Below are 57,139 nucleotides of genomic sequence, written 5' to 3'. Positions count from 1 at the left end.
GGCTCGGGCAGGCCGACCAGACCGGCGAGCTTCGCGAGGTGCGCGACGTACGCCGTGCGGATCTCCGCGTAGGACTCCTCGCGGTAGTACGACTCGTCGGGGAGCCCGAGCCCGGACTGCGACAGGTGCACCAGGTAGCGGCTGGAGTCCTTCGCGTCGGTGCTGACGTAGGTGGCGAACAGCGACACCCGCTCCTCGCGCTGCCGGCGGCCCAGCACGGCGGCGAGCGCGGCGCGGTCACCGGCGGCGGCCACCTCGTCGAGCAGCGGCTGCAGCGGTGCGGTGCCGGCGGCCTCGATGGCGTCGGTGTCCATGAAGCAGCGGTAGAGATCCGCCACCTGACCGGTGGGGGTCTCCTCGACGATCTCGCGGACGTGGGCCTCGGAGCGGTCGCGCAGCACGCGGAACGCGCCGTCCTGCGAGCGGTCCTCGGGGATCTCGTAGGTGGAGAGCCAGCGGCCGTTCACGTGCCCGAAGAGGTCGTCCTGGGGGCGGGTGCCGGCGTCGACCCACTCGAGGTCCAGGCCGGTGGTGCTCGGCTGCGTGGTCGTCATGTGCCCATCCTGCCCGTCACCCGGCCACCCGTGCGACTCCTTCTGTCCGGCCGGGCGGACGAGGAGCAGGCCGACCGATCCGGCGCCCACCCCGGGATCGGGCAGCACGGCGGCCGCGACGACAACCACGACGACAGCCACGACGACAGCCACGACGACAGCGAGGACGCCCGGGTCGGCGTCGAGCCGGCTCGCGGGACGACCCTAGGTCAACCTCTCCAGCCGGGCCTGCATGTCGTCCAACCTGGCCTGCAGCAACGACATCTCGGCCGAGAGCAGCGCGACGAGGCCGGCGGGGCTCTCGGGCTCGCCCGGGGGCGCGGTGCACGTGACGGTGACGCCGGCGCCGGCGAGCCCACCGAACGTCGTCAGGTCGACGCGCGGGCGGGTGCCCACGCACGCGACGCAGCTCGGGACCAGGCGCCGCCAGCCGACGCTGCCCGATCCGGTGTCGGCGAAGCCCGTGGCCGGCCGCCCACAGCGGCAGCGCCCGATCTGCACGGCCTTGACCCGCTGGCGGGAGTAGCGCAGCCCTCGTTCGTAGCGCCGGTAGCGCCCGGACGCGGCCACCTGCAGCAGCACGGCGTCGCGGTGCTCGGGATCGCAGGCCAGGTCCTCGGCCGCGCCCTGGTCGTGGAAGCAGTAGAAGCCGCAGTCGCACCAGCGCGACGGGCAGCTGTGCTTGCCGCCCTGCACGCACACGGCGTCGTCGACCACGCGGTACACGTGCCCGCGGCCCACCGTGACCCCGCTGAAACCGATCCGCGAGCCGTCCGCGGACAGCATGGGATGGGCGAGTTTGAACCCGCCCAGCGGTTGGTCGGAGTGCTCGCGGTGGCGGGTGCGCCACCTCATGGTCAGACCCGGGCGGGCTGCTCGACCTGCTCCAGGTCGACCTTCACCTCGACGGTGCGGGCCTCGACGGGCGGCTGCTCCAGCACGTCCGCCTCCAGGTCCACCGCGAAGCCTTCGGAGAGTTTCCGGCCCAGCTGCATGACGCCTCCAAGGGGTCCGACGAAGCGACTACCAGGGTGACCTCCGGATCGGCGCCTGTCCAGACCTCAGGCCACCCCGGCACGTAACGTCGTGTAACGGGCCTTGAGCGCACGGTCCTTGTTGATCGTGCTCTGGGCCTCGTCGCACGGCACGTCGTTGGCGGTGGCGATGCCGTTCATGGTGCCGACCATGCGCACGAGGTGGGCGATGCGGGCCTCGGCGGCGTCCATCGGACCGGCGCCGGCCACGAGGTCGAGCGTGCGGTCCACCCACAGCGCCTCGACGTGCAGCCCGGCCTGCTGCAGCACGGCGCGCAGCCGGTCGCGCAGCTGACGGGCGTCGAGGTCGATCCACTCGGCGATCTCGGCGGCGGCGATGGGGAAGAGGCGGTCGCGGTCGCGGAGGTGGAACAGCTCGAGGGCGTACGCGTGGCCGTAGGCGCAGTAGGAGCAGCCGTTGCGCAGCGAGATGGTGACGCAGGCGAGGTGGGTGCGGACGGGGCCGAGCACCTTCAGCGTGCTCATGTAGCGGGGCATGTTGCGCGCGAACCACACCACGGCCCGCACCGCGCCCATCCGCCCGACGATGAAGGGGATCATCCGCGGCGGGAAGCCCCACATCACACGGCAGGCGGCCTGGAGCATGCGGACCACGAGCCGGTCGAGCCCGGTGGCATACATGTCGAGCTCCTCACTCACAGTGCGGGCCAGACTACCGCACGTCCCGACCCGGTGGTGCCCGATCGGGTGCAGGCATCGAACGATCGGGCCGCGTCGCCGGGGAGCGGCCGGACCACCTCCTAGGGTCCGCTCGTGACACAGCGTCTCGCACCGCTCGACGCGGCGTTCTGGTTCGCCGAGCGCCCGACCGCGGCCCTCCACGTCGGTGCCGTTCTGATGCTCGGGCCGCCCGCTGACCGACCGTTCGACGCGGCCGGCTGCCGCGCCTGCGGCAGCGGGTGGCGACGCCCCTGGCCGACCACCGGGCGGTGCGCCGCGCCCACGGCGGCACCGTGCACGACGTGGTGATGGCCGTGCTCGCCGGCGCACTCCGGAGCTGGCTGCAACGCCGCGGCCAGCGCTTGTCGGCGGCCACGACCGTGCGGGCGATGGTCCCGGTGAGCGTTCGCGGCCGCTCCCGGGCGGGAGCGGGCAACGAGATCTCCGCCCACCTGGTGGACCTGCCGGTCGGCCTGGCCGACCCGCTGGCCCGGCTCGCCGACGTCAGCCCGCCGTTGCTGCACGAGCTCGGAGCGCGCGTGGCGGGTCGGCACGCCGGCCGTCTGTACGACGTGCTCGTCACCACCCTTCCCGGTCCGCCCCGCGTCCTCTACGCGCACGGGGCACCGCTGCTCGACCTGTTCCCGATGGTGCCGCTGGGCAGCGGCCAGGCGGTGGCGTTCGGCGTGGTGACCTGCGCCGGCAACGCCGACTACGGCATCACCACCGACAACGACGCCGTGCCGGACGTCGACGCGCTCGCCGACGCGCTGCGGGAGTCGCTGGCCGAACTGGTGGCGCGGGCCGGGGCCGCCGCCCGCCGCGAGCTGATGGCAGAGCTGGGGCTGGGGCCGGGTCACGGCACGTCAAGATCCACGGGGTCGCCGGCGACAGCCTCCACCGACCCGCCCGTCTGACCGGCCAGCCACCTGCGGAACCCGTCGGGGTCCGTGACGTGCACGGTGAACACGGCATCGCGGCCGTAGGCGATGTCGGCGATGGGGAAGCCGGCGGTGTGCAGGGCGTTCTGCAGCCGTCCGGCGTCGGTGTGTGCGGTGGCGAAGGTGAACGTCTCGTGGCGGACGCGGCGCAGGGTGCCCACCGCGTCGACGGCCTCCGACACCGCCCGCCCGTAGGCGCGCACCAGCCCGCCGGCCCCGAGCTTGGTGCCCCCGAACCAGCGGGTGACGACGGCGACGGTGTCGGTGAGGCCGCGACGGAGCAGTACCTCGAGCATCGGGACACCGGCGGTGCCCGCGGGCTCCCCGTCGTCGCTGGAGCGCTGGATCCCGGCGAGTCGGAAGGCGGAGCAGTTGTGGGAGGCGGCCCAGTGCTCCGTGCGTACGGTGGCGATGAAGGCGGTGGCGGCGTCCACGTCCTCGACCCGGGCGAGGTGACAGAGGAAGCGGGAGCGCTGGATCTCGATCTCGTGCGTTCCGGGACGGGCGATCACGAGCACAGGTCCGCCAGCAGTTCGTCGAGCACCCGTTCCTCCTCCACCGCCCACCCGTGCCGGTGCATCACCCCGTCCAGATCAGGATCCCAGCTGGCCGCAACCGGGGTGCCAGCCAGCGGATGTCCGCCGGCGGCGACCCTGCGGTAGGACGCTGCGTCGAACCGCCACGGGGCGAAGGGCAGACGTCGGAACAGGACGTTGCCGATGCGCAGCCCGCCCCAGTCGAAATCGCCGTGGTAGCGCAGCGTGGCGCCGGCGCGGTCCGCGGCGATCAGGAGAGCCATCACGGCCGCACCCGGCTGTCCGGACGTGCAGATCAACGGGGACGAACGCGGCCCGAGCTGATCGGCCACCGCCGCCACGACGACCGGGTTCTCGCACACCGACACCACACAGCCCGACATCGCGAGCCGCGGCATGTCGCGGGTGAGCTGGCGCAGCGTGAGCACGGCCGGCTCGCCTGCGTCGCTGAGCGCACCGATCATGCGGCCGGTGGGGGAGGTGGGGTCACCGGGAAGCCCGAGGGTGAGGACCGTGGACGACAGCGCATCGCGTACCAGCCCCACGGCCGCCCACACCTCCCGCCGCCAGGACGCTCCCTGGCCGTCGGGAACGCCGCCGAGTGCGCGGGCCGCGCCGAACAGCAGACTCGAGAGCGGCTGGTTGGCGTCGAGGGCGTGGGCGGAGTCCAGGACGCGTTCGGCGAATCGGCCGAGGGGCTCGGCGTCCACGGGCAGAGCGTCCACGGCCCTGGCCAGCCGCTCCAGCAGCGCTGCGGCGCCGTCCGGGTCGCGGGTGATCCGCCGAACCGCCCCGGTGGCGAGCAGCCCGTCGGCCCATCCGTGCAGCTCGGGACGCTCGGCGACCGCGGCGTGGAGCGGTGCGAACGCCGCGGTCCAGGCGGCGTCGAGCTCGGTTGCCAGCGCGGCCCGATCCGTGACGGGCCCGGTGAGCGCGACCACCGCCGCGGCGAGGCCGGCCGGGTGCACGCCGGACCGGCGGACGAGATCATCGATGTCCTCGAGGCGCACGCTCACACCGCTCCCAGCCCGTGGGCGACGGCCGAGCAGCCGTTCCAGGGCGTCGCGCTGGGCGGGGGTGGCTCGGCTCAGCGTGACGACGCCGGTGGCCGGCTCGTTGCGTTCCAGCCGCCGCCGCACCCGCTCCACCAGCCAGGACAGCTCCGGGCCGCCGAGCAGCCGTCGCAGCCGCTCGTCAGAACTCATCGCCGTCAGAACTCATCGAACAGGCCACCGGTGGGCGCGGCCACCGGTACCGGCTCGGGCACGGCCGCCGGCCTCGGGACCCGGCGGCGCTGCTCACCGTCCCATCGCCAGTTCGTGACGAGCACCGCGGCGATGCCGTCGGTGCGTGCGAGCTGCGCGATGGCCAGCCCCGGCACCTCCGGGTAGCAGCCCCACTCGCGCTCGCTGGTCATCACCACGTCCAGGTCGAACGCCGCGAGCAGGCCCAGATACTTGGCGCGGGCGTTGTCGTCGACGCCGGCGAACGCCTCGTCGAGGGTGACGAGCCGAGGTGCATGCGGGTTGCCTGCCGACGCGTAGTGCGCCGACGCCGCCGCGAACAGTGGGACGCTCGCGGCCAGCACCCGCTCACCGCCCGACGCCGGACCCGTGGCCGGGCGCCACTGACCGTTCTGGTGGCGCTCGATGACGAAGCGGTGCCAGCCGCGGTAGTCCAGCGCGGTGGTGAGGTGCTCGAGCCAGGTACCGGTCTCGTCGCGGGACCGGACCTCGGCGATGCGGGCCTGCAGGAATCCGCCGACGGCCGAGCGGTCCTCCTCCGACCACGCGTCCGACGTCTGGCGTAGCAGCCGCTGGCGGGCCTGGGCCAGCCCGGCAGGGCCGTCCGCGCGAGGCTGCCACTCCAGGCGCAGTTTCATGCCGGTGCTGGTGGGGCGCTCGGACAGCTCGGCGTTCATCACCTTGACCTGGCGCTCTGCCTCGGCGATGAGCTCCTGCAGCGTGCTGGCCACCTCGTTGACCAGGTGGTTCTCCAGGATCTCGCGCTCGCGCTCATCGAGGAGGCGCTGCCGGTCGGTGACCTCCGTGCCGAGCGCGGCCGCCAGCTCCGGTACGGTGGCGGGGCGGCCGCGGAATACCACCTCGACGACCAGGCCGTCGTCGAGCAGCTGCCCCGAGGCGGTGTTGCCCTGCCGGGCCAAGGTGTCGGCGAGCGTCTTGAGCTCGTCGTTGATGCGGCGCTGCACGCGGTCCCAGGCCCCGTCGTCGGCCGTGGTGGACTCCAGCTCCTGGTCGATCTGGCGGGCGAGGCGGACGGTGGGGTCCGGTGCCCAGCTCTCGTCCGGAGCGGGGACGGCGAGCTCTGGAAGGGCCACCGCGAGCAGCCCGGTGGCGGCGAAGCGGCGCAGCGACTCCGCCGCCGCGGCCCGTTCCTCGGTGGCGGTGGCGAGGCGGGCCGTGGCGGCCTGGCGCAGCCCCTCGGCGCGGCCCCGGTCGGCCATGGCCTGTTCGCGGCGGTCGGTGGCGTCCCGGTGGCGGCGCCCGTTGTCGGCGAGCGCGTCGGCGGCTGCGGCGAGCCGGCGCTCCAGCTCCTCCACCGCGGCGCCGACCGTGTCCCGCAGCGTGCGGTGTGCCTCGTCGGCGGCCCGGGCCTCGCGCGCGGCCGCGGCGGCGATCTCGACCGCTGCGGCATGCTCGGACTCGGTCTCGGCCAGCGCCAGGACGGCGTCGGCCTCGATCCGGCCCACCTCGGCCAGTGACCGGACCGCGGGCCACAGCGCGGCAAGTCCCAGGCGGTAGTCGGCCAGCCCGGCGCGGACGGCGTCCAGGCCGGCGCGATCGGTGGGCAGCCCGACGTCGGCGGCCCCGGCGAGCAGCTCGTCGGCGGTGGCCCGGGCGTGGTCGGCGGCCGCGTGGAGCAGCTCGTCGGCCTCCGTGCGTTGCGCGGCCAGCCGGGCGTGCTCCCGGCCCAGCGCCCCGACCTCGGCGTGGGCGTCGCGCAGCGCTGCGTCACCGGGCAGCTCCGCCAGCTCGCGGGCCAGCACCGTGGCCCGTTCGGCGAGGGCCCGGGCGGCGTCCGCGAGCCGGGCGATCTCGGCCGCGACCTCGTCGGCCTCGGCGCGCAGCTGCACCAACCGGGCCCGGCGGGCCGCCTCGCGGGCCCCGCGGCCGATGTACTGCGCCACCGGTTTGGCCCACTCGCCGGTGAGCACCCCGACGCGGTAGCCGCCGTCGGTGTCGACCCACGTAGTGCCGCCCCCGCCCACGCCGATGGCGTCCAGCACGGCGGCGACCGCGGGCCCTCCGACGGCGGCGGCCCGGGCGTCGGCGGGGTCGACGGCCGGACGCAGGATGGTGGACAGCGCGGTGGCGGGCCGCGCTCCCGCAGGTTCGGGGGAGACCAGGACGTCGCCGCCGGTCCCGTGCAGCGTGCCGTCCGGGGCGACCCACGCGTCGAGCACCCCGGAGGCCTCCAGCGCCGCCTCGAGGCCGGCACGCTCCTCGGCGCCGAGATCGTCGGATGCGAAGTCGACCAATTGCCACAGCGGGGCGCCGTCCCGGTCGGTGCGCGCCCCGTCCGCCCTGGTGTGGGGTGGTGGTGGCGCGCCGTGCTCGCCGGCGTCGAGCCGGGCGATCTCCACGGCCAGCTCCGCGGCGCGCTCCCGCGCCGTGGCGGCCTGCTGATCGACGCCGGCCCGGGCGGTGGCGAGCGCGGCCGTGCCGACCCTTCCCGCGACGTCCGCGGTCGCGCGCGCCGGGTCGGGCCCGTCCAGGGTGGTGATCCACAGCGCCAGCGCGGCGAGCACGGCGTCGGGCTCGGGCACCGTGAGCTCCACGGCGGCGTCGAGGTGCCGCCGGACGGCGCCGACCAGCTCGGCGCCCTCCCGCTCGACGGCCCGCTCGGCGTCGAACCGGCGCCCGGCCAGCTCGGCGGCCGCACCGGCCAGCCGTTCGACGGTGGAGCGGGCGGCCGTCAGGCCCGTTTCGGCCGTCGTGCGGGCGGACAGCAGCTCGCCGACGTGGCGCAGCGACCGCTCCTGTCGGGCGATGATCTCCTCGGCGGTGCGGCGCAGTGCGGGCAGCCGGTCGGTAGGCCCGAGCGGGCCGTCGACGTCGGTGATGTGGGCGGCGTGCACGCCGGCCTCGCGCGCCGCGCGTGCGACCCCGGACCGGATCCCGTCTAGCTCCGCGGCCGTATCCGCCCGCCGGGACTCCGCGTCGTCGCGGCGGGTGCGGCGGAGCCCGACCGCCTCGGCACGCCGGGCGCTCTCGGCCTCGGTGCGTGCGGCGTCGGCGGCCCGGCGGCGGGCCTCGGCGGCCATCCGCTCCAGCTCCTGGGCGCTGCGCATCTCCGGGCTCGCGCGCAGGGCCTGGTCGCGGGCGCGGAGCCCGTCGGCTGCCTCGGCGAGCTCCGCCAGCTCGGTCCGGGCAGCCGCCGCGGCCTCGTCGGAGCTGCGGTGGGCCTCCTCCGCCGCGGCCAGGTCCTCGCGCGCGCCGCGGTAGCGCTGCTCGGCTCGGCGGGGCAGCTCCGCGCGGCGCCGGGCGGCCACGGCGGCGTAGCGCCGGTAGTGGGCGAGGAAACCCTCGGCGGAACCGCGCGCCTCGACCATGGCCGCCAGCTCGTCGCGGTCCTCCTCCAGGCTGCGGAACGCCTCGGCGACGTCGGCGACCACGGCCTGGTCGAGCGGTGGCAGCGCCTCGGTGAGCGCATCGGACAGGGCCTTCTCGCTGGGACGTTTCGACAGCTGCGGCTGGCGCAGCTGCACCAGCAGGTCGATCAGCGCTCCGTAGCGCTGCTCGCCGAGGCCGAACAGCGACTCGTCGATGGCGCGGCGGTAGTCACCGGCCTTGTCGTAGACGGTGCCGCGCCCGGCGACCGCGTCGATGAGCCGGTCGCGGGTGAGCGCCGTGCGGGTGGCATCCACCAGCTCCAGGTCAGCGCCCATCCGCTGGTCGGTGACGAAGAACCAGTGCCGGGCGATGCCGCGGCCCGCCACCGCCTTGAGCCCGCAGCCCAGCGTGCGGAACTCGGTGTCGCCGCTGTCGTCGACCCGCCCGAACTCCAGCCACGTGTAGCCCAGCCGCTCGGGGTGCGGGTGCTCGCCGCCGAGCAACAGGTTCCACTCCATCTTCTTCTTGTGGTCGGCGTCGGGCTCGACCCGGTGCGGCGACAGGTCGCCGTCGAGCAGGAACGGCAGCAGGAGCGCGAGCACCTTGGACTTGCCGGTGCCGTTGTTGCCGCGCAGCAGCAGCCGGCCGTCGTGGAACCAGAACTCTTCGGCGTCGTAGTAGAAGAGGTCGACGAGCCCGGCGCGCAGGGGCTGCCAGCGGCTGCGTTGCGGCGTGGGCAGGTTCATGACCGGGGCTCCTGGATCGTGGGTGGCCCCACCGCGTAGCGGGCCAGCGCCGGGCGCGGGTGCACGACGTCGCCTCTCTGCTCCACCAGTCGCAACGCCTCCAGCCGGGCGATCGCGGTGGCCGCCAGCTCCACCTCGGCGCCGCCTGCGGTGGCGTTCTTCCGCCAGAACGACGCGTGCTCGACGCCCTTCTTCCGCAGGTGTGCGTGCAGCGCGTCGAGCGGTAGCGGGCCGCGCGCCGTGAGGTACTCGGCCAGCAGCAGCGTGGCGTGGCCGTCGGTGCCGCTCTCGGGCATGCGGACGTCGGTGAGGTCATCGAGGGGATCGACCATCGCGATGCCCTCTGCGCGCACCTCCGCCACCAGGCCGGTGAGCTCGGTGATGCGGCTGGTGATGGCGTGACGCTGGCTGGTGAGGTACGCGAGCTCGGCCTCATCGAGATCGGAGTGGTAGAGCACCGGCTCGTCCAGCAGGCGGCGGGTGAGGCGGCGGCGGATCTGCTGGTTGCGCAGGTCGTCGGTGGTGGGCGGGAGCTCGGCGGTGAGTGCGGCGAGCCGCTCGTCCAGGCCCGTCGCGTCGACGGTGGACGGCCCGCGCGGTGTGGCCAGCAACGACGACAGCACGCGGCGCTCCACGTCATAGAGCGCGTCGCCGTCGTCACGGACGAATGCCTCCTCGTCACCGGCGACCCGGGCCAGGACGCCGAGGTCGAGCAGTAGCCGCACCACCGACACGAGGTCGGTGCGCTCCTCGCGGCGATCCAGGGTGAACGCGATCCCGGTAGCGGCCAGGTCGGGATCGGCGGCGGCCAGCACGATCTGCTCGGCCAACCGGCCGAGCGTGACCTGGGCGTCGGCGCGGTCCAGCGCCGCGAGCGCGAGGCACAGCAGGACGTAGCGGCGGCGTGTGAAAGGCGCCCGGCTGCGGGGATCGCGCGCCGGGTGCGTGGTGTCGGTGGTGTCGGCGACCGTCTTCACCAGCCGTGCCACCTCGCTGTCCACCACCAGCCGCCACTCTGTGTTGCGGTCGAACCAGGCCCGCAGCTCGCTCGCGTGCCGGCGGACCAGCACGACGTACTCGGCGTCGGGTCCGTGCGCGCGCAGTACCGGGCGGCGTAGCAGTGCCCGCGCGGCCCGGGCGTACTCGGCGCGCCGGTTCTGGTCGACGGCGTGGGACAACGCTCCGGTCACGCGCTCACCTCCCGCGCCGGTTCGGTCAGATCAACGATGTGCACCAGATGGTCGGGACCGCGGAAGGTGCCGCCCGGGGTGGCTATCGCGATCTCCCCGGCGCCGTCCAGCACCGTGAGCCGCACGGCCATCGACCCGTCGGACGTGGTGGTGGACACGTCCCGCTGCCCCGGCGTGAGCGCGGTGAGCGCATCGCCGAGCAGGCTCAGGAACAGCCGGAACGCGTCCGGATCCATCGTGCCGATGTCCGACAGACGCACGGGGTGCTCCGACACCAGCGCCGCGCGCGCAGCCGCGAGCTCGGTGGCCTGCCGCTCGGCGAGATCGGCGAGATGGCGGCGCTGCTCGGACCGGTCGGCGACCCGCGACGGCTTGCCCCGCCGCTCGTAGCTGCCCGTGCGCCGCAGTCGTGGGCTGATCTCCAGCGGGGAGGCCTCGGCCCACGACGTGCTCACGGGGACCGGGGTGTGCTCGCGAGTCGCGAGAGTGTCGGCGTCGATCGAGAGGTGGCGGGCGGGGGAGAGGCCGAACGCGCTGCGCCACAGCCGGTGCATCGACGCCTCGTCCGGGGCCTGGGCGAACCAGAGCCCGAGCGTGCGGAAATCGGCCGAGCGGTCGGACCGGCCGGTGCGCCGCTCGTTGAGTGCCGCCACCACGTGCAACAGCTGCGGAATGGCCGCTCGGGCCTGGGAGCGCAGCAGCTTGGCCTGGCTCGGGTGCTGCGGTGTGCTGATGAACCAGGACCGGAACCCGGCCCAGCGCTCGCGCCACAGCTGCGCGCGGCGGGCGAACTCGGCCTCGCGGGGATCGTCGTCTCCGCCCGCGCCGGGTGCGGCGTCCGATGCCTCCCGCCACGCCGCCTCGTCGAGCAGGAGATCGATGCCGAGTTCCTCGATTGCCGCGACGAGCGCGGCGATCTCCGAGCCGGTGGCGACGAGATCGGTGATGAACCGCTGCAGGTAGTCGATCAACCGGTCCTTGTAGGCGCGGAACGCGTCGGCGTCGGCGTCGTGCAGGTCGATGGAGCGCTGCAGCGAGCCCATGAACGCCTGCGCGTTGGCCGCCAGGTCGGTGAACCGGTCGACCAGGGCTCGCAACGACAGGTGGATCTTGGCTGGATCCGGGTGGTCGGTGACCGCCAGCTCGTGCAGGGCGCGCAGCTGGGTGGCGATATCGGCCAGCGCCACGGCCTGCAGGGCGCCGCGACGGCCCAGCGCCTCGTCGTAGACGGCCAGCGCCTCTTCGACGGCCTCGCCCTCGCGGGTGAGCTGGTAGAGGTAGCGGGCGCGGTGGAAGTCCTCCACCGTGGTGACGCGGCTGGTGTCGGGATCCGACCGCAGGTTGCCCCAGCCCTCCAGCGCGGTGAGCGCCGTGGCGACCGCATCCAGATCCGTGCCCGGCCCCAACACGTCGCAGACGTCCTCGGGGCGCAGGTGCACGGTGAAGCGGCGTTTGGCCGCGACGAACGCGAGCATGACGGCGCGGTAGAGCTCGGACTTCTGGGCCGTCAGGTAGCTGAAAGCGCCGTGCATGCCCTGCTCACCTCCGTGGCCAGATCGGTCTGGTCCGAGGGTAGGGGGAGGGACCGACAGGATCGCCGCGGCCCGGCCGTCGGGCCGCTCAGCCCCGGCGGCTGCGCTGGTCGGCCAGCATGCTGCGGTGCTTCACGAGCGCCTTGCGGGCGGCCTTCGCGACCGCCTTCGTCGGGTGGTGCGCGCCGATGGCGTCGAGGACCTCGGCCAGTCTGGGGTGGTCGAGTCGCCAGAGGGATTCGACCAGCTCCAGAGTCTGCTCGTGTGTGCCCTTGCCGAACACTGCCGCGACCTCCGGCGGCCCCATGGCGTCCAGCGCCGCCGCCATCATGTCGACCGAGCCGCGGAACAGCCGGACCGGATCGACCGACGCCGGGTCGATCGCCTCCCTGCCGATCAGCCAGTTGAGCACCGGGCCGTCGTGGGGCCCGCCCAGGTGCGGTCGGACGGCCTCGACGGCGAGGAGCGGGACGAGTCCGCCGCCGAGATCGAGGAGCTCGTCGACCCCGGCGCCTGCGGGGCCGCGGTCGAGCAGCTGGAACAGCTGGACGTACGTGACGTCGTCGAGGGCGTCCAGGACGGAGGCGAAGGCCTCACCGAGGAACCCGGACGGGCGGCGGCCGGCGTCGAGGCCGGCGGGCACGAGCTTCTCGAACGCCGACAGGTCGTCCAGGCCGGCGAACCCGGCCACCGCCACCAGCTTGCCCCTGTGCCGGCGCACGACCCCGGCCGCGAGCGCCGTGTCGATCGCCCAGCTCAGCCCCGGCAGGTCGGTGGCCGACTGCAGGGTGCGCACCCCGCCCAGCGTCGGGTCGTCACCGGTCTCCAGCAGCTCGACGAGGTGGCGGGCGTCGGCGAGGCGCAGGTTCCCGGTCGCCGTGAGCGTCCGGCCGGGGGCGGCGCAGTACCCGGCCAGCGAAGGCGTCTGCGGTACCGCTCGGATAGAACATGATCATGGCGCGGACCGTCGGTAGAGCCGCGCGGGCTTTCCGACGCCGCCGCTCGACAGCTCGCCGCTGTCGATCAGTTCGTCGATCACCCGCCGCCGGAAGGTGTCCTTCTGTAGCGGGCGGCCTTCCACGGCCTCGTGCACCCGTTGCAGCTCCAGGAGGGTGAAGGTGTCGCCGGCCAGTCCACGGGGATCCGGCGCGGCGTAGAGCGCCCGCGCCCACCGCACCGCGTGGGCGACGATCTCGGCATGGTCGAACGCGAGCTCGCCGTGCGCCGCCACCGGGGCCAGGAGGGCGTCACCGAGCTTCCCGACCGGGACCAGGTCGACGTGCGCCACGCTCAGTACCCGGCCGCGGTCGTCGCGGGCCGGGTCGTCGAAGACGCGGAGCTGCTCCGGGTCCTGGCCGGTCACCCCGGCCTTGTCGCGCAGGGCGCGCAGGGCCGCGGACGCACAGGTCTCGTCGATGCGGACGAACGTGCCGGGCAGGGCGTGCGTGCCGTCGGGGCGGGCATGCAGGAGCACCTGCAGCTGTCCGTCCCGCACCGTCAGCAGGGCGACGTCGACGGCCACCGAGGGGTGGGGGTAGTCGGCGAGCGTGCGGCCGGAGCTGTCTCGCCAGGTCATACTCGACAAGTTAACGCACATGTGCTCTTATTGATTAGCGCAAACTCGCGCTAATGAGGGAGTGTGCATGGTGAACCTGGATCGGGCCGTCGGTGTCCTGCTCGGCGCCGCCGCGGGCGACGCGCTGGGTGTCCCGTACGAGTACGGCTCGCGGGCACTGCCGCCGGTCGGGGAGGCGCCGCAGATGGTCGGCGGCGGGCTCGGGGACTACGCGCCGGGGCAGTGGAGCGACGACACGGAGATGGCCTGCGTGATCGCGCAGGTCGCCGCCGACGGGCTGGACCTCCGCACACCGGAGGCGCTGGACCGGATCTCCGACGGGTTCCTCGGCTGGTTCGCCGACGGCCCCGCCGACATTGGCAACCAGACCCGCGCGGTGCTGTCGCGTCAGGAGCCGGGGCCCGGGTCGGCCCTTCGGCTCCGGGTGCAGGCCTACGAGCTGCACGAACGGACCGGGCGGAGCGCGGGCAACGGGTCGCTGATGCGCACCGGGCCGGTCGCCCTCGCCCATCTCGGCGACACGGCCGCGATCGCCGAGGCGGCCCGGGCCGTGAGCGGCCTGACCCACGTCGACGCCCAGGCCGGCGACGCCTGTGTGCTGTGGTGCCTCGCGATCGACCATGCCGTGCGGACGGGCGAGCTCGACGTCCGGGTCGGGCTGCCGCACGTCGACGCCGGGTGGGCTGCGCTGATCGACGAGGCCGAGCGTGGCGTGCCCGCCGACTTCTCCGCGCAGAACGGCTGGGTCGTGGCGGCCCTGCAGGCGGCGTGGTCGGCTGTCGTCCGCGCCGACGGCGCCGTGGACGGGCTGGAGGCCGCCGTCCGCGGTGGAGGCGACACGGACACGGTCGCGGCCATCGCCGGCGCGCTGCTGGGGGCGAGGTTCGGGGGCAGTGCGGTGCCGGTGGGGTGGCGGCAGCAGGTGCACGGGTGGCCGGGCCTGCGGGCGGACGACCTGGCCCGGTTGGCGGAGCTCACCGTCCTCGCAGACCCCCTGACCTCCGCGCAGACCCCGTAATCCCTGCGAGGAGGACCCGCGGTCTGCGAGGACGACGTCGCGGAACCTGCGGCGCTCCGGATCCGTCTACGTCCGCATGACCCTCGTCCTGCCCTACCGCGGCATCCTCACGCCCACCACCCGCTGCGCCGTCCGCATCACCGACGGCGGCCTCGCCTCCCTGCGCCCAGGCCACGACGCCGCCGCCGCGCTGCTGGCGATCGAGCGCCGGGAACCCCGGGAGGCTCCCGACCCGCCGCCGTGGCACGAGGACGGCGGGCCCGAGCACCTCGCCCTCGTCCCTGTCACCCGCCCGGCCGACATCCCCGCCGCCCTGGGCTGGTTCGGCCCCTTCGACGATGTAGCGGATCTGTGTGCAGAGCTGAGGTGGAGGGAGGACCGGCTCGGCGAGTACCTCGTCCGGTTGGGGCGCACCTCGATGGGCTTCGCTCAGGCCTGACGCCGCCGCAGCCACCGCCGCTGCTCGGGCTCGGCCTCCGGCTCCTCGGGCACCAGCGCGAGCTGGGAAGCCTGCCTGCTCAGTACTTCCAGGTGCGCGTTGACGTCGCTGTGGGCGGGGTCGACGGCCACCTGCTCCGCGATCTCCGCGGCCTGCGTGACGGCGGCGGCGAAACCGGCAGCGGCCGTGTCGAGGCGGGCGGCGATCCGTTTCGCGGGCTGTTCACGGATCCGGCGGCGGGCGGGCTCGATCGAGTCGCCGACCGTGGCCAGGCGCGCCACCGCGTCCAGCTCGGCGTCGAGGCGCTTGCCGATCTCGGCCAGCCAGTTGCGGGCCGGGCCGGCCGGGAGTGCGGCGGTGATGCGGTGGAAGCGGGCCACGGTGGCGGCGCACTCAGCGACGCGGCGCTTCCAGTACCGCGACAGCGCGGGCGGTGGGGGTTCGGGCGGCGTCCGGGGCACGGCTCCAGCGTGCCCCAATCCATTCATGCGGGGCCACACTGGGCCGCATGGGCCGCATGGGCCGCGTCGGACTCGTGCTCGCCGGATCGGCCGCCCGCGGTCCCTACCAGGCCGGGGCGCTGGCCGAGCTGCTTCCGGCCCTGGCCGCGCGCGACGAGCGGCCGGTGGTGCTGCTGGGCACCAGCCGCGGCGCTCACGGCGCAGTCCGCCGATCTGCCCGCCGACGCCGCGGGGGAGCGGGTCGTCGCGACGTGGGTGGACTTCGGCGCGGTCTTCGCCAACCCGCTCTGCGCCCCCGGGCCCGCGCTGGCGCTGCTCGCGCGGCTGGGGCTGCCGGGCCTGGTCGGCGCGCCGGACGCGCTGCTCGACGTCACGCCGCTGCGCACGCGGGCCGGGGAGCTGTTCGAACCCGAGCGGCTCACCGCCAACGTCGACGCGGGGAACGTCGACTCGGTCGCGGTCGCCGCCACCGTCTGCCCGCCCGCACGCTCGGCGGCCCGGACCCGCCTGTTCGTGCAGGGCGCGCCGCCGCAGCGGCCGCTGCACTCCTACGTCGACGTCATCCGGACGCCGCTGGGCCTCGATCACCTGCTCGCCTCGGCCGCGATCCCGATGCTCTTCCCGCCCGTCCACGTCGCCGATCCGCCGGAGGCCGCCGGCTGCTACGTCGACGGCGGGGTGCGCATGAACGCCCCGCTCGGCGCGGCGCTCGCGATGGACGTCGAGCGTCTCGTCGTCGTCTCCGGGCACTCCGTCGAGCCCCCGCCGGTGCCGCCGGGCCCGCCCGACATCGCCGCCGCCGCGGCCGTCTCGGTGCGCGCGGTGCTGGCCGACGCGCTCGGCGACGACCTGCAGTCGTTGCACCGCAAGAACATCCGCGGCTATCACGAGACGGTGCCCTACCTGCTCGTGGCGCCGCGCGACGGTGAGCTGGCCGAGCTCGCCGCCGAGTCGTTCCGCCCGTCCGGGCCGTACTGGACGATCGGGAAGCTGCTCGACCCGCTCGGCTCCGGTGCGGGCCGCGACGAGCTGCTGAGCCTCATCCTCTTCCAGCACGAGTACGCCCGGCGGCAGGTGGAGTGCGGGCGCCGCGACGCCCGCACCGCCCTGGCCGCCGGGTGGATGAGGTGATCCTCAGCCTGTCGGGGTCCGGGAGAGCCGTTCCAGCTCCGCGGCCACCCGCTGCTCGTGCTCGGCCACGTCCTGCCGCGCCCGTTTCGGGCTCCAGCGGCCCGACATCACGAACACGAACGGGATGAACAGCAGCTCGCCCGCCACGCACACCCACCACCAGGTGCGCCACTGGCTCGCGCTCTCCTCCGCGGCCGAGGCCACCTCCTTGCCGTGCTGCTGCAGGAACGCCAGGTCCTTCGCCGGCACCGCGGCCACGGCCTGCAGCCGGGCGGTGGCGGTCGCCGCGTCGACGTCCAGCTTCTGCGCGATCTGCCCGACGGCCGTGGCCGCGAGCGACGGGGTGGTCGGCAGCGCGGCGAGCGTCGCGGGGTCGACCGCGGCGATCGTCTGCAGCTCCGGCGCGTACTGCGTCGACAGGGCCTTGACCTCCGCGCCGTACTGCACCAGCGGCGTCATCGAGCTCACCACCAGCGGCAGGATGAAGATCGAGACGGCGACGACGACGCGCACGATCCACCCCCACACCGCGAGGCCGGTGGCCATGAGGGCGGGGTTGCGGCGCTCGACGGTCTCGGTGAAGCTCGCCATCCAGGGTGCGTAGGCGACGCCCAGCGACACCGCGGTCAGGCTCGTGATCACCACCAGGGCCGGGTAGGACGTGTCCGGCCCGCGGGTGAGGAACACGATCGTCATGATCACGCTCGCCACCGCTCCCACCAGCATGAACGGCTTGCGGACGCCGAGCCGGTCGGACACGATGCCGACCACGATCAGCGCGATCGCGTCGAACGCCCAGAACCAGTTGCCGATGCCGTTGGCCTCCGCCAGACCCATGCCGAAGATCGTCGTGAAGTAGATCGTGAAGAAGCCGACGGCCGTGTAGTAGATGATCAGGAAGACGGCGACCGCGAACGCCGAGCCGATGACGTCGAGGTGCAGCACCTGCCGCCACGGGTGCCGGGGGTCGGTGTCCACGCCCGCGGCCCGCGCCTCGATCAGCGCCCGGTCCTGCATGCTGACCATGAGCTGGTCCCGCAGGTTGGGCGAGAGCTCGCGCAGCCCGACGAGCGCGATCACGAACACGACGAGCCCGACGACCCCGCAGATCACGAACTGCGACTGCCAGTCGGGCAGTGCGTCGACGGTGCTGCTGGACACGGCGGCGACGATGAGGCTGCCCACCACGGGGCCGAGCGTCCAGAACCCCATCGCGGACGCGCGGCCGATCTGGGGCGAGTAGTCCCGCACCAGCGCCGGGGTCGCCACGAGGATGATCCCCTCGACGAACCCGACCACGGCCGACAACAGCCCGAACGTGAACGCCGTCGGGGCGTTGGGCAGGCCGAACGCCACGAGCAGGCCGGTGACGCCGAGCCCGTAGGTCACCAGGTTGGCCCGGCCCCAGCGATCGGCGAGCCCGGCGAGCAGCGACGCGAACGCGCCCACCGCGTTGGCCACGACGGTGATGTAGACGTAGTACGGGAAGCTCATGCCGTAGAACGCGATGATCGACGGCGCGACGGCGCTGGCCACGTAGGCCTCGTAGTACAGGACGATGGTGGCCACCACGACGATGGCGAGCTGCACCATTCGCGGCCGGGTGTCCGGATAGTGCTGGAGTCGACGGTTCCAGAGGGTGGCAGCGACCATGATGCCTGCTTCCTGAGACGATGTGTGCCCGGTCACAATCAGGAGTACGCCTGCGTACGTTAGGACGGGAGGGGACGTGCCACAAGGGGGATCGCTCGCGCGGACGCACGACGCCGAGCCCGGGCTGCCGCGGGGGCGGTCGAGCCTGCCGGCGTCGGAGGTCGCGGCGGCGCAGCGGCTGCGGCTGATCACCGCCACCGTCTCGGTGGTGGCGGGCTCGGGCTTCCGCGCGGCCACCGTCGCCGACATCGTGCGCGCGGCCAAGGTCTCGCGCGCCGCGTTCTACCAGCACTTCGCCGACAAGGACGCCTGCCTGCGGGCGGCGAGCGCGCACGGGTGGGGCCTGCTCGTCACCGCGATCCGCACCGCCACACGGGAGCTCCCGCCGGGCACCGAGCCGGAGGTCGAGCTGCGGGCGGGCCTGCGCGCCTACCTGCACTTCCTGGCGGCCGAGCCGGCCTTCACGCGGATCTTCTACGTGGAGATGCCGGGCGCGGGTCCGGAGGCCTGGCCGGACATCGAGGCGGCCCAGCGCCAGTTCGCCGAGGTCAACCGCGCGTGGCACGAACACGCCCTGCCGCGTCGGCCCGGCTGGCCGCGGGTGCCGTTCGAGGCCTACCTCGCGGTGGGCGGCGCCACCACCCAGCTCGTGCGGACGTGCGTGCGGGAGGACCGCACCGCGGAGCTGCCGGAGCTGGAGGACACCCTGGTGGCCCTGCACCTGGCGGTGCTGGCCGCCCGGCCGTGGGAGTAGCGAACGGGGATCGCCTGGCGCACGTCCGACCGCTACCGGCCGCGCAGTCCGATCGGGTTGCCGCCGGCGTCGGCGAGCACGCAGACCCGCGCCCCGGGTGCGACCTCACGCGGAGCGCTGCGCTCGGTCGCGCCGGCCGCGAGCAGGGCTTCGCGGGTGGCGTCGAGATCCTCGACGTCGGCGAAGGCCACCGGTCCTCCGGTGTCGCCGGCCGGGTTCAGGCTGACCTCGAAGCCGTCGACGTTGTACCCGACGTAGTAGGGCTGGTCGGTGTGGGGCGCGCCGAGCAGCGCGGTGTAGACGGCCTTCGCGGCGTCCAGGTCGGACACCGGGATCACCAGGCTGCGGATGGTGGGACTCATGGTCGGCTCCTCGGGGTGGGGTACTCACGTCGGCCATCGGCCGGACGACCTGACGGTACGAGCGTGCGTGCCGCCGGTGCTTCTCGATTCCTGACCGGTCGTGCGCGACGCAGACCATGAAGGTGAGCACCGAGACCGCTGGGACGTCGGGGAGGACTGCGAGTCGGCGGGGACTGTCATCTCCTGGAGCGCCCGCCTGGCGTAACCGTGCACGACGGACGGGCGGCGGCCACACTGTCGGTGGGGTGCGGTAGGCACTGCGTGTGACCGAACCCCTGCACGCCGGTGTGTACGAGTCGCTCCGCACACCACGGCTCGACGCGCAGCTGGGCCTCCTCGGCGATCTCGTCCCGCACTTCGCGGACGTCGAGGACGCCGACCAGGCTCACGTCCTCGCCCGCCACGTCGCCGCGGTGGTGCAGCGGGCCCTGCGCGAGCAGCCGGACGGCGCGGGCCGGCGTGCGCTGGTCAACGACGTGCTGACCGTGGTCTCCGCACATGACGAGCACCTCGCGGACGCGGTGCAGCACCTCGTCGTGCTCAGCCGGGAGATCGCACCCGGCGTGCACAAGCTGGAGCGGCCGGTCACGCCGTTGTCGTCCGCGGCGCTGCTCACCAACACCCGTGGCGAGCCGTCGCTCTCGGCGGAGCTGCGCTCCGAACTGGCCTCGGCCGACAGCGTCGACCTGCTCTGCGCGTTCATTCGCTGGCACGGCGTCCGGGTGCTGGCCGACCAGCTGGAGCTGCTGCGCGAGCGCGAGGTGCCGTTCCGCGTCATCACCACCACGTACATGGGCGCGACCGAGCAGCGGGCCGTCGACGAGCTGGTGCGCCGCTACCGCGCGACCATGAAGATCAACTATGCGAGCGCCTCGACGCGCCTGCACGCCAAGGCGTGGCTGTTCCGACGCCGCTCGGGCTTCGACACGGCGTTCGTGGGCAGCAGCAACCTGTCGAAGTCGGCGCTGGTGGACGGCCTGGAGTGGAACGTCCGGCTGTCGTCGGTGGCCACGCCCGACCTGATCCGGAAGTTCGGCTCCACGTTCGACAGCTACTGGGCCGAGCCGGGCTTCGTCCCCTACGACCCCGACGTGCCGGCCGACAGCGAGCGGCTGGCGGCGGCGCTGACGAGCAACCGCCTGCCCGGGGGCACCGACGTCAGCACCGGCGTCGAGGTCCGGCCCTTCCCGCACCAGGCACAGATCCTCGAGGCGCTGGAGGCCGAGCGCACGGTCCACGACCGGCACCGCAACCTCGTCGTGGTCGCCACGGGCACCGGAAAGACGGTGGTGGCGGCGCTCGACTACGCCCAGCTGCGCCGCACGCTGCCGCGCAGCCGGCTGCTGTTCGTCGCGCACCGTCGGGAGATCCTGGAGCAGTCGCTGCGCACCTACCGAGCGGTGCTCGCCGACGGCGCGTTCGGCGAGACCTACGTCGGCGGTGACCGGCCGGAGCGCTGGACGCACGTCTTCGCGAGCATCCAGTCCCTGGCCGCGTACGGCGTCGAGAAGATCCCGGCCGACCACTTCGACGTGGTGGTCGTCGACGAGTTCCACCACGCCGAGGCCGCCACCTACCGGCAGCTGCTCGACCATCTCCAGCCCCGCGAGCTGCTCGGTCTCACGGCCACCCCCGAGCGCGGCGACGGCGTGGACGTCCGCGAGCGCTTCGGCGGCCGCAGCGCGTTCGAGCTGCGCCTGTGGGACGCGCTGTCGGCCGATCTGCTCGTGCCGTTCCACTACTTCGGCATCAGCGACGACGTCGACCTGCGCGGCGTCGAGTGGAAGCGCGGCAGCTACGACGTCGCCACGCTCGACGGGATCTACACCGGCAACGACGCCCGCGCGGCGAAGGTCGTGCGGGAGACGAAGGACAAGGTCACCGACGTCCGGCAGATGCGCGCGCTGGGGTTCTGCGTGTCGGTCGCGCACGCCGAGTACATGGCGTCGGTGTTCGACCGGGCGTGCATCCCGAGCCTGGCCGTCTCCGCACAGACGTCCCGGGAGGACCGCGATGATGCACTGCGCCGGCTCGCGGCGCGGGAGGTGAACTGCCTGTTCGCCGTCGACCTGTTCAACGAGGGCCTCGACCTCCCGCAGGTCGACACCGTGCTCCTGCTGCGGCCCACCCAGAGCGCCACGGTGTTCCTCCAGCAGCTCGGCCGCGGGCTGCGCCGCGCGGAGGGCAAGGCGGTGCTCACGGCGCTGGACTTCATCGGCCAGCACCGTCGCGAGTTCCGCTTCGACGTCCGCTACCGCGCGCTGACGGGCAGCACGCGCAAGGGGCTGGTCGACGACATCGAGCAGGGCTTCCCGTTCCTCCCCTCGGGGTCGGCGTTGGTGCTCGACCGCGTCGCGCAGGCGACGGTGCTGGAGAACGTCCGCCAGCAGTTGCGGGTCACCCGCAAGGAGCTGATCAGCGACGTCCGCTCGCACGGTGACCTGCCGCTCGCCGGGTTCCTGAGTGAGTCCGGTCGTGAGCTGGTGGACGTCTACAAGTCCCTCGGCTCCTGGACCGGACTGCGCCGCGACGCCGGGCTGCCCACCGCGGCGGCCGGGCCGGACGAGGCCGCGCTGCTCAAGCGGATGGCGGCGTTCACCCACGTCGACGACCCCGAGCGGGCGTCGGTGTACGCCACGCTCGCGGATCCGGACGGTCCCGGCTACGCCGAACTGACCGACCGCGACCAGCGCCTCGCCCGGATGCTGTTCTTCCAGCTCTGGCCCGACCGCGGCGGCCTCACCTCCTACGAGGCCGGCCTGGTCGAGCTGCGCCGGCACCCAGCCGTGTGCGCGGAGCTGCGCGAGGTCACGGCGTACGCTCTCGACGCGGCCCGGCACGTGCCGAAACCGCTGGGCGAGGGCCTGCAGCACCTGCCGCTGCGCAGCCACGCCCACTACCGGCGGGAGGAGATCCTGGCCGCGCTCGACTGGGCGTCGATGACGCGGAAGGCCTACGGGCACGCCTCGGGCGTCGCGTGGGCGCCGGAGGTGGGGGTGGACGCGATGCTGGTGAACCTGCACAAGACCGAGCACAACTTCTCGCCCACCACGATGTACCGGGACTTCGCTCTGGGGCCGGATCTCTTCCACTGGGAGTCGCAGAACGCCACCGCGGTCGCCTCACCCACCGGGCAGCGCTACCTGCACCACGCCGAACGGGGCACGCACGTCGCGCTGTTCGTGCGCGACGCGCCGATCGACGAGATCGGGCCCGCGCCGTTCCTGTGCCTGGGGCTCTGCGACTACCAGCAGCACGAGGGGGAGCGGCCGATCGGCATCACCTGGAAGCTGCGGCGGGCCATGCTCGGGGAGACGCTGCGGGCGGCGAGTGTCGTGGCGTCCTAGCGGTCGCCGCGACGGCCACCGGGGTGATCGCGACGCAGATCATGAAGGCGAGCACCGCCACCGCACCGATCCCGGCGAGCACGCCGTTCGGGTCGCCGTCGAGGCCGAGGACCGACAGCAGCGGCACCTGGGCGTCGTCGGTGTCGCCGAAATCGGGGAACAGGGCGCCCGCCACCACCAGGCTGGTGGCGCAGCCGAGGAACGGGAGCACGACGGGCCGGGTGAGGCTGGCCCGGCGCACCGTGGTCAGGGCCAGGACGGTGGGCAGCAGCACCACGAGCACCCCGACGATGCTGATCACGAGGATCACCAGCCACCAACCGGGTGCGGCGAACCGGAACAGCGTGAACGTGAGCAGCGCGGAGAGCTGGATCGCCAGGTTGGTGCGGGGGGACATCGGGGTTCCTCTCGACGGGTGTGATCAGCATGTCGAGGGTCGAGGGCGGCGCCATCCGCGTGACTACGGAGATCCGCGAGAACCCGGTCCATGATCGGCGCGTGTCGTACCTGAACACCCTCTCCGGGGCGCTGTGGCGCGGTCGGAGGTGACCACATCGGGAGAATGGCGGCGTGGATCCTCAGCTACCCGACCTCACCGGCACCGTCGCGCTCGTCACCGGGGCGGGTGGGGGGATCGGGGGTGGGGTGGCGGCGCGGTTCGCAGCAGCGGGAGCGGCGGTGGTCGTGCACCACCGCACCAGCGCGGCTCGGGCGGCCGCCGTGGTGGCGGACATCGTCGACCGGGGCGGGCACGCGGTGGCGGCACAGGGCGACGTGGCCGATCCCGAGGAGTGCGCGGCGGTCGTCGGAGTGGCCGTCGAACGCTTCGGGCGGCTCGACGCCGTCGTGGCCGCGGCCGGTGTCCAGCCCGTCGCCGACCTGGCCGGGATGAGTCCCGACGAGTGGCAGCGCGTTGTGGACACCAACCTGACCGGCTCGTTCACGACCGTGCAGGCCGCCGTGCCGGTGATGAGCGACGGCGGATCCATCACGCTCACCGCGTCGGTCGAGGGCAGCCGCCCCGCCCGCGGGCACGCCCACTACTCCGCGTCCAAGGCCGGAATGATCATGTTCGCCCGCAGCGCCGCGCTGGAGTACGGCGGCCGGGGGATCCGGGTCAACACCGTGTCACCGGGACTGGTCGACCGCGACGGGCTGGAGGACGACTGGCCGTCCGGCGTGGCCTCCTGGCGCCGTCAGGCGCCCCTGGCCCGGCTCGGCACGGCGTCCGAGGTCGGCGACGCCTGCGTGTTCCTCGCCTCGCCCATGGCGCGCTGGATCACCGGCCATGACCTCGTCGTGGACGGCGGCATGTCGGCGGTGCCGGCGTGGTGACCGCCGCGGAGATCGTCGAACTGCTCGGGCTGGAGCCGTTGCCCGACGAGGGCGGCATGTTCCGCCGCACCCACGTCGACGCCCACTCGTCGGCCATCTACTACCTGTTGATCACCCCCGATTTCTCCGCGCTGCACGCGTTGAGCGCCACAGAGACCTACCACTGGTATGCGGGCGCACCGCTGCGTCTGCTGCTCCTGCACCCCGACGGCCCGGTCGAGGAGCCGGTGCTCGGGCCCGACCTCGCCGCGGGTGAGCGACCCCAGGTGGTGGTGCCCGCCGGGACCTGGCAGGGGTCGACCTCCGCCGGCGAATGGACATTGGTGGGCACCACGACCGCCCCGCCCTTCGACTGGACCGGGTTCCGGCTCGGCGACCGGGCCGATCTCGCGCGCCGTTGGCCGGACGCCGCAGGCAGGATCGCCGAACTCACGCGGTGAATCGGAACGCCAGGTGAACGAGAATGGCCACCTCGCCCCGCCCTCGGTACGGAGCGCCCCGCGTCGCCGATGCTGACCTCGATCAAGCCTCGGCGACGCCGCCTTCCTCCGTTAGCTCTCCGGTAACTCAGCCCGGCAGTTGGATCAGCGCGAACGTGGCGCCGAACGGGTCGGTGAGCACGCCCATCCGCCCGAACGGGGTGTCCTCCATCGGGGAGACGACCTTCCCTCCGCCCTGTTCGGCGGCCGCCACGGCCGCGTCGGCGTCGGGCACCGCGAAGTAGGTGAGCCAGTGCGACGGCGTCCCGGCGGGCGCGCCCATCATCCCGCCTGCGCCCCCGACCGGATCGCCGCCTGCGTGGACGGTGCTGTAGTCGTCGGGTGCGCCCTCGACGGGCTGGTAGGTATAGCCGAACACCGCCGAATAGAACTCCTTACCCGCCGTGACGTCGGCGAGCCGGATGTCGGTCCAGGTGACCGAGCCTGGCTCGTTCGCGAGGCCGAAGCCGTTCATCCCGATGGCCTGCCAGACGCCGAACGATCCGCCGGTGGGGTCGATCGCGACGGTCATGCGGCCGTTGCCGGGAATCTCCATGGGCGGGAACAGCAGCGTGCCGCCGTTGTCGGTGATCAGCTTCGCGGTGGCGTCGGCGTCCTCGCTGGCCAGGTAGACCGTCCAGACGGTGGGCGTGCCCTCCTGCATGACCGGCCCGATCGCGGCAGCGGCCCGGCCGTCGACCTGGGCGATGGTGTAGTGCCCGAACGCCTCACCGGAGTCGACGAACGTCCACCCCATCACGGAGCCGTAGAACGTGAGGGCGGCCGGGAGATCGGGGACGGCGAGGTCGACCCAGCAGGGCGTGCCGGCGGGCCAGGGCGTGTCGCGATGGGACATGGTTCCTCCCTAGTGGTGGGCGCAGAGCGTCCCACCGGGCGCCGACAGAATCGACGCCCGATCGGCCCACATCGTCGCGGTCACCGCGCCGCCGGCACGCTCCCGTCGACGGGCAGCAGCGTCAGGCAGCTCAGCGTGACGTCGTCCAGGGCCAGCTCGCCTGCGTCGTTCTCGCGCAGGACGCCGAGCCGGTCGAGCCGCGCCAGCAGCTCGGGCACCTCCGACGGCTCGGTCGCCACGACGGCGCTCACGTCGTCGCGGGCGATGAACTCTCCCGCGTCGCACAGCTCCGGCCACGGTCGCAGCGCGGCGAGCAGCCCGTCGTCGATGCCGATCCCGGCGAGCAGCGCCCGCGCCTCGGCGGCCGTGCGGGGGAGCGTCACCACCTCCGGGCCCAGCTCGCCGTCGATCTCGGCGAGCATCTTCCGGTAGCTCTCGACGAGGAACGCCGGGCCGCCGTCGGCCTCCAGCTTCGCGATGGTGGCGCTGATCCCGTCCCGGTGCTCGCGCACCACCGCGCGTTCGGCGGCGAGCCGCTCCTCCTCGGCGACGCGGTCGAGGTGGGCCTGCACGCCGTCGAGGTCCGGCGGGACCGGCTCGTCGCCGAGCAACGACCCGAGGGTGGTCGCGAGGCGGGCCATCTCGGTGGCGAACCGGGCCAGGGCCGCCGCGGTGGGTTCGGTGTCGGAGGGCAGCGAGCCGGCCGCCACGGCGTCGGCGGCCGCGCGGAGGGCGGGAGGGAGCGTGGCGGCGTCGTGGCGGAGCCGCTCGACGGCCTCGGCGACGTCCGCCCAGGTGGTGGGGGTGGCGGTGATCGTGGTGATGGGGAGCTCCTCGTCGAGTGCGGTCAGCAGCTGGGTGGCGTGGGCCCGCGCCGTCGACGACGCGGGGCCGTCGCCGATCAGCAGGGCGTGCAGCGCCAGCCGTCCGTGGGCCGTGGGCAGATGGTCGAGCAGCATGGCGCGCAGGTCCTCGGGGCCCGGGGCGTCGATCTCGGCCTGGGAGAAGCCGTCGGTGCGCAGCCGCTGGGCCACCCCGGCCAGGAACGCGTGGGCCAGGCCCTCGACCTGCTGGTCGGTGAACTCCCGGATCCGGGCGCGCAGGTCGTCGGAGCCGCTCCTCGCACGCCGCAGCGCCGGGATGACCTCCACGACGGACCGCAGGTCGTCGTCGGGCAACGACGCCAGCCAGTCACGCATCGTCACCGGGCCGTGTCGCATGGCGACGCAGTATGTCACCCCGTCGAAGGACGACCTGCGGCCCCGCTATCGTCGCCCGGGTGTCGGACCAGTCCGTCGGCCTCGTGGTCGGCACCGTGGACTCCACGCCCCTGCTGTTCTCGGTGGCCCTCGCCCCGGGGCAGTACCTCCAGCTCGACGACGTCGTGGTCACGGGCCGCACCGTGCCCGGGTTCGGGGCGGTGCTGACCTCCGGCGTCGTCACGCAGGTGGTCGCCCGCCACGAGGGCGCCACCTACGGCTCGGACGTCTTCCTGATCGCCGACGGCGTGCTGCCCGCGCAGGTGCAGGAGATCGCGGAGATCACCACCACCCGCGTCGAGCCCGAGTGCTACGTGCCCCCCACCCCCGGCTCGCCCGCCCGTCGCGCCACCGGCGAGGAGCGTGCGCAGGCGCTGTACTTCGACAAGATGGACCGCAAGGTCCCGGTCGGGCTGGGCCGGGACGGCGAGCCGATCTACCTCAACCTGGAGTTCCTCGACGGCACGCGCGGCGGCCACGTCTCCATCTCGGGCATCTCCGGCGTCGCCACCAAGACGAGCTTCGCGCTGTTCCTGCTCTACTCGATCTTCCGTAGCGGCGTGCTGGGCAAGAGGTCGGTGAACGCGAAGGCGCTGGTGTTCAGCGTCAAGGGCGAGGACCTGCTGTTCCTCGACCACCGCAACACCAAGCTCGACGCGGACCTCGTCGCCCACTACGCGCGGCTCGGACTGCCCGCCGAGCCGTTCTCGTCGGTGGGCTTCTTCGCCCCGCCCACCCCCGACGACCCGTCCGGACGTCCGTTCGTCGCGGGCCGCACCAGCGGCGTCTCGTCGTTCTGGTGGACGCTCGCGGAGTTCTGCTCCGAGGAGCTGCTGGCTTTCGTCTTCGCCGACGCCGAGGACGAGCGCAACCAGTACACGATGGTGATCCACCAGGTCGCCGCGCGGCTGCGGCGCGAGGCCACACCCGTGGGGGACGGCGCCGTGATGGTCGACGGCCGGCGCCTGGCCACCTACTCCGACCTCGTCGAGTTCGTCTCCGACCGCCTGTCGGACGAGGACAGCCGCCGCGACTGGGCCGGGCCCGTCACCGGCGTCGGCACGATCAACGCGTTCCTGCGCCGGCTGCGCTCGTCGCTCAAGCCGCTGCGGACGCTGGTGCGCGGCGATCTCGCCTCCACCGCGGGGCGGCGCGTCTCCACCGAGGGCCAGCAGGTCACGGTCGTCGACCTGCACAACCTCCCCGAGCGCGCGCAGCGGTTCGTCGTCGGCGTGGTTCTGGCCTCGGAGACCGCGCGCAAGGAGCAGGCCGGCGCCGCGGGCCTGCTGTTCACGATGATCGACGAGCTGAACAAGTACGCACCGCGGGAGGGCTCCAGCCCGATCAAGGAGGTGCTGCTCGACATCGCCGAGCGCGGGCGGTCGCTGGGCATCATCCTCATCGGCGCGCAGCAGACGGCGTCGGAGGTGGAGCGGCGGATCGTCTCCAACTCCTCGATCAAGGTGGTCGGGCGCCTCGATCCCGCCGAGGCCGGGCGGCCCGAGTACGGCTTCCTGCCCCCGTCGCAACGGCAGCGGGCGACGCTCGCGAAACCGGGCACGATGTTCGTCGCACAGCCGGAGATCCCGGTGCCGCTGGCCGTCGAGTTCCCGTTCCCGGCGTGGGCCACACGGGCATCGGAGAGCGCGGGCGACGCGCCGTCGCGCAACGGGTCGGTGTCCCAGGACCCCTTCGCCCGGCTCCCCGCCGCGCCCGAGGACGACGACGCCCCCTTCTGAGGTGGATGTCCGTTTCCGCAGGTCGGGGGCGGGGTGCCTGCTCGTGGCGGTGCCCGGACGGGCATCATCGGGGCCCCGACCACCAGGGAGTGACCATGAAGTCCGTGTACCGGATCCTCGCCTACCTGATCGCGCTCGAGGTGCTCGTCCAGGCCGCCGCGATCGCGTTCGCCACGTTCGGCCTGCTCGCCTACGTCGACGGCGGTGGCACGTTCGACAAGGCCACCGACGAGGGCGGCGTCTACGGCGGCGCGTTCGGTTTCGTCGTGCACAACGTCAACGGGGAGCAGGTCATCCCGGTCCTCGCGGTGGCCCTGCTGGTCGTGGCCTACTTCGCGCGGGTGCCCGGGGCCGTGAGGTGGTCGGCGATCGTCTTCCTGACCACGCTCGTCCAGGTCGTGCTGGGTGTCGTTGCGGGCGGGGTCCCGACCCTGGGGTGGGTGCACGGGGCGCTGGCCGTCGTGCTGTTCGCCGTCGCGGTGATTGCGGCGCGGCAGGCCGAGGTGGCGGCACCGGTGGACGCCTCCGGGTGACCGGACGGGGCGGCCTACGATGGCCGCTCTATGCGCTTCCTGCACACGTCCGACTGGCACGTCGGCAAGACGCTCAAGGGCCACTCCCGACTCGACGAGCAGGAGCAGGTGCTGCGCGAGATCGTCGGCGTCGCACGCTCCCACGAGGTGGACGCCGTGCTGGTGGCCGGGGACCTCTACGACACCGCCGCCCCGAGCGCCGACGCCCAGAAGCTCGTCAACCGGACGCTGATGGGGCTGGCGCGCGGCGGCACTCCGGTGATCGCGATCGCGGGAAACCACGACCACGCGGCCACCCTGGAGGCCTACCGCGGGATGGCGGAGGCCGCGGGGGTCACGCTGATCGGGCGGGTGCGCACCGCCACCGACGGCGGCATCGTCGAGTTCAGCGCGCGGTCCACCGGCGAGCCCGTGACGCTCGCCGTGCTGCCGTTCCTCTCGCAGCGCTACGCGGTGCGGGCGGCCGAGCTGATCGCCAACACCCCCGCCGAGCACACCGGCGCCTACGACCAGCAGCTGCGCGACATCCTCGCCTCGTTGACGGCCGGGTTCCGCGACGACGCCGTCAACCTCGTCATGGCGCACCTGACCGTGCTCAACGGGAAGATGGGCGGCGGCGAGCGCACCGCGCAGTCGATCTTCGAGTACGCCGTGCCCGCGTCGATCTTCCCGGTGGAGTCGCACTACGTGGCCCTGGGCCACCTGCACCGCCGGCAGCGGATGGAGGCGCCGTGCCCCGTCCACTACTGCGGCGCGCCGCTGGCCGTCGACTTCGGGGAGCAGGAGAACGAGTCCGTCGTCTGCCTGGTGGAGGCCACGCCGGGATCGCCCGCGACGGTCACCGACATCCCCCTCACGTCCGGACGCCGGCTGCGGACCGTCCGCGGCACCGTCGCGGAACTGTCGGTGCTCGCCGCTAGCGTCGGTCCAGATTCCTTGGGGGACGACTACCTGAGGGTGTACGTCAAGGAGCCCGCCAGGGCGGGGTTGCGAGAGGAGGTGACGGCGTTGCTGCCCAACGCGCTGGAGGTGCGCATCGATCCGGAGTTCGCGGCGCCCACCACCGTCTCGCGGCCTGCGGCGGCCGACGGTGTCGAGCGCAGCCCCGCCGAGCTGTTCGGCGAGTACCTGGGCACGCGAGGCGTCGAGGACCCCCGGGTCGAGGAGCTGTTCCGGCGGCTGCACGACAAGGTCCTCTGATGCGCCCCGTCGTGCTGGAGATGAACGGGTTCGCCTCCTTCCGCGAGCCCACCACCGTCGACTTCCGCGGGGCGGAGTACTTCGCGCTGGTCGGGCCCACGGGGTCGGGCAAGTCCACGGTGATCGACGCGATGACGTTCGCGCTCTACGGCTCGGTGCCGCGCTGGGACGACAGGCGGACGGTGTCGCTGGCGCTCGCGCCCACCGCCGGGCGGGGCGCGGTCAAGTTCGTGTTCGACGTCGGTGGCGCGCGCTACGTCGTGGCGCGGGAGCTGCGCCGATCCGCGTCGGGCGGGGTGTCGGTGCGCACCGCGCGGCTGGAGCGGCTGCGTGATCCGGCCGGCCTCGGCGGCGTCGACGAGGAGACGGAGCCGCTCGCCGACGGCGCCGGGCCCGTCACGAAGGCCGTCGAGGAACTGCTGGGCCTGCCCTTCGGCGATTTCACCACGTGCGTCGTGCTGCCCCAGGGCGAGTTCGCGGAGTTCCTGCACACCGAGCCGCGCAAGCGCCAGGAGAAGCTGGTGCGCATCCTCGGGCTGGGCGTCTACGACGTCATCGCGAAGGAGGCCAACAGCGAGGCGGCCTCCCAGCGCCAGCGCGCGGAGATCCTCACCGAGCAGCTGGGGTCCTACGCCGACGCCACCGAGGACGCCGAGAAGGCCGCCGCCGCCCGGGTCGACGAGCTCACCGCTCTGGCGTCCCGGGTGGACGCCGTGCTGCCCGAGCTGACGGCGGCGGGTGCGGCCCTCGACGCCGCTTGCGCGCTGGTCACGGGCCTGCACGAGGAGCGCTCCCGGTTGGCCGCGCTGGCCGTACCGGCGGGCGTCGCCGATCTCGACGCCCGGCAGCGCACGGCCTCCGACGCCGCGACGGCCGCGGCCGAGGCGGCCACCGCGGCGGAGGCCGCCGACACGGCGCTGCGCGAGCAGCTCGCCGCCGCTCCCGCCCGCGGCCCGCTGGAGCAGGCCCGTCGCGATCATGCGGAGCTCGCCGCGCTCACGGCGGAGCTGCCGGGCGCCCGCGAGCGTCACCTCAAGACCCGCCACGCCGAGGAGACGGCCGCCCGCGAGGCGCTCGCGGCCCGGTCGGCCCTCGACACCGCACGCGCGGCACGCGACACCGCGGCGGCGGCGGTGGAGGCGGCCCGTGAGGCCGGCCGGCGGCTCGCCGCCGAGCGCGACGCCCTGCGCACCCCCACCCTGCCCGCCGGCCTCGACGCCCTCGACCAGCGCCGGTCCGGAGCCGCCGGTGCGCTGGAGCGGGCCGAGGAGGCGCTGGCCGCGGCCGAGGCCGCCGACACCCGCGCCCGGGCCGCCCTGGCCGAGGCGCCGCCGAGGGGCCCGCTGGAGCAGGCCCGGCGCGACCGCCGCGATCTCGACGCCGCACTCGCCGAGGAGCGGGACGCCGCGGCCCGGCTCACCGCCGCGCAGGCCGCCGTCACGGCGGCGGAGGAACGGGTGGCCGCCGCGGGCGCCCACGTCGAGCACAGCCAGGCCCAGCGCGACGGGTACCTGCGCTCCGAGCTGGCCGCCGCCCTGCGCCCGGTGCTGGTGGCGGGGCACGACTGCCCGGTGTGTGCACAGCCGGTCGTCACGCTGCCCGCGCCGCTGCCCGAGGCCGACCGGGCGGGGCTCGACGCGGCCGAGGCCGCGGTCACCACCGCGGTTCGCGAGCACGACGCCGCCCGCGCGGCGGAGAGCGAGGCCCGTGCGGCCGCCGCCCGCGCGGCGGGGGAGACCGACCGCATCGGCGCCGCGCTCGAGCGGCTGCGCACCGCGCTCGCCGCCGCGCCCGCCGACGTCGACGCCGCGCTGGCCGAGCTGGACCGGCTCGCCCTCGCCGTCGAGGAGGCCGACGCGGCCGCCCGCGCCGCCCGTCGTGCGCGGGAGGCCGCAGCGCAGGAGGCCGACGCCGTCCGCCGCGAGGCCGAGTCCGCCACGGCCGCGCTGCGTGCCGCGCGGGATCCGCTGGTGGGGCTGGGTGCACCCGCCGTCGAGGCCGGGGAGGACGTGCTCGCGGGCTGGGCGTCGCTGGTGTCGTGGGCCCGTGCCGAGGCCACGGCCCGCGACGGTGAGCTGCCCGCGGCCCGCGCGGCGTTCACGGCTGCGGAGGCCGAGCGGGTCACCGCGGAGGAGGCCGTGGCGGCCGCCGAACGGGCCGCGGCCGACCGGCACCGCGAGGAGACCGCCGCCGCCCGCGCCGAGCAGGACGCCGCCGGCGCGGTCACCCGCATCGACGACCGGCTCACGCAGCTCGGGGCGGCGCTCGCCGCTGCGCCCGCCGACGCCGAGGCCGCCGCCGAACTGGCGCGCCTCACCGAGCTGGAGGCGGCCACCCGCGCCGCCGACGGCGAGCTGCGCGCCGCCCGGGTCGCGCAACGTGCGGCCGACCGTCTCGTGGCCGAGGTCGGGCTGGAGGTCACCGCCGCGTCGGAGGCGTTGCGGTCGGCCCGCGACGCGCTCGTGCCGCTGGGCGCGCCCGCGGTGGGCCGTCGCGATCTCCTCGCCGCCTGGAGCGCGCTCACGGAATGGGCGCACGCCGAGGCCGACGCCCGGGCCGGGCGGCTGGTCGAGGCGGAACGGTCGGCGGAGCAGGCCCGGGCCGCCCGCGCCGGTGTCGAGCAGCGCATCGTCGAGGATCTGGCGACCCACGACGTGGCGCTCGGAGAGCCGGTCGGGTCGGCGCGGCTTCCCGCTGCCGTCCAGTCCTCCGTCGCGGCGGCCCGGGAACGGGCCCGGGCGGCGCAGGAGCGCATCGCCGAGCGCCGGGCGTCGGCGGGCACGATCCTGGCCGACCGCGACGCCGCCGAGTCCGCCCAGCAGGTCGCGAAGCTGCTGGGAAACCTCCTGCGCTCCGACGGCTTCCCGCGCTGGCTCGTGGCGTCGGCGCTCGATGCGCTGGTGGCCGACGCGTCACGGAGCCTCGCCGACCTCTCGGGCGGCCAGTTCGAGCTCACCCACGACAACGGAGAGTTCCTGATCATCGATCACGCCGACGCCGACTCGCGCCGCCCGGTCAAGACGCTCTCCGGCGGTGAGACGTTCCAGGCCAGCCTGGCGCTGGCCCTCGCGCTGTCGTCGCAGATGTCGAGCCTCGCGGCGCAGGGGGCGGCCCGCCTGGAGTCGATCTTCCTGGACGAGGGCTTCGGCACCCTGGACGAGGCCAACCTCGAGGTCGTCGCGAGCACGCTGGAGAACCTGGCCACCCGCGGCGACCGCGTCGTCGGCGTGATCACGCACGTGCCCGCGCTGGCCGAGCGGGTGCCGGTGCGGTTCGCGGTCAGCCGGGACCAGCGCACGTCGTCGGTGGTGCGGGAGGGCATGTGAAGTTCCCGTGAAGTTCACCGTGGATCCGTGGGACCCCTCGTACGGGGCGAGTGTGGACGGGGAGCTGGCCGAGTCCAGCGCCGAGATCGACACGGGCGTCGAGGTGCCTGTCGAGCGCTGGGCGCCCATCGACCCGGACCGGTCGCTGGTGCCGCCCGAGGCCGTCCTGTTCGTCGACGGGGTGCGGCGCATCGACGCCCAGGTGTGGGTGGACGAGGGGCAGGGCGTCGCCTCGCCCGCGCTGTGCGCCACCTACGCGGCGGGCGTCGTCTGCAGCTGCCCGGACGGCGGCGCGCACCTCGTGGCCGCGCACGTGCGGCGCGGGCTGTTCTCCACGGTGGCCGCCGGCGCCGACGTCGACACCGGTGCGGGGTCCTACCGGTTCAGCCACACCCCGGCGCGGCCCGGCGCCGACCCCACCCAGGTGCTGAGCCTCGCCGTGCAGCGGTCCATGGCCGAGGTCGAGCTGCTGGCCGCGGCCCAGGCCCGCGCCGACCACGGGGTGGCCGACGACCTGCTCGTCGTCGATGGTCCGCTGCGTGGCCGCCAGCACCTGCCGCGCGCCGTCGGCTTCGTGAAGACCCACGACAAGACCTACCTGCCCACCGAGCTGGGCGGCATCGTCGCCGCCCTGGGGTCCGGGCAGCGCACGCCGGTGTTCCGTCTCGGCAGCGCGGCCCAGGACCTGCTCGCGCAGCGGTTCACCTGGTACCTGCGGCTGCCGTGCGCCCCGGGCTCGCCGTGGGCCGGGGTGGCCCGCGTGGAGTGCAGCGGGCAGCTGGCGCCGGCCGAGGCCGTCGTGCTCGCGGGGGTCAGCCAGGGCAGCCTGATCCGCTTCGCGTCCACGGAGTACAAGGATTCCCGCGCACCCCAGAACCTGTACCCGATCGCCGGCCTGGAGCGCCAGCTCCGGAGACGCCTGGGCGACCCGAAACTGATGTACCGGGCCCTCCGCCGGGCGGCGGCGACGGCGTAGGTACCGACGAACGGCCGTGCCGTTCGTCGGAGGGAGATCAGCCCACCAGCGTGGTGGCCACCCAGCGCAGCAGGACCGCGTCGCGACAGGCCGCCAGGAGCTCGGCCTGTTCGACGGCTGCCGCGCTCCTCGCCTCCGGGCTCCTGTGCCTGCGGCGCAGCTCGTCCGGTTCGAGCACCGTCTCGCCGGGGAACGGGAGCAGCGGGCCGGCCAGGCCCAGCTCGGCCAGCAGCAGGCGGAAGGTCGGGAAGCCCACCACCCGCACCCCGCACGGCAGCGACGTCAGGCCGTAGCCGTGGATGCTGGTGATGCCGCCGTCCAGCACCGCCCACGCGTCGACGTCGGGCAGGTGCAGCTCACGCGGCGACGCGCGGGGCACGCGCTGGCGCAGCGCCCAGTCACGCACGGTGGCCCGGTGCCCGGGCAGGCACTCGAACACGGCGGGACCCCACTGCCCGTGCCGGAACACCTCCGTCCAGCATCCGCCCATGGCGTGACGGTAGGGCGGCGGGCCCATGATCGCCGGAGGTTCACCCGGAGGGTGCGTACATCGCCCACGCCGCGGGAGTCTCCGTGTCACCATCCGATCACGAGTACGGCCGTCCACACCGGGCACGGCAACCGCGATGTCGCCCGCGGCGGCGAGATCCTCCGGACCGTCGCGGGCTCCGGCCTCCCACGCCCTGCGGCCGACACCGCCGATGCCCGTCGCGGAGTGCGAGGAGACCCTCGCGGTGAAGCGCAACGAGTTCCCCGTCCCCGACGAGCGGCGGTCGTCGGGGTCGGACCGGCGGACGCAGTGCCCCGCGGGCGTACACGACCTCCCAGAGCTCGGTCTCGGGCCGGACCAGGTCGCCGAACAGAGCGGAGAGATCCCTGCAGGCAACTTCCACGGAATCCACCATGGCGCCGGACGGCGGGGTGCGATGATGGCGGCCATGGACGACCGGTTCGCGGCGCTGGGCGAGCGCCTGATCGACCAGGTCATCGAGCTCGGCGTGAACGGCGGCGGGCCGCTCGGCGGGGCCGCGCAGATCGCCGACGAGCACCTCGTCGCCACGGGTGGGGACCGCGAGGCCGCTGTGGGGCGGCTCGTCGCGTCGCACGTGCGGCTGGCGGCGATGTCCGGGTTCGTCACCGGGCTCGGCGGCATCGTCACGCTGCCGATCGCGGTGCCCGCGGCGACCGCCGGGCTGTACGTGGTGGCCACGCGCATGTCGGCGGGCGTCGCCCACCTGCGCGGCTACGACATCGGCACGGCCGAGGTGCGCAGCGCCGTCCTCGTCTCCCTGCTCGGGAGCGCCGGGGCGGGGGTGCTGCGCCGCGCGGGCATCGAGGTGGGGCGCCGGTCCGCGGCGGCGGCGCTGGAGAAGGTCTCGGCGCGGCTGCTCGTCGAGATCAACAAGCGCATCGGCTACAAGCTCGTGGCCAGTGCCGGGGCGAAGGGCGTGGCCAACCTCGGCAAGCTCGTTCCGCTGGTCGGCGGGCCCATCGGCGCGGGGGTCGACGCGCTGAGCTGCCGCACCATCGCCACCTACGCGCGGCACACGTTCCCGGCGCACATGTCGCTCGGGCACCAGGTGGTGGACGGCGAGGTCGTGCCCCGACCGTGACGGTGGGGCACGCCACGTAGGCCCGGGCATCTCAGGATGAGACACTGGACCCTTCACCGGGTGGTACGAGAGTCAGCGCCGACCACACCCTCCCCCCGAACGACGGGTCGGAGATTCATCATGGTCATGCTCTGTGAGCGCTGCTTCTCACCGGTCGAGGACGGCGAGGAGAACGTCGTGAGCCTCGCCCACATCGACACGGTCCTGCCCGACGGCTCCATCACGTGGAACCACGCCTACGTGCACACGGCCGGCTGCACGGAGCCGCGCGTGCCGGAGCACCAGCGCCCGGACACGGGCACGTGGGACTCCAGCCGCGGTATCCAGTCGCGCCGCCAGCACTGATCAGGGGCCGGCCGACGTTCACGGCGACGCCAGCCGCTGCCGCAGCCCGCTGGCCCGCGCCACCGGCCGCTCGACGGCCGCGCGCACGGCGTCCTCCGTGCCGACGATGCGCACGAACTCCCGCGCGCGCGTGACCGCGGTGTAGAGCAGCTCGCGGGTGAGCAGCGGGGACTCGGCCGGTGGCAGCACCACGGTGACCCGGCGGAACTGGCTGCCCTGCCCGCGGTGCACGGTCATGGCGTGCACGGTGGCCACCTCCGACAGGCGTGACGGCGGATAGAGCGTGGGCGGGCCGCCGCGGGCGAAGGCCACGCGCAGCCCTTCGGGGCGCTCGACGACCACGCCGGTGTCGCCGTTGAACAGGCCCGTGTCGTAGTCGTTGGCGGTGACCAGCACGGGTCGGCCCGCGTACCAGGGACCTTCCGCCGGAGCTGTTGCGAGCCAGCGTTCGCTCTCCCCGGTCCACCGCGCCACGCCCCAGGGGCCGCGGCGGTGGGCGCACAGCACGCGGTGGCGCTCCAGCGCGGCGAGCGCGTCGTCGGTGCGGCCCTCGCGGGCCGCCCGGGTGAGCGTGTGGCCGGCCTCCACCACGTCGTGGCGGACGGGGGCCAGGTCGGCGGGATCGTCGAGCGCCAGGTCGTCGGCGCCCGAGCGCAGCAGCGTGAGGGCGGTGTCGGCGTCGCCCGCCTGCACGGCCTTCGCGAACGCGGCGATGGCGCCGCCGAACCGCCACACGTGGTCGAGGGTGACCACGCCGTTGACCACGTCGGACGGCAGGCCGAGCCCGGTCAGGGCGGTGTTCAGCGCCGGTTCGGGGCGGCCGGGGGCCCGGGCCAGGTCGCCCAGCACGGCGCCCGCCTCGACCGACGCGAGCTGGTCGGGATCGCCGACCAGCACCAGCCGGGACGTGGGGCGCACGGCGTCGAGCAGGCGGGCCATCATCGTGAGCGACACCATCGACGTCTCGTCCACCACCACCACGTCGAAGGGCAGCCGTTGCGTGTGGTCGTAGCGGTAGCGTCCGCCGGGCCGCCAGCCCAGCAGCCGGTGCAGCGTGGACGCCTCGGGAACCCGCAGGTCGCCGGAGACACCGGGAGTGGCGAGCTCGCCCGCCACGGCCTCCTGCAACCGTGCCGCCGCCTTGCCGGTGGGGGCGGCCAGCGCGATGCGGGGCGGCGGCCCGGGCTGCTCGGCGATCACGGCGAGCAGCCGGGCGACGGTGGTGGTCTTGCCGGTGCCCGGTCCGCCGGCCAGCACGGTGACGCGGCGCAGCGTGCCGACCGCGGCCGCGAGGCGCTGGCGGGTGGAGTGCTCGTCGGGGAAGTGCCGCGCGAGGCTCGCCCGCAGCGCCGGCAGGTCGACGTCCGGTGGCGCGGCGGCGGCGCGTTCCTGCAGCGAGCGGCGGACCTGCTCCTCCTCGCCCCAGTAGCGCTCCAGGTACAGCAGCCCGTCCACCAGCCGCAGCGGCCGTCCGGCGGGGGCGTCGGCGCCGTCGGCCACCAGCGGTCCGGCTGTGCAGGCCGCCAGCCACGCCGTGGGCTCGGGCCAGGGCAGGGCCGAGACGTCGACGACCACGTCGCCCTCGCCCAGCACCGTGTGGCTGACGGCGGCGAGATCGACGCACACCGACCCCAGCCGCACGGCCCGCACCGCGAGAGCCGCGGCGAGCAGCACCACCTCCGAGGGCTCGCCGCCGAGCCGCCCGAGCCGGGTGGCCACGTGCACGTCGGACGACGAGAGCACGCCCGCGGCGTTGAAGGCGTGGAGCAGCCCGGACGCGGAGTGGGCGACGAGCGGATCGCCGAGATCGTGGACGCCCCACCTCTCGACCCCGGTGGTGATGGTCACGCCGCACCTCCGGCGAGCAGGTCCGACAGCTCCACGATCAGCGCGGGGGGTGGGCTCCACCCGAACACGCCGCACGGCGTGCCGTCGACCACCGGGGTGGCCTCGCCGCACATGCCGCGCACGAACAGGTAGAGCGAGCCGCCCAGATGCCTCTGCGGTGCGTAGCCGGGCAGCCGCCAGCGCAGGTAGCGGTGCAGGGCCACGCCGTAGAGCAGCGACTGCAGCGGGTAGTTGGCGCCGATCATGGCCTCGGCCAGGCGGTCGGGCGTGTAGTGCGCCGACGTGAGCGGCTCACGGCCCTCCGCGGCGAAGGGGCCCAGCCAGTTGGTCTTGTAGTCGACCACCACGTACGTGCCGCCCGGCAGCCGGAGCACGGCGTCGATGCTGCCCGTGAGGTAGCCGCGCAGCGGCTGCTCCCGCAGCGCCACCGACTCCAGGGCGTCGGGGTAGGCGTGCAGCGGGTCGTCGGTGGCGAGGTGGCGGCGCAGCACCGGGGCGAGCTCACCGAGGACCACCCGACGCAGCGTGTGTTCCCCACCGGCCAGCGGCAGCTCGAAGTCCAGCTCCGCGAGCCGGTCGCGCGGGGCGATGTCGGCCAGCCGCAGACCTCCGGCGAGCGGCCCGAGCGGGGTGCGCGCCGCGGGAAGCAGGGCCGCGGCGAGACCGGCGACGTCGATGCCGGCCACCGGGTTGCGGACCAGCTGCTCGGTGCAGTGGGCGGTGAGCTCGCCGAGCAGGTCGGGCGCGGTGAGGTCGGCGGTCTCGAACACGGCGTGCACGAGCGTGCCGAACCCGGTGCCCAGCGGCAGGTCGGCCATCGGGGACGGCACGGCGTCCACCGTGGACACGTCCGCCCCGATCTCGATGTCGGCCTCGTCCTCCGTGACGGGCACGTCCGGCTCGCTCGCCACCGAGGGGCCGTGGTGGCCGGCCGTGGCCGTCAGCCCCGAGTACGAGGTGCGGCGCCACTGCCGGTCGATCTCCCGGTCGAACACCGCGGCCTCGAGGGCGGTGGGGCCCGCGTTCCGCGGCGTGAAGGCCGGGGCGGGCCGCAGCCCCACCTCCTCCACGGCGAGCACCGACGACGAGAGACCGCGCAGCGCGTCGAGGGCCGCGGTGTCGGCCGGGATCCGGTAGCTCTCGGCGGGCTCGGTGCCCGGCACCGGGCGGCCGATCAGCAGGCGGTGCAGCGGCGCCGACGCCGTGGTGGTGGACGGCACCCACCACGTGACCACCTGGCACTTCGCCCTGGTCAGCGCCACGTAGAGCAGGCGGAGATCCTCGCTCGCCTCCTCCGCGCGATGTTTCGCGCAGCGCTCCTTCCAGCCCTCGCCCGTCTCGCCGCCGACGTCGAGCACCCGCGCCGGCCCGTCGTGCAGCAGCGGCACCGTGGGATCGGGCACGAACCGGTCCCAGGCGTACGGGACGTACACCACCGGGAACTCCAGCCCCTTGCTGCGGTGGATGGTGATGATCTGGACGGCGGCGGCGTCGGACTCCAGCCGCCTGCTGCGCTCGGTGCCGACGTCGACCGCGGCCTCGTCGATGCGGTGACGCAGCCAGTCGACCAGGGCGGCCGGGCCGAGGTGGCCGTCCACGGCGGCCGCGTGCAGCGACTGGGCGATGTGCCGCAGGTCGGTGAGCAGCCGCTCGCCGGCGGTGCGGGCGAGCAGGCGCCTCGGCAGCGCCGTGTCGGCGGTGACGGCCTCCAGCAACGCCGCGACGCCCTTGTCGTGCCAGGCCGTGGCCCAGGACCGGATGGCGGTGCCGAGGCGGTCGAGCAGGTCGTCGGCGCCGGGGCCGCACAGCTCCTCGACGGTGTGGCCGAGGAAGCAGGTGAGCGCGGCCGCGCGCAGCCGGGCCAGCCGGGGCTGTTCGCACGCCTCCAGCAGCACCAGCCACTCGCGGGCGACGGGGGTGCCGAACACGCTGGCCGTGCCCGACAGCACCGCGGGCACGCCGGCGCCGCCCAGCGCGTCGCGGATCATGGCGCCCTGGCCGTTGGTGCGCACCAGCACGGCGACGTCGCCGGGCCGCACCGGATCGCCGCCGATGGTGGCCGGGCTCGCCAGCAGGGCGGCGATGTCGGCGGCGGCGTCGGCCGCCACCCGCTCGCGCGCGGGCCCGACCATGGCCAGATCGCGCCGCGGGGGCTTCGGCAGGGTGGCGCGGGGGATCACCCGCAGCCGGAACGGGGTGTCGACCGGCGCGCCCCGCAACCGCTGCCCGGGGTGGGCGGAGTCGACCGGATAGACGGTGATCCGGTCGCCCAGCGCCGCGCCGTTGAACACGGTGTCCAGTGCCCGGAGCAGGGGTTCGTCGGTGCGGTGGTTGCGGCCCAGCGTGGCGTGGCCGCCCGCGGCCTCGGTGGCGTCGAGGTAGCTGACGACGTCGGCACCGCGGAACGCGTAGATGGCCTGTTTCGGGTCGCCGATCAGCACAAGAGTGGTGTGCCCGTGGAAGGCCCGCCGCAGGATCGACCACTGCACCGGGTCGGTGTCCTGGAACTCGTCGACCAGCACCACGGAGTAGCGCGCCCGCAGCCGCTCGGGTGCGCCGCGGGTGGGATCGGCCAGGGCGTCGTCGAGGCGGGTGAGCATGTCGTCGTAGGTGTAGAGCCGCCGCTCGCGCTTGCGGCGGGCCACCTCGGCGCGCACGGCGGTGGCGAACCGGTACCGCGTGCCCGCCGTGCTGCCGGGCTCGGCGGTGGCCGGCTCCAGGCGGGCCTGCCCGTCCTCCACCGCGGCGCGCGAGAGCGCGAGCGCGTCGGCCCGGCTGAACGCCGGCGTGCCCGCGGACCGGTCGCCGTACTTGCGCACGTAGAAGTCGTCGACCACCTCGGTGCGCAGATCGTCGATGGACTCCACGAACTCGGCGTCGGCGTCCGCGTCGCCCGCCACCCCCAGCCCGGCGAGCATCTCCTGGCAGAACTGGTGGGTGGTGGCGATGGTGGCGGCGTCGAAGCCGGCCAGCGCGCGGGCCAGCCGCGCCCGGCGCAGGGCCACCTGCGCCTCGGTGCCCGTGGCCAGCAGCGTGTCGACCGCGTCGCGCGGGGCCCGCGGATCGGCCAGCGCACGCTCGGCCCGCACCAGGCGTTCGCGGACGCGCTCCCGCAGTTCCTGGGTGGCCTCGCGGCCGAACGTGACGAGCATCAGCTGCGGCAGCTCGGCGAGGCCCTCCGCCACGTAGCGGGCGGCCAGTGCGGCGATGGTGAACGTCTTGCCGGTGCCCGCGCTGGCCTCCAGGACGGTGGTGCCGGTGGGCAGCGGGCCGCACACGTCGAACGCGGCCGCAGCCAGGGTCGCGGTCATCGGCGCACCACCTCTTCCGAGATCAACAGGGGCGACCAGAGCCGCAGGGCGAGCGATCCGAACCGGGTGGGCTCACCGCCCGCCGGGCCCGGTGGACCGGCGATCACCCCGGGCGGGGCGGCGGTGCCCCACACGCGGACGTGGGCGTCGTCGGCCCGTTCGGCGCCCGCGCCGGTGCTCCACAGCCGCATCGCCTCGGCCAGGGCGTCGTCGGGGCCGCCGCCCGAGCGGGTCCTCGCGTAGGCGTGCCCGCCCTGCGTGGTGAGCGGTAGCGGCTCCCGCAGGCCCTCGCGGTAGAGCTCGACCAGATCGGCGAGGGTGGCCACGGCGGGTTCCCGGCCCACCGGGCCCACGGTGGCCATCGCCAGCCCGAACCGCGTGCCGCGGCCGAGCGTGACCGCGCGCCACGGATCGCCCGTGGTGGCCGTGAGCGCCAGCAGCCGCACCCACGCCCGGACCCGCTGCTTGGGGGCGAGCCGGGAGAACTCGACGCGCAGCAGCGTGTGCTCGTGCAGGCCGCCGAGCGTGCCGGCCACCCGCGTGCCGTCGGGCAGCGTGACGTCGACATCGCGGTCGTCGGCCTCGCCGCGGCGCACCGCGGCGGCCGCCGCGACCAGCGGTTCCACGTCGTCGAGCACCCGGGTGAGCAGCGCGTCGCCCAGCGCTCCGGGCGGCAGCTCGCCGCGGCGCCACTCGGCCTGCCGGCAGCGGTCGAGGTCGAGCCCGGCGAGCCGGTCGCGCAGCAGCCGGTCGCCGATGGCCCAGGTGGCCAGCCCGTTCGGCTCGACGGGCAGTGCGTCGGCCGGCTCGTCGTCGCCCGCGAAGAGCGAGAGCCCCACGCGCTGGCGCAGGAAGCCCTTCACCGGGTGCTCCAGGAACGAGACGAGGTCGTCGAGCGCCACGGTGTCGGCGACGACGGGGGCGAGCGGCGCCACCACGAACGCCGGGGGAGCGGCCTTCGGCGCGGCCGCGGCCCGCGCCCCGGCCAGCTCGACGCGGTCGAAGCTGAACGGCCGCCCCGGGGTGAAGTTGCGCGGGTCGAACGGTTGCAGCGGGTGGCGCACGACCACCCCCTCCACCGGCCCGATCGCGTCCAGCACCTCGCCGAGCGGTACCGCGGGCGGCCGGCGTGCCCCGGTGCGCTCGTCGGCTCCCGAGTGGATGACGACGAGCCGCTCGCCCGCCGCGCAGATGGCGTCGAGCAGTAGCTGGCGGTCCTCGCTGCGGGGATCGCGCTCGCCGACGTGCGGGTCGCGGGCCAGCACGTCGTCGCCGTCGACGATGCCGGCGCGCGGGAACGCGCCGTCGTCGAGCCCGAGCAGGCACACCACGCGATGGGGCACCGAGCGCATCGGGACCATCGTGGCGACCGTCAGCGCGCCGGTGCGGAAGTTGGAGCGGCTCGGCCGCCCGCGCAGCCGCTCCGCCAGCAGCCCGCGCACGTCGGCGAGGCCGAGCGGCACCCCCGAGGCGTGCGGGCCGGCGGCACGGGCGGCCTCGGCGAGCTCCGAGCGGGCCTGCGCGGCCTGCCAGGCGTCGGTGGGCGTGGTGTCGGTGAGCAGGTCGAGCCCGCGGGTGAGCGCCTCGATCCACGCCGTCAGTGGCTGCTCGCCCGACAACCCGCCCAGCACCGTGGCCAGCCGGTCGACGAACTCCGCGAGCCGTCCGATGCGCTCGGTGTCGCCCGACTCCAGCTCGGCCAGCGGCAGCGCCGTGCCCAGCCAGGTGTGATCGGCTCCGGACATCGTGACGCCCAGCAGCAGCCGGTCGAGGCCCGCCGCCCAGGTGTTCTGGCCGAACCCGTCGAGCCGGTAGGGCGCGCGGTGGGCGCCGTCGAGCCCCCACCTCACCCCGGACGACGTGGCCAGCTCCCGCAGCCGGTCGAGATCGTCGTCGTCGAGCCGGAAGCGGTGGCGCACCGGGCCCGACGCCAGCAGGTCCAGCACCTCCGACGCCGTGAGCCGCGCCCCGGCCAGCTCCAGCAGCCGCGACACCGTGTCCAGCAACGGGTTGAGCTGTCGCAGCGCTCGATCGGCCAGGCGCACGGCGAGCTGCCGGCCGGGGTGCGCGGTGGGACCGCCGTCGCCGAACGCGGCCGAGACCAGCGGCGCGAACGTCTCGATGTCGGGGCACATGACGGCGATGTCGCGGGGCTCGAGCGTGGGGTCGGCCTCCAGCAGCCCGAGGACGATCTCGCGCAGCACCTCGACCTGCCGGTCGGGGCCGTGGCACGAGTGCACGCGGATGCTCTCGTCCCCGGGGTCGATCGGGGCCGGCGGGGACCGGTGGTCGTCGCGCAGATCCCGCTGCAACCGCCCGAGCAGGGTGGGGGCCGGCTCCGGCCCGGCGTGATGGTGGTGGACGAGCCCGGGCGCGGCGGCCAGCAGACGCACCTGCAGCTCGCGCACATCACGGCCCAGCGACGACAGCAGCGGGTGCGCCGCCACCAGACCCGCCTCGGCGCGGCGCAGCGGCACGCCCCCGGCGTTCGCCACCCGCTCCCACAACGCGGGCGAGGGATGGGGCAGCCACAGGTGCACGTCGCGGTGCTCGGACAGGGCGGCCAGTACCGCCAGCTCGTCGGCGCCGAGGCGGGTGGCCCCGAACACCGAGATCCGCGACGGCAGCCGCGCCACCCCTGGATCGCTGCGCAGCACCTCACACGCCGTGGCCAGCCGTTCGGCCGGACCGGGCACGCCGATGCGTGCCCGCAGCCGCCGCCACAGCTCGGGCTGCCAGGCCAGGTCCGGCGGCACGCCGTCGAGGCCGACGGCCCATCCCCGCACCATCTCCGGCCGGAACGCCGCGTAGGAGGCGAACAGCTCGGCCAGCCGCCGCGCGGTGGCGTAGCGGCGGCCGCGCCGATCCCCGTGCAGGTGGGTGCCCAGCGGCGCGCACCAGGCCTGCCCGGCGCTCTCGTCGACGACCTCCAGCAGCGGCCACACCGCCCGCGACGGCCGCCACGGGTCCTCGGCCGGGTCGACGCCCGCGGCCGCGTCGACCGCCGCGTCGAGGACCGAGCCGGGGGAGGGGAACGCGACCCCGGCGCAGATCCCGTCGGCCTCCGCCCCCGCGCCCAGCCGGTGCGACAGCCGCTGCGCGAGCCAGCGCTCCACACCCTTGGCCGGGACCGCCACCACCTCGGTGGCGAAGGGATCGGGCAGCGGCTCGGACAGCAGGGCGCCCAGCGCGTCGGCGAGCGGGCCGGCCCGCTCAGCGCGGTGCACCTGGAAGGTCATGACCCACAAGTTAGGGCCAGGCACCGACGGCGACCGACGCGGGAGGCGTCCGGCGGGGGAGTTGTCCACAGGTCACCCACCGTGATGCCCACTATAAAACGACACGATGGTGGTATCCCCTTTCCGGCTGGATAACGGCAGGGTGGGTGGCACGCGATCTGAAGGTAGATCCGCGACGAAGGAGGCCGACATGCACGAGGCAGCACAGGGTCCCGAAGCACCCACCAGCCCCGTCATCCCGCAGCAGCGGGGGGTGCGTGACGCCGCCCGCGGCGAGGTCCTCATCCGGCACGCGCGCCTGGCCAACAGCGGTCGCCCCGTGTTCTGCACGCCCAGCCGCGCGGAGCTCGCCGGCACCGTTCCCCTGCGGCAGAGCCGCGGCACGAACGGCAAGGTCATCTACGGCACCCGCGAGGACGCCGAGGCTGCAGCCCGTGAGCTGGAGGCGCTCGGCGCCAACCGGCTGCGCGCCTACCGCTGCAGCCGCTCCCGCAGCGGGCACTTCCACCTGACCACCGACAACACGCCGTCGTCGGCCCTTCCGCTGCACCTGCGCATCCCTCAGCAGCGCCTCTCGGCCTGACTACGCAACGTCACCCTCGCGGGCCGCGGGGTGTGACGGCACGACGGCCGGCATCCGCGGGTTGGTGTTCCCGACCGGCCGCGTCGCACCCGGCAGGATCGGGATGTCGACCACGGTGGCGCTGGCGTTGTCGCCCGCCCCGCCCAGCAGGGCGGCGTCGGTGAGGAAGCGTGCGGCGGACGCGACATCGGGCGCCCGCTCCAGCACCGCCCCGATCTCACCGTCGGACAGTTCGTGGTGCACCCCGTCGGTGAGGAGCGCGAGCCGGCCGACGGCGGGCGGCACCTCCCGGTGACCGAGCGTGTCCGCCGTTGCCGTCCCGACGGTCTCCAGCACGACGTTCTCCCAGCTGCGCGGCGGTGTCCCGCCGGTGTCGCGGACGGCCTGGGCCGCCGTCTGGTCGGTGGTGAGCAGACGAACGGTCGCTGCGCCGCCGGGCGCCTCCGCGGAGCGGAGTGCGTCGGCACTGTCCCAGAGGTACACCCGACAGTCGCCCACCCACGCGATCTCGCACCAGCCGGGCCGCACGGCGGCGACGACCATGACGGCGTCGCCCTTCCCCTCGGCCCGCACCGCCTCACCCGCCGCGAGCAGAGCCGCGACCGCGCCGTCGTGGGCGGCCGTCGCGGCGCCCGCGTCGGCGGCGACGCGCGCGGCCAGGGCCGCTGCGGCGGAGTCGGCGATCCCGTCGGCCACGGCGACGCCCAGCCCGTCCGGCCCCGGGATCACGGCCACCGCGTCGGCGGCGTGCCGTCGGCGGCCGCGGTCGCTGGCCGAGCCGGTGGCGGGACGGGTGTCGGGTCGCATCGTGGACCTCCTGTTTCGCGCGTTCCTCCAGCGTGCGACGGCTGTCTGGGAAGAACCTGTGGATTCGCCGTGAGCCTGGTCGCACCGCGAGGTACGGTCGCGAGGTGGAACGTTCCCTGACGGTCGTGTTCGACCTCGGCGAGGTCCTCGTGCCCTCCACGGGTGTGCTGCCGCGGCTCGCGTCGGAGCTCCGGGTCTCCGAGGACGAGCTGGCCGCCGCCTACTGGCCTCCGCGCAAGGCGTACGACCGCGGAGACCCGGCCGCGGCGTACTGGACGGCCGTCCTCGAAGGGCTGGGGCGGACCCCGGAGCGCGATCTGCTCGCCCGGCTCGAGCACCTCGACTCCACCAAGTGGTCGACGCTCCCGCCGTCGAGCGGGGCCCTGCTCGACCGGCTGACCCGGGACGGCGTGCGGCTGTGCGTCCTGTCGAACGCGCCCGCGCCGCTCGCGGCGGCGGTGCGGGCGGCGTCGTGGAGTGCGCAGGTCGTGCACCTGGTGTTCTCCGCCGACGCGGCCCTGCTCAAACCCGAGCCGGAGATCTACGCGCACGCCGACGCCGTCTACGGCACGTCGCCGGGTGACGTCGTGTTCTTCGACGACCGCACGGAGAACGTCGAGGCGGCCCGCGCCCACGGTTGGGACGCGCACGTGTGGGTCGATCCCGAGACGGCCCTGGGCGTCGTGGCCCGCGGGTGAGCGACCGCGCGCGCAACCCCACCATCATCGACGTCGCCCGCGCGGCCGGGGTGTCGAAGTCGGTGGTGTCGCGGGTGTTCACCGGGCAGGGCAGCGTCGGCACGCGGACCCGTGAGCGCGTGCTCGCCGCGGCGGCGGAGCTCGGCTACGTCGTCAACGCGACGGCGCGGGCGATGGTGGCGCGCCGGACCTACACGGTCGGCGTGTTCGTCCGCGACGCCGCCACCCCGTTCTACGGCCACGTGCTCACCGCCATGCAGGAGCGTGCGTCGCACCACGGCTACCGCGTCGTCACGGCCACCGGATCGGGTCGTTTCGAGCTCGCGGAGGAGCGGCACGCGCTGGAGACGCTGGTGCAGCTGCAGGTGGAGGGGCTCGTCGTGTGCAGCGGCCTGCTGCCCGCATCCGACGTCGCCACGTTCGCCGCCCGCATCCCCACGGTGGTGGCCGGGCGGCCGGAGACCCACGCCGACGTCACCAGCGTCTTCTGCGACGAGGACGCGGGCGGCGCCGGGCTGGCCGACCACGTCGCGGATCTCGGTCACCACCGCGTCGCGGTGATCGGGCTGCCGCCCGGTCGGTCCCTGACGATGGCGCCGCGCACGGCGGCGATGGCTCGGCGGCTGCGGGAGCGCGGCGTCGAGGTCGTCGAGGTGGCGGGCGGGCTCGTCGACGAGGTGCCGCGGCTGGTCCCGGAGATCCGCGCGCACCCCGGTGTGACGGCGGTGATGGCGCCGAGCGACCTCCACGCCGTGCGGCTGCTGGAGGCGCTCGCCGTGGCCGGCGTCGCGGCGCCGGGGGAGCTGTCGGTCACCGGCTACGACGGCGTCGGCCCGCTGCGGACCCCGCTGATCGGCCTGACCACCTGGCGCCAACCCGTGGCCGAGATCGGAGCCCACGCCGTGGACGCCGTGGTGGGGCTGCTCGACACGGACACGGTGCCGCCGCACCACCGGTCGCTGGCCGGGGAGCTGGTGGTGGGCCGGACGGCGGCCCCACCACGGCGGTGATCACGGGCGGATGGCCGCTCGCCCTCCCACCACCACCATGATCGCCAGAACCGGTTCCGGTCAGTCCAGCTGCTGCTCCTCCGCCGGACCGCCCTCGGCCACGCCGGGCCCGGTCGTGGCGGTGGGGTCACCGTTCTGCGCCCGGGAGGCGGGCTCCTTCGGCTCGGGCGCGTCGCCGGCCGTGTCGTCGATCCGGCTCAGCAGGTCCTTGGCCTTGTCCACGAGACTCATGGGGCCACCATGGACCCGATCACCGGCACGCGCGCGTCGGGACCGCCCCCGGCGACCCCGACTTCCGCCGCGCCTCGCGCAGGGGTCCCGCGACCTGCAGGGTCGGTGGGTGGGCCGACCGTGCAGAACCGATGATCACCGCGCCGAGGGCATAACCTCTGCACGGCGACCACGAGATCTGCACGGTGCCCCTGAACCCAGCTTGGAGAGACCGATGGCGACCGATCCCCGCGCCGGAACCCCCGCCCAGCCGAGCGACCTCGTCGACGTCGGGAAGCTGCTGGACGCCTACCACGACCTCCACCCCGACCCGGCGATCACGGCCCAGCGGGTGGCGTTCGGGACGTCCGGACACCGGGGCTCGTCGCTGCTCACCACGTTCAACGACGACCACATCGCCGCGACCAGCCAGGCCATCGTCGAGTACCGGGCGGCCCAGGGCACCGACGGGCCGCTGTTCGTCGGACGGGACACGCACGCGCTGTCGGAGCCCGCGTGGGTCACCGCGTGCGAGGTGTTCGCCGCCAACGACGTGCACGTGCTCGTCGACGCGGCCGACGGTTACACCCCGACCCCGGCGGTGTCGCACGCGATCATCCAGCACAACCGCGGCAGGGTCTCGGGCCTCGGTGACGGTGTGGTGATCACCCCGTCGCACAACCCGCCCGCCGACGGCGGCTTCAAGTACAACCCCCCGCACGGCGGGCCCGCCGACTCCGACGCCACCACCTGGATCGCGAACCGCGCCAACGAGCTGTTGGGCGGCAACGACATCCGCCGCCGGACGCTCGACCGCGCCGCCCTGGGCAACTACGACTTCCTCGGCGAGTACGTCTCCGACCTGCCGTCGGTCGTCGACCTCGACGCCATCCGCAACGCCGGCGTCCGTATCGGCGCCGACCCCCTCGGCGGGGCCAGCGTCGCCTACTGGGGCGCCATCGCCGAGCAGCACAAGATCGATCTGACCGTGGTGAACCCGGACGTCGACCCGCAGTTCGGGTTCATGACGCTCGACTGGGACGGCAAGATCCGCATGGACTGCTCGTCGCCGTACGCGATGGCGTCGCTCGTCGCGGCGAAGGACCGGTTCCCGATCTCCACCGGCAACGACGCCGACGCCGACCGCCACGGCATCGTCACCTCCGACGCCGGGCTGATGAACCCCAACCACTTCCTCGCCGTGGCCATCGGCTACCTCTACGCGAACCGACCCGGCTGGTCGGCCACCGCGGGCGTCGGGAAGACCGCCGTCAGCTCGTCGATGATCGACCGGGTGGCCGCCGACCTCGGCCGGACGCTCGTCGAGACCCCCGTCGGGTTCAAGTGGTTCGTGCCCGGCCTGATCGACGGATCGCTCGGCTTCGGCGGTGAGGAGAGCGCCGGGGCGTCGTTCCTGCGCCGCGACGGCGGTGTGTGGAGCACCGACAAGGACGGCATCATCCTGGCGCTGCTGGCGTCGGAGATGCTGGCGGTCACCGGTGAGAGCCCGTCGCAGCGCTACGCCACGCTGACGGAGAGGTTCGGCTCGCCCGCCTACGCCCGGATCGACGTGGCCACCACGCCGGAGGCCAAGGCGAAGCTGGGGAAGCTGTCGGCGAGCGACGTGACGGCCGACGAGCTGGCCGGGGAGAAGATCACCGCGATGCTCACCGAGGCGCCGGGCAACGGGGCACCGCTGGGCGGGCTCAAGGTCACCACCGACGGCGGCTGGTTCGCCGCGCGCCCGTCGGGCACCGAGGACGTCTACAAGGTCTACGCCGAGAGCTTCCACGGCCCCGAGCACCTCGCCCGGATCCAGGAGGAGGCCCAGCAGGTGGTGGCGGCCGCGCTCGGCACGAGTTGACCGGTCGAGCAGACTGGGAGGGCCGATCCGGCACGGTGCAAGCGTGCCGGATCGGCCCGTCCGGCAGACGGGGTCAGGCCATCGCGCTGCCGGCCGCCGGAGGCGTGGCGACCTGCACCGGGGCGTCGTCGTGGGAGGACTCCACCGCGGCGAAGCCCGGGTCGTCCGCGAAGGACTTGGCGCGGGCGATTGTGAAGATCAGCAGGCCGTAGAGCGCCTTCGCCAGGATGTCGGCGAAGGAGTAGCCGGCCTGCTTGAGCACCCACGCATCGGCCCCGTCGAACCCGATGAGCGGGAACAGGTACGCGATCGGGTAGACGCCCCACGTCGCGAACAGCAGGATGCGCATCCGGCTGATCGTGCCGCGCACCGCCTGCGGCTGACGGTCGAGCGACTTCGTGAGCTCGACGAACAGCACGTAGAGGATGTAGAGGAACGGGATGGTCGACAGCCCGCCGAAGACGAACCGCTCGACGTTGTCGCCACTGACCTCACCCGGGTACCCGAGCGCGATCATGAGCGCCGCCGCCGGGATGAGCCGCACCAGCAGCGAGCGCTGCAGCTTGCGGGCCAGTGCCAGCACGACGATGAGCTCGAGCAGCAGCAGCGGCACCGTGAGCAGCCAGTCGACGTAGCGGTAGCCCTCGTTGAACGACAGGCCCGCGGCCTGCGTGTAGGTGCCCCGTCCGCCCGGTGCGTCGGTGACGAACGCGGCCTTGAACGAGTCGAAGATCCGGAAGTAGTGGTACGCGGCGATCCCGCACACGATCGCGGAGACGACGATGGCCTGCCGGTAGCGGGCCAGTACGCGGGGTTGTGCGATGAGCAGATAGAGGGCGGTGAACAACTGCGCCGCGATCACCAGCGAGAGCAGGTTGTAGACCGTGTCGAACTGACCTTGCGTCAGTTGGTCGGGAATCATGTCGGCCTCCATAGCCGTCGATCCAACTCGGTGAACCCGGCCGGCGGCACGACAACATGGCCGTGACCTGCGGACACGGCAACATCGAGTACCCGGCGTCGGGTGCATCGCCAGCATGGATCCTCGACCGGCGCCGCGCGAGTCGAACAACCTTTGGCTCGTTTTGCCGATCGACGCGCGGCGCGGTCGGAGGGCGCCGATACTGCCGACATGACCTTCTCCGCACCGGTGCGACCGCCTGCCGGCCGGGCGCGGATCGCGCGGGCGACGGCGCGCTGGTCGCGCCGGCTGGTGGTCGGGCTCGTGGCGGTGGGGGTGCTCGGTCCCGCGGGGGCGTCGTGGCCCTCGTCCGTGGTGCTGGCCGTCGCCGCGACCGGGTTCCTCGCGGGGATCCCGCACGGGGCTGTGGACCACGTCCTGCTGAGCCGGCTCACCGGCCGGGGGCTCGGCGGGGTCACCGCGGTGTACGCCGCCTGCGCCGTGGCGACGTGGGCGCTGCTGCGTTGGGGCGGACCGGTGCCACTGGTGGCCGTGGTGCTGCTCAGCGTCGTCCACTTCGGGCTGGGGGAGCTGGAGGCCCAGCCGGGAGCCCGCGGTCCGGTCGCGGCCGTCGCCACGGCCGTCGCGGCCACCGGGGCGCTGCTGCTGCCGCTCGCCCGCTCCGGGGCCGAGATACGGGCGGTCGCCGCGGCGTTGTCACCGGGCCTCGGCGCCGTCGTCGGTTCCGACGGGTTCCGGCTCGCGACGACCGTCACCTGGCTGGTGGCGGCCGGTGTGGCGGGAGTGGCGGCGGTGCGCGCCGGCCGCCCGGTGGTGCTGCTGGATCTCGTGCTCGTCGGCGCGCTGGGTGCCCTGCTCCCGCCGCTCGTCGCGTTCGCGGTCTGGTTCGGGGGCTGGCACGCCCTGCGTCACGCCGGGCGGCTGCTCGTCGCCGAACCCGGCTGCGCCACGCTGGTGGACGCCGGCCGCACCCGCGACGCCGTGCTGCGCCTCGCGCGGATGGCGGCACTCCCCACGGTCGCGGCTCTGGCCACCCTCGTCGTGATCGCGACACTGACCGTCACCGCCACGGACGGGGCCGGCTCGGTCGCCGAGGCGCTGCGTGTCCTGCTCGCGCTGACGGTGCCGCACATGCTGGTCGTGCTGTGGATCGACGTCCGGAGTCACGGGGCCTAACCTCGGACGGTGCGCTCACTGCTGCTGTCCCGTCGTGACCTCGACTTCCTCCTCCACGAGTGGCTCGACGTCGAGTCGCTGACGAAGCGGGAACGGTTCGCCGAGCACTCCCGCGAGACGTTCGACGCGGTGCTGGACCTCTCCGAGCAGGTGGCCACGGAGCGGTTCGCGCCCCACAACCGCGCCGCCGACCTCGACGAGCCCCGCTTCGACGGCGAGCGGGTGCACCTCATCCCGGAGGTCGCCGAGGCGCTGGCGGTGTTCGCGGGCACCGGCATCACCGGCGCCGCGATGGACGAGGCCGTCGGTGGCATGCAGCTCCCGCAGACCGTGGCGCAGGCGTGCTTCCTGTGGTTCCAGGCAGCCAACATCGCCACGTCCGCCTACCCGTTCCTCACCATCGCCAACGCCAACCTGTTGCTGGCCCACGGCTCGCCCGAGCAGGTGGAGACGTGGGTCGGGCCCATGGTGGAGGGCCGGTTCTTCGGCACGATGTGCCTCTCGGAGCCGCAGGCCGGATCGTCGCTGGCCGACATCACCACCCGCGCCGAGCCCCGCGAGGACGGCACCTACCGGCTCTCGGGCAACAAGATGTGGATCTCCGGCGGCGACCACGACCTCAGCGAGAACATCGTCCACCTGGTGCTGGCCAAGATCCCCGGTGGCCCGGCGGGGGTGAAGGGCATCTCGCTGTTCGTCGTACCGAAGATCCTTCCCGACGGGCAGCGCAACGACGTCGTCCTCGCCGGTGTGAACCACAAGATGGGCTACCGCGGCACCGTCAACACGCTGCTCAACTTCGGCGAGGGCAGGTTCACGCCCGGTGGCGAGGCGGGGGCGGTCGGGACCATCGTCGGCGAGCCGGGCCAGGGCCTCGCGCTGATGTTCCACATGATGAACGAGGCGCGCGTCGGCGTCGGCGGGGGAGCGGCCGCGCTGGGTTACACCGGTTACCTGCACGCGCTGGACTACGCGCGCACCCGCACCCAGGGCCGTCCCGCCACGGGCAAGGGCGGGCCGCCCGTCGCCATCGTCGAGCACGCGGACGTCGTGCGGATGCTGCTGGCCCAGAAGTCGTACGCGGAGGGGGCGGTGGCGCTGATCCTCTACTGCGCCAAGCTGCTGGACGAGGAGCGGACGGCCGCGACGGCGGAGGAGCAGGCCCGGGCCCACCTGCTGCTCGACACGCTCACCCCGATCGCCAAGAGCTGGCCGTCGCAGTGGTGCCTGGCCGCCAACGACCTCGCGATCCAGGTGCACGGCGGCTACGGCTACACCCGCGAGTACGCCGTCGAGCAGTTCTACCGCGACAACCGGCTCAACCCCATCCACGAGGGCACGCACGGCATCCAGGGGCTGGACCTGCTGGGGCGCAAGGTGGTCATCGCCGACGGAGCGGGCCTCACCTTGCTGCAGGGCACGTTGGGGGCCACCGTCGAGCGGGCCCGGGCCGCCGGCCTCACCGAGCACGCCGACGCGCTCGGCGCCGCCGTCACGCGCGTGGAGGAGGTCACCCGCACGCTGTGGGCGGCGGGAGACCCGGCCGTCACGCTGGCCAACTCGTCGGTGTACCTGGAGGCCGTCGGGCACGTCGTGCTGGCGTGGATCTGGCTGGAGCAGCTGCTCGCGGCGGGCGATCGCGAGGGGGACTTCTACGCGGGCAAGCGCGCGGCGGCGCAGTACTTCTTCCGCCACGAGCTGCCCCGCACCGGTCCGCAGTTCGCGCTGCTGGAGAGCCTGGACCGCACCACCCTCGACGTGGACCCGGCCACCCTCTAGGTCAGCTCGTCCTCAGCGAGCCCGTCGTCAGCCCGCCGTCCAGCGGGGTGGCGATGCAGGCGACCTCCCGGTCACCACGGGCCCAGTTGGACTCGAGCGGGTAGACGCCGAACAGGCGCTCGGTGCTCGGGTCCGCGGCGGAGTAGTCGCCGAAGCGGGTGCCGCAGCCGGTCTCCGACAGCGAGTCCACCTGGGTCTGGCCCGGACAGGCGCCCGAGGGCAGGTCGAACCCGGCGAACACCTCGCCCTCGTGCGGCTGTGCGCACGGCACGGCGGGCAGCGAGCGGAGGTCGGTGGAGTCGCGCAGGTTGCCCGGTGGTGGTGTCGCGTTGCGCCGAGGTGGCGACGGCCACGGCGATCAGCGCCCCGATGGCGAGCACCCAGAGCCCGGACAGGACCAGGCCCGCGATCGCCATGCCGCGCCCGCCCTGCCCGGACCTCTTCGTGCCCACCGCGAAGAGTCGATTCCGTGACCTGCCGGGGACCTACCGGGGATCCACCGCGACGACCTCGTCGAGCGCACCCATGCGGGCGGCGAACGAGTCGGACTCGGCGCTGGTCAGCGAGACGGTGCAGCTGACGGAGCTGTAGGGGACGCCGTCACGGACCTCGACGGTGAAGTCGCGGACCGGGTAGCCGGACGCCCGCAGCGCGGCACCGACGCGCAGGACGCCCTCCATGCCGCCGGTGGTGACGATCTCGTGCCGGCGCTGCGAACGGAAGGCGTAGGTGGTGGGGCGGGGGGAGTGGTCCAGAACGGTCATGATCGGCTCCAGGGGGTTCCACGGCGGTGGGCACCCGAGCCAGGCCTCGGAGGACTCAGAGGATGTTCTGCGCGCCGGCGGCCTGGCTCGAGCCGACGCGCGGCGGTACGGCCGCGTCGAGGGCGAGAAGGGCGATGCGCATGCCGATCACCATAGCGCCCCACCGCGCCGCTGGCCATACCGGCGGGTAGGAAGGAGGCATGACGACAGTTGCGGTGACCGGCAGCAGCGGCAAGCTCGGCCGCCACGTGGTGCGTGACCTGCAGGAACACGGGTACAGGGTGGTGGCGCTCGATCGGGTGACCGACCCCGGATCCTCCGCGGCGGCGCAGGTGCGCCTCGATCTCACCGACTACGGCCAGGTGGTGGAGGCGCTCTCCGGCGTCGACGACCGGCACGACGGCGTCGACGCGGTCGTGCACCTCGCCGCGATCCCCGCCCCCGGCCTCACGACCAACTCCGCGACGTTCGCCAACAACGCGCCGTGCACCTACAACGTGTTCGCCGCGGCCCGGGCCGTCGGCGTCCGCAACGTGGTGTGGGCGTCCAGCGAGACCGTGCTCGGCCTGCCCTTCGACGCGCCCCCGCCCTACATCCCCGTCGACGAGGAGTACCCGCCGCGGCCGGAGAGCACGTACTCCCTGGTCAAGACGCTGGAGGAGGAGATGGCGCGGCAGTTCTGCCGGTGGGTGCCGGAGATGAAGATGATCGGCCTGCGCTTCTCCAACGTCATGGACGTGGCCGACTACGCCGGGTTCCCCGCCTTCGACGCCGACCCGCAGCTGCGCCGCTGGAACCTCTGGGCCTACATCGACGGCCGCGACGGCGCCCAGGCCGTGCGGAAGGCCCTGGAGCACGAGATGACGGGCACCGAGGTGTTCGTGATCGCCAACGCGGACACGGTGATGTCGCAGCCGAGCGCGAGGCTCGCCGCCGAGGTCTACCCGGGCGTGCCCGTCACCAGGGAACTCGGCGAGCACGAGACGATGCTGTCGATCGACAAGGCCCGCCGCGTGCTGGGCTACGAGCCGCAACACAGCTGGCGCAACGAGGTCTGAGTCAGGGCGCCTTGCGGAGGGCCTCGACCGCCGGGGCGAAGACCGCGTCGTCGTGGGCGTAGGGGGCGTAGAAGGTGAAGCGGTCCACGATGTCGCCGTAGCGCTCCAGCAGCGCCGGGCCCAGGGCGTCGGGCTCGGCGATCACGGCGAACGTACGCAGCACCTCGTCGTCGATGAGGTCGCCCATCTTCTCCCAGCGGTCGGGGTCGGTGCCGCGGGAGAGCGTGTTGAGCTCGACGCCCAGCTCGCCCCAGCCGTGCATGTCCAGCACCGTGCGGTAGCTGGGGGTGCTGCCGTAGAAGGCGATCTGCTGGCGCATGCCGGCCTCGGCCACCGCCATCTCCTCCTCGTTCCGTCCGGTGACGACGAAGCCGGAGAAGCTGATCGAGAAGTCGGCCAGGGTGCGGCCCGACGCGGCGAGCCCCTCGGCCAGCAGCGGCAGGGTGCGTTCGCGCAGGTAGCGCTCCGTGGTGAAGGCGTGCGGCTGGAGGCCGTCGCACACCTCGCCCGCCACCCGCGTCATGTGCTCGCCCACCGCGGCCAGGTAGACCTTCGGCGGCCCCCACGGGCTCGGGGCGGGGGAGAAGAACGGCGTCATCAGGGTGTGGCTGTAGAAGTCACCGCGGAAGTTCAGCCGCTCGTCGTCGTCCCAGGCCGACCAGATCGCGCGCAGCGCCTGCACGTACTCGCGCATCCGGGGCGCCGGGTGGCTCCACGGCATGCCGAAGCGCCGTTCGATGTGCGGCTTGACCTGGCTGCCCAGCCCCAGCAGGAGCCGGCCCTGCGAGTGCACCTGCACGTCATGGGAGACGTGGGCCATCGACATCGGGTTGCGGGCGAACGCCACGGCGATCCCGGTACCCACCGCGATGTGGTCGGTGTGCTCGGCCACCGGCATCAGCGGCAGGAACGGGTCGTGGGCGGCCTCGAAGCTCCACAGCCCGTCGTAGCCCGCCGCCTCGCGCCCGCGGGCCTCCGCGGCCAGGTCCGTGATCGAGCTGCCCGCCAGCATCGCGTCGACCCGCATGGGTACCTCCATCTCGTCGTTGCCCCGATCATGGTCGACCGGCGGCGCCGGTGTCGACCGCCGGTCGCGGGCCCGGGTGCCGACGACGAGGTGGGCGGTCGCCGTCACGGCCGTCGCGCTGGGGGACACGCGGTGGTCCCGGCGCTCTGGCCGGCCGTGCCCACCCTGCTCCTGGTCGTGGCGCTGGTGGTGGCCGGACCTGCTGGGGGAGGGCGGTGGCGCGGCGACGAGCCGCTCGCCGTGGTGCTGTGCGGCCTTTGCACGGCCGCGGTGGCGCCGTGCTCGTGGTCGCACCACCGGATGTGGGTCGTTCCGCGAGCGCGGGTCCTCATCGGCCCCGGATACGACGAAGGCCCCGCCGGGTGGCGGGGCCTTCGTGGTGACGTGCGGATCAGTCGGTGATGTCCTTCGGGCGACCGGCGTCGGGCCGGCCGGCCAGCGCCGCGCGCTCGTCCTCGCGGGCGACGAGCTCATCGGCGCCGGAGTGGCCGTCGTGCAGCGCCCTCTCGGCGGCGGCCTCCTCCGCCCGTGCCTTCTCCAGCGCCCTGGTCTCCCCGACCGGGTCCGGCGTGAGCAACGAGCCGGTGACCGGCGCCCCGCCCATGCCGAGCTGGTTCATCTTCCTGGGCACCGGGGCGCCCTGGTAGGCCAGC

At 74.2% G+C, this 57,139-nt stretch carries 49 protein-coding genes and 1 pseudogene (1 of these 50 cut by a window edge); 22 read left to right on the top strand and 28 right to left on the bottom strand.

Features of this window, described 5'->3' with window-relative positions:
- The 4 genes from BGP03_RS21050 to BGP03_RS21035 form a co-directional block, all read right to left on the bottom strand.
- Window positions 1–707, bottom strand: the start of a protein-coding gene (locus tag BGP03_RS21050; RefSeq protein WP_298797943.1) for a M13-type metalloendopeptidase. It extends 1,396 nt beyond the left edge of the window; the window shows 707 of its 2,103 coding nt (coding positions 1–707); it begins with the start codon at window positions 705–707; its stop codon lies beyond the left edge, outside the window.
- A gap of 51 nt (window positions 708–758) precedes the next feature.
- Window positions 759–1,409 carry a hypothetical protein gene (locus BGP03_RS21045; protein ID WP_296366476.1) on the bottom strand — a complete coding sequence of 217 codons (651 nt, stop codon included), beginning with the start codon at window positions 1,407–1,409 and terminating at the stop codon, window positions 759–761.
- Between the two features lie 2 nt (window positions 1,410–1,411).
- Entirely contained in the window at window positions 1,412–1,549 is a 138-nt protein-coding gene (locus BGP03_RS21040) for a hypothetical protein (protein WP_296366474.1), read from the bottom strand.
- Between the two features lie 66 nt (window positions 1,550–1,615).
- Window positions 1,616–2,230, bottom strand: coding sequence for a hypothetical protein (locus BGP03_RS21035; protein ID WP_298797941.1), 615 nt, complete (start codon window positions 2,228–2,230; stop codon window positions 1,616–1,618).
- A 278-nt stretch (window positions 2,231–2,508) separates the two neighbouring features.
- Between BGP03_RS21035 and BGP03_RS21030 the strand changes: the two genes are divergently transcribed.
- A complete protein-coding gene (locus BGP03_RS21030) occupies window positions 2,509–3,186 on the top strand; it encodes a WS/DGAT domain-containing protein (RefSeq protein WP_298797939.1) in 678 nt (225 codons plus the stop codon).
- Here BGP03_RS21030 and BGP03_RS21025 read toward each other — a convergent pair.
- From BGP03_RS21025 to BGP03_RS20995, 7 genes are all read right to left on the bottom strand, one after another.
- Window positions 3,126–3,728 (bottom strand): YigZ family protein, encoded by a 603-nt coding sequence (locus BGP03_RS21025; RefSeq protein ID WP_298797937.1) that lies wholly within the window; start codon window positions 3,726–3,728, stop codon window positions 3,126–3,128. The genes BGP03_RS21030 and BGP03_RS21025 overlap by 61 nt on opposite strands.
- Window positions 3,719–4,951 (bottom strand): TIGR02679 family protein, encoded by a 1,233-nt coding sequence (locus BGP03_RS21020; RefSeq protein ID WP_298797935.1) that lies wholly within the window; start codon window positions 4,949–4,951, stop codon window positions 3,719–3,721. Before BGP03_RS21020 ends, BGP03_RS21025 begins: the two co-directional genes overlap by 10 nt.
- A gap of 5 nt (window positions 4,952–4,956) precedes the next feature.
- Window positions 4,957–9,066 (bottom strand): TIGR02680 family protein, encoded by a 4,110-nt coding sequence (locus BGP03_RS21015; RefSeq protein ID WP_298797933.1) that lies wholly within the window; start codon window positions 9,064–9,066, stop codon window positions 4,957–4,959.
- Window positions 9,063–10,256, bottom strand: a complete 1,194-nt coding sequence (locus BGP03_RS21010) for a TIGR02678 family protein (RefSeq protein WP_298797931.1) — start codon at window positions 10,254–10,256, stop codon at window positions 9,063–9,065. The genes BGP03_RS21015 and BGP03_RS21010 overlap by 4 nt, the downstream gene beginning before the upstream one ends.
- Window positions 10,253–11,788: a TIGR02677 family protein gene (locus BGP03_RS21005; RefSeq protein WP_298797929.1), complete on the bottom strand. Its 1,536-nt coding sequence runs from the start codon at window positions 11,786–11,788 to the stop codon at window positions 10,253–10,255. The genes BGP03_RS21010 and BGP03_RS21005 overlap by 4 nt, the downstream gene beginning before the upstream one ends.
- Window positions 11,789–11,876: 88 nt before the next feature.
- Window positions 11,877–12,584 carry a hypothetical protein gene (locus tag BGP03_RS21000; RefSeq protein ID WP_298797927.1) on the bottom strand — a complete coding sequence of 236 codons (708 nt, stop codon included), beginning with the start codon at window positions 12,582–12,584 and terminating at the stop codon, window positions 11,877–11,879.
- Between the two features lie 156 nt (window positions 12,585–12,740).
- Window positions 12,741–13,364, bottom strand: coding sequence for an NUDIX domain-containing protein (locus BGP03_RS20995; RefSeq protein ID WP_296366459.1), 624 nt, complete (start codon window positions 13,362–13,364; stop codon window positions 12,741–12,743).
- A 67-nt stretch (window positions 13,365–13,431) separates the two neighbouring features.
- On the opposite strand from BGP03_RS20995, the gene BGP03_RS20990 reads away from it, so the two are divergent.
- Complete coding sequence (locus BGP03_RS20990) at window positions 13,432–14,382, top strand: ADP-ribosylglycohydrolase family protein (protein WP_296366457.1); 951 nt, start codon at window positions 13,432–13,434, stop codon at window positions 14,380–14,382.
- A gap of 76 nt (window positions 14,383–14,458) precedes the next feature.
- Complete coding sequence (locus BGP03_RS20985) at window positions 14,459–14,821, top strand: hypothetical protein (RefSeq protein WP_296366456.1); 363 nt, start codon at window positions 14,459–14,461, stop codon at window positions 14,819–14,821.
- Here the strand turns inward: BGP03_RS20985 and BGP03_RS20980 are convergent.
- On the bottom strand, window positions 14,812–15,282 hold the full coding sequence (locus BGP03_RS20980) for a hypothetical protein (protein WP_296366454.1): 471 nt from the start codon (window positions 15,280–15,282) through the stop codon (window positions 14,812–14,814). The genes BGP03_RS20985 and BGP03_RS20980 overlap by 10 nt on opposite strands.
- 255 nt (window positions 15,283–15,537) lie before the next feature.
- Here BGP03_RS20980 and BGP03_RS20975 point away from each other — a divergent pair, with 255 nt between their 5' ends.
- Window positions 15,538–16,413 (top strand): patatin-like phospholipase family protein, encoded by an 876-nt coding sequence (locus BGP03_RS20975; protein WP_298797924.1) that lies wholly within the window; start codon window positions 15,538–15,540, stop codon window positions 16,411–16,413.
- A gap of 3 nt (window positions 16,414–16,416) precedes the next feature.
- Here BGP03_RS20975 and BGP03_RS20970 read toward each other — a convergent pair whose 3' ends face one another.
- Window positions 16,417–18,066, bottom strand: coding sequence for an MFS transporter (locus BGP03_RS20970; RefSeq protein WP_298797921.1), 1,650 nt, complete (start codon window positions 18,064–18,066; stop codon window positions 16,417–16,419).
- A 76-nt stretch (window positions 18,067–18,142) separates the two neighbouring features.
- Between BGP03_RS20970 and BGP03_RS20965 the strand changes: the two genes are divergently transcribed.
- Window positions 18,143–18,820, top strand: a complete 678-nt coding sequence (locus tag BGP03_RS20965; RefSeq protein WP_296366449.1) for a TetR/AcrR family transcriptional regulator — start codon at window positions 18,143–18,145, stop codon at window positions 18,818–18,820.
- 32 nt (window positions 18,821–18,852) lie between these two features.
- Here the strand turns inward: BGP03_RS20965 and BGP03_RS20960 are convergent, their stop codons facing one another.
- A complete protein-coding gene (locus BGP03_RS20960; protein WP_296366447.1) occupies window positions 18,853–19,182 on the bottom strand; it encodes a VOC family protein in 330 nt (109 codons plus the stop codon).
- 263 nt (window positions 19,183–19,445) lie between these two features.
- Here BGP03_RS20960 and BGP03_RS20955 point away from each other — a divergent pair, with 263 nt between their 5' ends.
- On the top strand, window positions 19,446–22,529 hold the full coding sequence (locus BGP03_RS20955; protein ID WP_298797919.1) for a DUF3427 domain-containing protein: 3,084 nt from the start codon (window positions 19,446–19,448) through the stop codon (window positions 22,527–22,529).
- Here the strand turns inward: BGP03_RS20955 and BGP03_RS20950 are convergent.
- Entirely contained in the window at window positions 22,462–22,926 is a 465-nt protein-coding gene (locus tag BGP03_RS20950) for a hypothetical protein (protein ID WP_298797917.1), read from the bottom strand. The genes BGP03_RS20955 and BGP03_RS20950 overlap by 68 nt on opposite strands.
- Window positions 22,927–23,099: 173 nt before the next feature.
- Here BGP03_RS20950 and BGP03_RS20945 point away from each other — a divergent pair, with 173 nt between their 5' ends.
- Window positions 23,100–23,864, top strand: a complete 765-nt coding sequence (locus tag BGP03_RS20945; RefSeq protein WP_298797915.1) for an SDR family NAD(P)-dependent oxidoreductase — start codon at window positions 23,100–23,102, stop codon at window positions 23,862–23,864.
- Entirely contained in the window at window positions 23,858–24,304 is a 447-nt protein-coding gene (locus BGP03_RS20940; protein ID WP_363094180.1) for a cupin domain-containing protein, read from the top strand. Before BGP03_RS20945 ends, BGP03_RS20940 begins: the two co-directional genes overlap by 7 nt.
- 127 nt (window positions 24,305–24,431) lie before the next feature.
- Here the strand turns inward: BGP03_RS20940 and BGP03_RS20935 are convergent, their stop codons facing one another.
- Window positions 24,432–25,199 (bottom strand): VOC family protein, encoded by a 768-nt coding sequence (locus BGP03_RS20935; protein WP_296377908.1) that lies wholly within the window; start codon window positions 25,197–25,199, stop codon window positions 24,432–24,434.
- A gap of 80 nt (window positions 25,200–25,279) precedes the next feature.
- The gene (locus BGP03_RS20930) at window positions 25,280–26,419 is read right to left on the bottom strand and encodes a hypothetical protein (RefSeq protein WP_298797913.1); all 1,140 of its coding nucleotides are present in this window, start codon (window positions 26,417–26,419) and stop codon (window positions 25,280–25,282) included.
- A 59-nt stretch (window positions 26,420–26,478) separates the two neighbouring features.
- Here BGP03_RS20930 and BGP03_RS20925 point away from each other — a divergent pair, with 59 nt between their 5' ends.
- The 5 genes from BGP03_RS20925 to BGP03_RS20905 all read left to right on the top strand — a co-directional run bounded on the left by BGP03_RS20925 (window position 26,479) and on the right by BGP03_RS20905 (window position 34,232).
- Entirely contained in the window at window positions 26,479–28,197 is a 1,719-nt protein-coding gene (locus tag BGP03_RS20925; protein ID WP_296377906.1) for an ATP-binding protein, read from the top strand.
- A gap of 95 nt (window positions 28,198–28,292) precedes the next feature.
- Window positions 28,293–28,730, top strand: coding sequence for a hypothetical protein (locus BGP03_RS20920; RefSeq protein ID WP_296377905.1), 438 nt, complete (start codon window positions 28,293–28,295; stop codon window positions 28,728–28,730).
- A gap of 30 nt (window positions 28,731–28,760) precedes the next feature.
- Window positions 28,761–29,930 (top strand): exonuclease SbcCD subunit D, encoded by a 1,170-nt coding sequence (locus tag BGP03_RS20915; protein WP_296377904.1) that lies wholly within the window; start codon window positions 28,761–28,763, stop codon window positions 29,928–29,930.
- Window positions 29,930–33,256, top strand: a complete 3,327-nt coding sequence (locus tag BGP03_RS20910; protein ID WP_298797911.1) for an SMC family ATPase — start codon at window positions 29,930–29,932, stop codon at window positions 33,254–33,256. Before BGP03_RS20915 ends, BGP03_RS20910 begins: the two co-directional genes overlap by 1 nt.
- A 7-nt stretch (window positions 33,257–33,263) precedes the next feature.
- A complete protein-coding gene (locus tag BGP03_RS20905; protein ID WP_298797909.1) occupies window positions 33,264–34,232 on the top strand; it encodes a hypothetical protein in 969 nt (322 codons plus the stop codon).
- Window positions 34,233–34,269: 37 nt separating this feature from the next.
- Here BGP03_RS20905 and BGP03_RS20900 read toward each other — a convergent pair whose 3' ends face one another.
- Window positions 34,270–34,722, bottom strand: coding sequence for a hypothetical protein (locus BGP03_RS20900; protein WP_296377901.1), 453 nt, complete (start codon window positions 34,720–34,722; stop codon window positions 34,270–34,272).
- A 211-nt stretch (window positions 34,723–34,933) separates the two neighbouring features.
- Here BGP03_RS20900 and BGP03_RS20895 point away from each other — a divergent pair, with 211 nt between their 5' ends.
- Together BGP03_RS20895 and BGP03_RS20890 are read left to right on the top strand one after the other, a co-directional pair.
- Window positions 34,934–35,845, top strand: coding sequence for an EcsC family protein (locus tag BGP03_RS20895; RefSeq protein WP_298797907.1), 912 nt, complete (start codon window positions 34,934–34,936; stop codon window positions 35,843–35,845).
- A gap of 120 nt (window positions 35,846–35,965) precedes the next feature.
- Window positions 35,966–36,190 (top strand): hypothetical protein, encoded by a 225-nt coding sequence (locus tag BGP03_RS20890; RefSeq protein ID WP_298797905.1) that lies wholly within the window; start codon window positions 35,966–35,968, stop codon window positions 36,188–36,190.
- An 18-nt stretch (window positions 36,191–36,208) separates the two neighbouring features.
- Here BGP03_RS20890 and recD read toward each other — a convergent pair whose 3' ends face one another.
- Genes recD through recC form a run of 3 tightly spaced genes read right to left on the bottom strand, consistent with a single transcriptional unit; the run spans window position 36,209 to window position 44,588 of the window.
- Complete coding sequence (recD, locus tag BGP03_RS20885; protein WP_296377898.1) at window positions 36,209–38,038, bottom strand: exodeoxyribonuclease V subunit alpha; 1,830 nt, start codon at window positions 38,036–38,038, stop codon at window positions 36,209–36,211.
- Window positions 38,035–41,349 (bottom strand): UvrD-helicase domain-containing protein, encoded by a 3,315-nt coding sequence (locus BGP03_RS20880; protein ID WP_298797902.1) that lies wholly within the window; start codon window positions 41,347–41,349, stop codon window positions 38,035–38,037. The genes recD and BGP03_RS20880 overlap by 4 nt, the downstream gene beginning before the upstream one ends.
- Window positions 41,346–44,588, bottom strand: a complete 3,243-nt coding sequence (recC, locus tag BGP03_RS20875; protein WP_298797900.1) for an exodeoxyribonuclease V subunit gamma — start codon at window positions 44,586–44,588, stop codon at window positions 41,346–41,348. Before recC ends, BGP03_RS20880 begins: the two co-directional genes overlap by 4 nt.
- A 190-nt stretch (window positions 44,589–44,778) precedes the next feature.
- Here recC and BGP03_RS20870 point away from each other — a divergent pair, with 190 nt between their 5' ends.
- Window positions 44,779–45,171, top strand: a complete 393-nt coding sequence (locus tag BGP03_RS20870; RefSeq protein WP_296377895.1) for a hypothetical protein — start codon at window positions 44,779–44,781, stop codon at window positions 45,169–45,171.
- Here BGP03_RS20870 and BGP03_RS20865 read toward each other — a convergent pair whose 3' ends face one another.
- Window positions 45,172–45,978 (bottom strand): serine/threonine protein phosphatase, encoded by an 807-nt coding sequence (locus BGP03_RS20865; RefSeq protein WP_296377894.1) that lies wholly within the window; start codon window positions 45,976–45,978, stop codon window positions 45,172–45,174.
- 104 nt (window positions 45,979–46,082) lie between these two features.
- Here BGP03_RS20865 and BGP03_RS20860 point away from each other — a divergent pair, with 104 nt between their 5' ends.
- Both BGP03_RS20860 and BGP03_RS20855 read left to right on the top strand, forming a co-directional pair.
- The gene (locus BGP03_RS20860) at window positions 46,083–46,676 is read left to right on the top strand and encodes an HAD family phosphatase (protein WP_296377893.1); all 594 of its coding nucleotides are present in this window, start codon (window positions 46,083–46,085) and stop codon (window positions 46,674–46,676) included.
- Entirely contained in the window at window positions 46,673–47,686 is a 1,014-nt protein-coding gene (locus tag BGP03_RS20855) for a LacI family DNA-binding transcriptional regulator (RefSeq protein ID WP_298797898.1), read from the top strand. Before BGP03_RS20860 ends, BGP03_RS20855 begins: the two co-directional genes overlap by 4 nt.
- A gap of 60 nt (window positions 47,687–47,746) precedes the next feature.
- Here BGP03_RS20855 and BGP03_RS20850 read toward each other — a convergent pair whose 3' ends face one another.
- Complete coding sequence (locus BGP03_RS20850) at window positions 47,747–47,917, bottom strand: hypothetical protein (RefSeq protein WP_296377891.1); 171 nt, start codon at window positions 47,915–47,917, stop codon at window positions 47,747–47,749.
- Window positions 47,918–48,131: 214 nt separating this feature from the next.
- Between BGP03_RS20850 and pgm the strand changes: the two genes are divergently transcribed.
- On the top strand, window positions 48,132–49,760 hold the full coding sequence (gene pgm / locus BGP03_RS20845) for a phosphoglucomutase (alpha-D-glucose-1,6-bisphosphate-dependent) (RefSeq protein WP_298797895.1): 1,629 nt from the start codon (window positions 48,132–48,134) through the stop codon (window positions 49,758–49,760).
- A 73-nt stretch (window positions 49,761–49,833) separates the two neighbouring features.
- Here the strand turns inward: pgm and BGP03_RS20840 are convergent, their stop codons facing one another.
- Window positions 49,834–50,682, bottom strand: a complete 849-nt coding sequence (locus tag BGP03_RS20840; protein WP_296377889.1) for a bacteriorhodopsin-like — start codon at window positions 50,680–50,682, stop codon at window positions 49,834–49,836.
- Window positions 50,683–50,892: 210 nt separating this feature from the next.
- On the opposite strand from BGP03_RS20840, the gene BGP03_RS20835 reads away from it, so the two are divergent.
- A complete protein-coding gene (locus BGP03_RS20835) occupies window positions 50,893–51,858 on the top strand; it encodes a beta-carotene 15,15'-dioxygenase, Brp/Blh family (RefSeq protein ID WP_298797892.1) in 966 nt (321 codons plus the stop codon).
- A 9-nt stretch (window positions 51,859–51,867) separates the two neighbouring features.
- A complete protein-coding gene (locus tag BGP03_RS20830; RefSeq protein ID WP_298797890.1) occupies window positions 51,868–53,637 on the top strand; it encodes an acyl-CoA dehydrogenase in 1,770 nt (589 codons plus the stop codon).
- Between the two features lies 1 nt (window position 53,638).
- On the opposite strand, the gene BGP03_RS20825 is transcribed toward BGP03_RS20830, so the two are convergent.
- A complete protein-coding gene (locus tag BGP03_RS20825; protein ID WP_363094188.1) occupies window positions 53,639–53,944 on the bottom strand; it encodes a septum formation family protein in 306 nt (101 codons plus the stop codon).
- 178 nt (window positions 53,945–54,122) lie between these two features.
- Window positions 54,123–54,401 carry a hypothetical protein gene (locus BGP03_RS20820; RefSeq protein WP_298797888.1) on the bottom strand — a complete coding sequence of 93 codons (279 nt, stop codon included), beginning with the start codon at window positions 54,399–54,401 and terminating at the stop codon, window positions 54,123–54,125.
- Window positions 54,402–54,601: 200 nt separating this feature from the next.
- Here BGP03_RS20820 and BGP03_RS20815 point away from each other — a divergent pair, with 200 nt between their 5' ends.
- Entirely contained in the window at window positions 54,602–55,459 is an 858-nt protein-coding gene (locus tag BGP03_RS20815) for an NAD(P)-dependent oxidoreductase (RefSeq protein ID WP_296377885.1), read from the top strand.
- Window position 55,460: 1 nt separating this feature from the next.
- Here BGP03_RS20815 and BGP03_RS20810 read toward each other — a convergent pair whose 3' ends face one another.
- Both BGP03_RS20810 and BGP03_RS20805 read right to left on the bottom strand, forming a co-directional pair.
- Window positions 55,461–56,615: a TIGR03617 family F420-dependent LLM class oxidoreductase gene (locus BGP03_RS20810; RefSeq protein ID WP_299737118.1), complete on the bottom strand. Its 1,155-nt coding sequence runs from the start codon at window positions 56,613–56,615 to the stop codon at window positions 55,461–55,463.
- A 262-nt stretch (window positions 56,616–56,877) separates the two neighbouring features.
- Window positions 56,878–57,139: pseudogene (locus tag BGP03_RS20805) on the bottom strand (cytochrome b); the annotation flags it as partial.

Origin of the sequence: Pseudonocardia sp. 73-21 (assembly GCF_001899645.1) — a bacterium.
Classification (GTDB): domain Bacteria; phylum Actinomycetota; class Actinomycetes; order Mycobacteriales; family Pseudonocardiaceae; genus Pseudonocardia.
The sequence above is the reverse complement of the archived record's forward strand: the minus strand, read 5'-3'. Positions and strand labels throughout refer to the sequence as shown.

Bases quoted from the DNA above. Each gene is read 5' to 3' on its own strand.
- BGP03_RS21045 (WP_296366476.1), bottom strand. From the start codon at position 1,409: ATGAGGTGGCGCACCCGCCACCGCGAGCACTCCGACCAACCGCTGGGC.
- BGP03_RS21040 (WP_296366474.1), bottom strand. From the start codon at position 1,549: ATGCAGCTGGGCCGGAAACTCTCCGAAGGCTTCGCGGTGGACCTGGAG.
- BGP03_RS21035 (WP_298797941.1), bottom strand. From the start codon at position 2,230: ATGTATGCCACCGGGCTCGACCGGCTCGTGGTCCGCATGCTCCAGGCC.
- BGP03_RS21020 (WP_298797935.1), bottom strand. From the start codon at position 4,951: ATGAGTTCTGACGAGCGGCTGCGACGGCTGCTCGGCGGCCCGGAGCTG.
- BGP03_RS21015 (WP_298797933.1), bottom strand. From the start codon at position 9,066: ATGAACCTGCCCACGCCGCAACGCAGCCGCTGGCAGCCCCTGCGCGCC.
- BGP03_RS21005 (WP_298797929.1), bottom strand. From the start codon at position 11,788: ATGCACGGCGCTTTCAGCTACCTGACGGCCCAGAAGTCCGAGCTCTAC.
- BGP03_RS20995 (WP_296366459.1), bottom strand. From the start codon at position 13,364: ATGACCTGGCGAGACAGCTCCGGCCGCACGCTCGCCGACTACCCCCAC.
- BGP03_RS20990 (WP_296366457.1), top strand. From the start codon at position 13,432: ATGGTGAACCTGGATCGGGCCGTCGGTGTCCTGCTCGGCGCCGCCGCG.
- BGP03_RS20985 (WP_296366456.1), top strand. From the start codon at position 14,459: ATGACCCTCGTCCTGCCCTACCGCGGCATCCTCACGCCCACCACCCGC.
- BGP03_RS20970 (WP_298797921.1), bottom strand. From the start codon at position 18,066: ATGGTCGCTGCCACCCTCTGGAACCGTCGACTCCAGCACTATCCGGAC.
- BGP03_RS20960 (WP_296366447.1), bottom strand. From the start codon at position 19,182: ATGAGTCCCACCATCCGCAGCCTGGTGATCCCGGTGTCCGACCTGGAC.
- BGP03_RS20950 (WP_298797917.1), bottom strand. From the start codon at position 22,926: ATGTCCCCCCGCACCAACCTGGCGATCCAGCTCTCCGCGCTGCTCACG.
- BGP03_RS20935 (WP_296377908.1), bottom strand. From the start codon at position 25,199: ATGTCCCATCGCGACACGCCCTGGCCCGCCGGCACGCCCTGCTGGGTC.
- BGP03_RS20930 (WP_298797913.1), bottom strand. From the start codon at position 26,419: ATGCGACACGGCCCGGTGACGATGCGTGACTGGCTGGCGTCGTTGCCC.
- BGP03_RS20920 (WP_296377905.1), top strand. From the start codon at position 28,293: ATGAAGTCCGTGTACCGGATCCTCGCCTACCTGATCGCGCTCGAGGTG.
- BGP03_RS20915 (WP_296377904.1), top strand. From the start codon at position 28,761: ATGCGCTTCCTGCACACGTCCGACTGGCACGTCGGCAAGACGCTCAAG.
- BGP03_RS20910 (WP_298797911.1), top strand. From the start codon at position 29,930: ATGCGCCCCGTCGTGCTGGAGATGAACGGGTTCGCCTCCTTCCGCGAG.
- BGP03_RS20900 (WP_296377901.1), bottom strand. From the start codon at position 34,722: ATGGGCGGATGCTGGACGGAGGTGTTCCGGCACGGGCAGTGGGGTCCC.
- BGP03_RS20895 (WP_298797907.1), top strand. From the start codon at position 34,934: ATGCCCGTCGCGGAGTGCGAGGAGACCCTCGCGGTGAAGCGCAACGAG.
- BGP03_RS20890 (WP_298797905.1), top strand. From the start codon at position 35,966: ATGGTCATGCTCTGTGAGCGCTGCTTCTCACCGGTCGAGGACGGCGAG.
- BGP03_RS20880 (WP_298797902.1), bottom strand. From the start codon at position 41,349: ATGACCGCGACCCTGGCTGCGGCCGCGTTCGACGTGTGCGGCCCGCTG.
- recC (WP_298797900.1), bottom strand. From the start codon at position 44,588: ATGACCTTCCAGGTGCACCGCGCTGAGCGGGCCGGCCCGCTCGCCGAC.
- BGP03_RS20870 (WP_296377895.1), top strand. From the start codon at position 44,779: ATGCACGAGGCAGCACAGGGTCCCGAAGCACCCACCAGCCCCGTCATC.
- BGP03_RS20865 (WP_296377894.1), bottom strand. From the start codon at position 45,978: ATGCGACCCGACACCCGTCCCGCCACCGGCTCGGCCAGCGACCGCGGC.
- BGP03_RS20850 (WP_296377891.1), bottom strand. From the start codon at position 47,917: ATGAGTCTCGTGGACAAGGCCAAGGACCTGCTGAGCCGGATCGACGAC.
- pgm (WP_298797895.1), top strand. From the start codon at position 48,132: ATGGCGACCGATCCCCGCGCCGGAACCCCCGCCCAGCCGAGCGACCTC.
- BGP03_RS20840 (WP_296377889.1), bottom strand. From the start codon at position 50,682: ATGATTCCCGACCAACTGACGCAAGGTCAGTTCGACACGGTCTACAAC.
- BGP03_RS20835 (WP_298797892.1), top strand. From the start codon at position 50,893: ATGACCTTCTCCGCACCGGTGCGACCGCCTGCCGGCCGGGCGCGGATC.
- BGP03_RS20820 (WP_298797888.1), bottom strand. From the start codon at position 54,401: ATGACCGTTCTGGACCACTCCCCCCGCCCCACCACCTACGCCTTCCGT.
- BGP03_RS20815 (WP_296377885.1), top strand. From the start codon at position 54,602: ATGACGACAGTTGCGGTGACCGGCAGCAGCGGCAAGCTCGGCCGCCAC.